Below are 57,671 nucleotides of genomic sequence, written 5' to 3'. Positions count from 1 at the left end.
ACCAGGCTTGAAGTCGCGAAATCTAATTATAGAGCGATAAAAAATTCATTTAGTACCGCTCAGGGAAAAACTAGAGATGTAAGTGCGCAAATAGCTGTAGCTAAAGCAACTATAGCGCAAAAAAAATCGGTTCTAGAGCGAATTCAACTTAATTTAAAATACAGTGTAATCATAGCGCCATCTGACGGTTATATGGGAAAAAAGAATTTGCAGGAAGGTCAATACGTTCAAAAAGGGCAAACCATTGGGTTTATTGTAGATCAAAATCAGGGAAAATGGGTTGTGGCTAATTTTGAAGAAACGCAGATTGCAACAATGCAAGAGGGAAAAGAAGCTGAAATCACCATCGATGCTTACCCTAATGAAACTTTCCACGGAAAGATTGAATCTTTATCTCCGGCGACAGGATCAGAATTTTCTTTACTACCAACAAACAACGCTACCGGAAACTTTGTGAAAATTACACAACGTTTTCCTGTACGTATTTTATTTACCGATGAGGCTGCTAAACTTAAAAAACTTCGCGCAGGAATGAATGCCGAAGTTTTTGTACCCAAATCTTAACTTATGGCAAGTGAAAAAAACGAGGCAATTTTTAAACGTTGGGTGCCAGACTGGTTAGTTTTACTGGCAATCTTTCTTTTTTTGCTTCCTATAGCTTCAGTACTTGGGATTTATTTGGCAGGAACAACTAGCGCTGCCACCTATTACGCCATAGATAGTACCGATGTTCGCTACTCTGTAGTGGTATTTTATCTGGCCATCGCCAGTGCTTTTCCTTTAGAGAAAAGTTTTTTCAATTTCTTCTCTTCAAAAAGTTACTTAATAGGGGCGAGCATCATATTTGTGTGCATCAATTTGATCTTATACTATACCAATAGTTTTGCAGTGCTATTAATTTTGAGATTTGTTGGAGGCGCACTTTCTTTAAGTTTTATAGGAATAACTTTCAGTCTTATTTTTAGACAATTTCACGCACAAAGAAGTAGAGTGTTGGGATATGCAACGCTGTATTCCTGTTTATTTGTAACTGCACCATTGGCTCAGATTTTAGATGCCAATATTTTTACCCACTACGATTTTAATACCATTTTTTTAGTCAAAATCTATATGGTGTTGCCGGGACTTTTATTGTTTCTTTTTCTTCTGAAAAGTAATGTTGATTTAAGGCCGGAAGGAAAACTTCCGTTTAAAAATGTTGATTGGCAGAGTTTTGTGATTTATTCTTCAGCTTTATTGTTAATCGCTTATGTTTTACTTTACGGGCAGTACTATCATTGGTTTAAAAGCCTAAGAATTACTTTTTGTATGATTGGTTTTGTATTTCTGCTGTTAATGTTTGTTTTACGGCAATTAAAATTAGAAACTCCTTACATCAGTTTAAAAATTTTTAAAGCACGAAACTTTAGGATTGGTATGGTGTTGCTTTTTGTGTTTTATTTGGCCAAAGGTGATACCAGTGTGCTTTATGGTTTTTTTAGAAACAGTGTTCATCTAGATAGTTACCATCAGGGCTATGTGATGTTGATAAATGGATTTGGAATTGTTTTAGGTGCCTTTTTAAGTGCCCGGTTTATTTTGGCAGGTAGAAAAATACGACTGATTTGGCTCACCGGATTTGGTGCATTATTATTTTACCATTTACTGAGCCTGAATGTTCTTGGAAATCAGGCAGAAATGTCTACTTTACTATTGCCTCTATTCTTGCAAGGCTTCGGGAATGGTGTGTTGATAGTTTCTATCGTGATTTTTTATGCAACTTCAGTCAAACCCGAAATTGGATTTTCAGCATCGGTAACAGGTGTCGCTTTTCGATTTTTCTCTTTTACAGCCAGTATGGCTTTAGTTGCTTTTATGGGGTTGCATCAGCAAAAAATACATCAGCAATCTTTTGCAGCCAATATCACTGCAGATAATCCAGTAGCGATGCAGGAAATTTCAAAATATTCAAGTGCGTTGCAGCAAGAAGGGAAGTTGGTAGAATCTAACAAAGCTGCAAAAGCTTTATTAAATAAAGAAGTTGGGAAGCAGGCAAACCTGATGTTTGCCCGAGATTATTTTATTTATATGAGTATTTTTATTGGATTGGTGATGCTGGCAATTGCAGTCATCCCACATTTCCACTATAAAATACGCAAGATAGGAGCTAAGTTAATTCCGGTTTAAAATCAAGAATTAACTTAGCTTAAATTATTATTTGGTTTTCTTAACGTATTGGGTAAGGATAACGATATGTTGGCCATCTACACGTCCTTCAATTTGTTCAGCATTATCGTGTACTAACGAAATTCTATGCACGGGCGCGCCACGCTTTGCCGTAAAATTAGCGCCTTTTACATCTAAATCTTTAATAAGTACCACCGAGTCGCCATTGGCAAGAATATTCCCGTTGCTGTCTTTATGAACAATCTTTTCTGCTTCATCTTCTGTTTCTACACCATCTTTTGCCCAGGTCAACGCTTCCTCATCCAGGTACATCATTTCTAACAAATCTTGCGGCCATCCTTCTCCTCGTAAACGGTTAAGCATTCTCCAGGCTACAATTTGCACCGGTAAATGTTCACTCCACATACTGTCATTTAAACAACGCCAGTGGTTGGGATCTACTTTTTCTGGATCTTCAATTTGTTCAAGACAAGTTTTAGAAATTAATATTGAATTTTCTAAACTGGCTTCTGAAGTTGGAGGTACTTGATACACCTGTAAATCTTCTTGTGAACCCGATAATTCACATTTGTTACCACTACGTTTCATTAATTGTTGTTCAAGTACGCTCATATTCTATGATTTTTTGCAAAAATACATTTTATTTCCGTTTAGAAAATGAGATTTAAAAAAATGTTAAAATTAAAGTTTTTTGGCATTGACTTTTCTGAAAAACTCAGAGCGATAGGTGTCACCAAGCGGTAGATCTTTATTATTTACCCAAACTTCAAAATTATCGGTTTTTTGTATTTTATTTAAAGCTACGATATACGACTTGTGAATTTTAATGAAATGTTCTTCAGGCAAACTCTGCTGAATTTTCTTTAACGTGTTGTAGGTAACCAACTGCTCTTTTTCAGTGTGAATCACCACATAATTTTTAATGCTTTCAGCATATAGAATATCGTCTAATTTTACTTTTTGAAAGCGGTTTTTACCATCGGTCTTCACAAAAAAATAGTCTTCAGATTGTAGAATTTCGGTATTTATTTCCGAAGAAAATTTCCTTTTTAGTTTCTCTACAGCTTCAATAAATCTAGGGAAAGCAACAGGTTTTAAAAGATAATCGACCGCATTTACCTGAAATCCTTCTACGGCAAATTGTGCGTAGGCGGTAGTAAAGATAATATTGGTCGAATCTCCAATCATTTTTGAAAGTTGAATTCCGGTAAGTTCGGGCATTTGGATATCCAGAAATACTAGATCTGGTTTAAGTTTTTTGATTAATTCTAAACCTTCTAAAGCATCGGTAGATGAAGCCAGCAATTCTAAATCCCTCGTTTTTCCTATAAAAGTTTCCAACACCTTTATCGCAGGTGGTTCGTCGTCGATAATGATACATTTTATAATCTTCGCCATTATTTTAAAGGAAATTGAAGTTTTACAAAATAAGAATTTTCTTTTTTGAAGTGTTCTAAATGATAGTCTTTGCCAAAAAGTAGCATTAATCTTTGCTTAATATTTTTATAGCCAATTCCCGATTCATCATAGTTTTGCTGAGGTTTAAAATAGTTTTCGACTTTAAAATGAAGCTGATTTTTATCGATTTTCAATAGGATGTCAACAGGTTTTTCTCGCTGATTTAAAATTCCGTGTTTAAAGGCATTTTCTACGAAATGAATTAAAAGTAAAGCGGGAATTTTTGCGTTGCCGATCTCTTCAGGGAAATTGGCATTAATAAAAAGCTGATTTGAAAACCGACGCTGAAAAAGATTAATATAATTTTTAATAAAATGAATTTCATCTTTCAGCAAAACATATTCGCCTTCATTTTCGTAAGTGACATAGCGAAGCATTTCTGAAAGTTTAAGAATGTCGTCGCTAAGTTTTTCATCGACCACCAAAGCATCTGCGTAAAAACTATTAAGCGTGTTGAATAAAAAATGCGGACTCAACTGCGATTTTAAAACCTGAAGTTCTGCCTGTTTTTTCTTTAAACTTAACTCACTAATTCGCTTATTGATGCTGAATTGATATTTCACAAAATAGAAAATCAAACTCAGTAAAAATATACGAATTGCGTAATAAGAGTTATCGAAGATGTAAAAGAGTGGTCTGCGAGAATTCGGATAGTAGTTATGTTCTCCCGTAAAACCATAAATAATCACTTCTTCTATAAGATACCGAAGACCGGCAAAATACAATAAACTAAAAATTAAGCCTAAAAATAAATATCCCCATTTTTTCTTCGGAATCGTTCTAGGGGCGATACAACTGTACACCAGATAAAATAAACTCGCCTGCAAAAGCGCAAATTCTAGATCTTTTAGGTTGAATGTTGTAGCTCCCTGAAGCACAATTTCAGCAAAAATGTCCATGGCGAAAAAGAGCACCCAAAAAATAATATGATATGTGATTTCCTGCTTTTTGGTCATGACTCGTTTAACAATAATACATTAATTTCAGGAAAATTGGCTTTCAATTCTTTTTCGATGCGGTATATATGTGATGCACCTACGATAACGATGTTTCTTGTTGCTGAATTATCCACGATTTGAGAACCTATGTTTTGTGCCATATTATGATTTCTACGATTCCAGAAATCCAAGCCTTCGAGACAACTTTTTGTTTGGTTTTTCACATAGCTGAAAGAGGCTAATTGATTTAAACGCTTCAGGGATTTTCTTTTATTTACGTAGAAGCCTAATCGACCAAAAAGCGCAGGAACAATAGCTTTATTATATTGCTTTTTGTTTAGTTTCTGGTTGATTTTATTATCGCCATTTTCGCTGCCATCTTCTGCACAGTTTTGCCAGGCTTGATGATATTCTTTATTCGTTTGCTGATCGTCCATTGATTGTAATTTTTTGATGTTTAATTGCAGGGCAAGTTTGGCAGTAAGATCGCCATCTTCGTGACGAGTAGGTTTTGATGAACCTGAAATTCCATATTGCTGAATATAAGAATAGAAGTCATAATTTGCATAATCACGCAGATACCCAAAAGATTTGATAAGTTCTTTTAAATCTTTTTGCGTTAAGGCATTAAAGTTTTTCTTTAATAATTTCTGAAATCGAGATTGGTCAAAATTGTAGCTATTTTGAAGCGAATCTGAAAGTGCGTAAAATTCTTTATAACTGTTAGACCAGCCATCTTTTAGATACTCCCAACTAATCGAATCGTTTGGCCGCGGTGTTTCTACATAAATAGCTTCGGGTTGGTAGTTCATTGCTTTTTTTAAAAGCGGTCTATAACTATGTTTTACGATTTTTGGGACTTTATGCATGGTTCCGATAAGTAAGACTTCTTTTTGTTGCCCAATAGCGATCTGGCTGAACAGTAGAAAAATGAAAGAGATGAATAGCTTTTTCATGGTTACAGTTCATTAAATTTAACAAGCTCAAATTCTGGGGTGCATTCAAAAAGCCATTTTAGGATAGAAACATGGCCGGCTCCAAAAATTACTAAGATTCGGTCATTCAGATTATGATTTATTTTCTTTTCTTCTGAAATTTGATGAGCATCCAAGCCTGGATAGTTGAAATGAAAGCTTCCTACTAAAAGGACTTTGGGAATCTTTTCTCCCTTCCGAAGAAATTCATCGGGATCTTTTAGTCGAGATTGTGAGAAAATTGAAGAGAAACTAACACTGAGTAAAAGAGAAATTAAAATCGTTTTCATAAAAAAAGTGCTTTATAGATTTGAAACCAAAACTAGAAAGCACTTTGCTTTTAATTTTTAAAATGAACTAAACACTCACTTTCTCAGGATAAAATGTGGTTTTTGTACAATTAAAATCTATAGCCGATCTGGAAACCTGCATTAAATTCGATAGCAGAAAACCGATCTTTTACCTCGTCACTAAAATTTCTTCCAATATTAATAAATGGTCCTAAGACAAATTTATTATTGAAATTCCACTTATAACCGCCACCTAGACCTACGATAAACGAATCCATATCTGTTTCTACGGTGCTTGGGGTATTGTTTCCTTCTAGTATTTTATCTTCTTCAAATTCGCCAGTGCGGATCTTGATAAAAGGATTGGCATAAATTCCTGACCCTCCATCTTCTCCAAAATAATAGCTATATCCAAATTTGAAACTTGTAGTATTAAATTTTCTTGAACCACTTTCGCTATGGTAATTTATACGATCGTTAAAAAGAATTATAGCTTCTACAGATTGATTTTTGTCTAAAAAACGCTCGTAACCAAATTCTACAGAGGCGATAGCTATAGTGTTTGCAATATTTAACTTGACTTCGTTTTGTGGAATTCCGCTGGTTTGCGCTTTAGCAAATGTACTTAAGCATAAAGCTCCTAGTATAAAAAATACCTTCTTCATAAATCGATCTTGTTTTTTTGTTAGCGTGGCAAAGATACTTGTTCAGTTTCAATAAATTTAATGCGATTGTATTTTAATTATTTCTGAAACAATAAGCTGTTATGTTTAATCTGTTAGGAATAAGTGACTTTTGTGTTTAATGTGGTTCTTGTAGTAGTACCATAATTTACAATTTTACTCTTAAAACAATGATAAGGTTCTTAGAGGTTTGCTATAATTTTTATAATTTGGAACTCTATTTAAACAATCAAAAATGAGCATTTTCAGTAAAGATAAAATTGAGGAAGAACACCAGAAGAAACAGGAGGATTTTCAAGAAGAAGATGTAGAGACTGTTCTGGAGGAAGAGGAGAAAATCAAATCTAAATTTGAAAGTAAGAACGCGCTTAGACGATATTTTGATGATGCGCAAATCTTATTTAATTTGGTTAGAGATTACGCGAATGGTGATTATCGAGAAATCCCTTTTAATATTATAGCGGGTATTGGAGCTGCGCTGCTGTACGTGTTATCTCCTATAGATTTAATCCCAGATTTTATTCCTGTGGTAGGATATCTGGACGACGCTGCAGTTATTGCTTTTTCTTTAAGTCTTATTGAAAAAGACCTGGCAGTTTATAAAGTTTGGAAAGCTAATCGAAAAGCTTAACAAGAAGCTTAAATAATACAATTAAAAAAGTCCGCAATATTGCGGACTTTTTTAATTGTATCTGAGTTTAAATAATTCCGTTATTCGCTACCCATTTAAAAGTATATTGATCTTGCGGAATTGCGATACGATCTGCAATTCTCGTCATTCTATCGGGAAGTTTCATTAAGTAATCACGAGCTTTTTCAGCTTCATCTGTTAAGGCTCTCATTTTATCAATTTCCCAATAATCATTTAATTTTTTAAGAATATCGATATAATCGTAGGTGGTATACACACCAAGGCGTTGTGCTGCATTCGAGAAGTTTTCGAAAGCTTCAGCAATTCCCTGTCCGCTCTCTCTTAAAAATTGAGCTGGCATGACAATTTTTTTCTTCATCATGTCGTGGAATGCAATCATCATTTCACTTGGATCGTGCTCAAATATGGTTTTTACAAATTCTCGGTATGCCATGTAATGGCGCATCTCGTCTCCGGCAATGATGTTACACATTTTACCGAGCATTTTATTGCCTTTTTTCTTCGCTAATTGTCCCACACGTTTATGAGAAATATTAGTGGCTAATTCCTGAAAACTGGTGTATACAAAGTTTTTATAAGGATCTCTACCGGTACCAATATCAAAACCATCGTTTATTAAATGCTGCGTGGTTTTTTCGATTTCTCGCATATCTACACGACCAGATAAATAAAGGTATTTATTAAGAGTATCACCGTGGCGATTTTCCTCGCCCGTCCAGTGTCTTACCCATTTAGACCATGGATTTTGTTCGCCATCGGCACGACGCTGTTGGTCTACACCTTCTACATCCATTAGCCAGCTTTCGTAAGTAGGTAGGGCTTCTTCAGTAACCATATCTGCCACCAAAACAACCCAAAAATCGTAACCTAATTCTTTAGCTTCTTCGCGTAGTTGTTTCGCATTTTCCAAACCTTCTTCTCCCTGTAGATTAGGCAAGAGATCGGTAGGTTGCCAAATATCATCTACGGGAATTAGATATTCGTCAATAAACCCATCTACTTTTTTTTCGATGGTCTTCATTACTTCAAGTCTTATGTTTTCTAGGGCCATTATTTTCTATGTTACTGTAAATTAATGAAAATTGTCTAAATTACAGAGTTATTAGCAAGTTAAAATGCAATAATCATGCAATTATTTTAACTAAATGCATGGTTTGCAAATTAAAGGGAAATACATTGAATTACAAAGAGCTAAATTTTTATACCTATAAATCAATTTCTACCACTTTCTTCAGGATACAAGGTATAAACAGGATCACTTTGCCATACTTTCTTAGAATCGACATCTATAGCAGATAAACTTCCTTTAAAAGCAGCACCTGTGTCTACATTCCAAATATTCGCTTTATTCACCGGAAAGCTTTCACCAATGCGAGTTACCGGAGTGTGTCCAATAAAAATGGAATCGAAAACCTGTAATCGCTTCGGAAAAAAAGGACTGTCTTTTTTAATATTTTCATCTAAAGCTAAAGCCATTTCCCAAAGTGTACGATCCCAGTAAAATCCTGTACTGTAATATTCGTATTCTGGACCATGAAGATTAGTAAAGCCTGCGTGCACAAATAATCGATTTTGATCGTCTACATAATAGTTTTGCATTTCAGAAAAAAACCGAAGATGTTGTTGTTTCTCTTCTTCGTTTAATCTCGCGTAACCATCAATACTGCTTTGCCCGCCATGATGTAACCATTTTTCAGTCATTGTGCCACTTTCTAACCATTGATGTGTAAGATCATCATGATTACCACGCATAAAAATACAATTGTAATCTTTAGATAATTCAATTAAATACGAAACCACATTTGCTGAATCACTCCAGCCATCTACATAGTCTCCAAGAAAAATAATGGTATCCTCTTTTGTAATTTCAACTTTCTCGTTTAATAGTTGTTTTAGTGCGCGTAGTCCTCCGTGAATATCACCAATGGCAAGCGTTCTACCCATGCTAATTGTATTTTACTTTTCTTAAAATTCGTGTACTTTCTTTATAATAATGGTAGGCTTCTCTGCTATACTTTTTTAAGAACGGTTTTGCTTCTTCCAGTTTTTCCATCGCCTCTCCAAAGCCGTTAAGGTAACAAAGCAAATAGGTTGATGGTAGGTTTTTAACATCCTTTCGTTGATTTTTAGTAAGTGGTAAGAGTTGTTTTAAGCGCGCCAACAGTAGATTGTTGCTATTGTAAATATGATAGAGCGTATTTTTATCGTACACCGGTGGCTCGAAAACTAGTTTGCTCTGTATTTCGTAGGTCGCATTATCTTTAAAATGAATGATTACTTCTTCTAAAGGATAATAGTTGTAACTATTGGGAACACCAAGATGAACATACTCCAAAATCTTGAAAGTGTCGTTGTCTGAAGAAATACTTACTTCATCTAAATCTGAGTAAAATAGTTTTACCTGCTCGTTGATAAGCGCAATATCTACTCGGCTAAAGTAAGTTTTTCCTTTTGCATGTTTCTTCTTCCCGGCCCAGCAGACCACAAAATATTCTTTAAAAACTTTATAGGTTGGATTTAGTTTTTTGTGATGATTAATAAAATCAAAAACTCCGTCTAGGGTTAGCTCAATATTGTTTTGTGCATGTTTTTCTATGGCGGCTACAACTTCAGAATTTTCATCTTCAATTTTAATATCAAAATCCTTTGGCATGCTTATGCTGCCATCTCTAAGAAAAATGGAGCCTCCATAATACTTCCAGATATTTTTCCGAAGTGAACAAATTTGGCCATTATTAGGTCTTATTGTTACTAAGCCTACCACCAAATGATCTGGAAGATGCGGAAAGGGAATGTTTTCGTAAATAATTTTAGGAGGATTGCTTAGATATGCATTTATAAGGTTCTGGATTTTACTGTCATCAAAAAAATCGATACCTAAAATTTCGTTGTCTTCATCTCTAACGCCAATAACTATATATGAGTTGTTGCTTGGATTAGAATTTGCAAGTGCGCATATATGTTTTAAAAATTTAGCCTTCCCTTCTTTTTCACGAATGTTCAGCTGTAGTTTTTTATCATAAAAACTATTCTCGTCGTTATGCGCTAAAAGATTTTTTATAAGAAGACGTTTATTAATCATGTTAGTTTTTGTCTACAATAGTGCTTGTGGCCTGCGAAGTGCACATTACGATTAAATCGGCAATATTTACATGATATGGTCTGGTAACAACAAAACGAATAATATCTGCAATATCTTCTGGTTGTAAAGCTTTAAACCCTTGATAGACTTTTTTAGCTTTTTCTTTATCACCTTTAAATCGAACATCACTAAACTCGGTTTCTACTAGACCTGGGTTAATTGCGCCTACGCGAATTCCTTTGCCGTTTAGATCTATTCTCATTCCCTGATTTATGGCATCTACGGCATGCTTGCTGGCACAATACACATTTCCGTTAGGATAAACCTCTTTACCAGCAGTTGAACCAATATTGATAATATGTCCAGATTTTCTTTCGATCATTCCCGGGATTACAGCTTTACTAACATAAAGCAATCCTTTAACGTTAATATCGATCATGGCATCCCAGTCTTCTATAGAGCCATCCTGGATAGTTTCTAAACCATGAGCATTACCAGCGTTGTTTATAAGGATATCGATATTAGAGAAATCTGGCGGTAAATTTTCAATCTTTTTAAAAACCTCTTCTTTATCTCTTACATCAAAACTTAAGGTTAATACATCAACTTTTTTGCTCAATGTTTCTTTAAGTTCATTTAGTCTGCCTTCTCGTCTTCCGCAGATAATTAGATTATAACCTTCTTCAGCTAAAGCTTTTGCTGTTTCTTTTCCTATGCCGCTGCTTGCTCCTGTGATTAATGCAGTTTTCATTGTTAATTTTTTTTTAAAGACTAATGTACTAAAGTATTTACAAGTAAGAGGTTTAGCCTAATTAATTAGATTTTAAATCTTGTTAAAAATAGTTAACAGGTGAAAACATGGAAAATGATATCGATTTTACAACGTTATCTAAGCTGAATAAACACAAATCTGATTTATGAAAAAACAAATTTTAAACTTTAAAACGCTATTTTTACTGGTATTTGCAGGTCTTACGTTAACCTCTTGTAGTGACGATGATGATAATGTTTCTACTGAAGAAAATGCCAGAGTCGCTTTTAGAATGGTCGATGCTCCCGGAGATTTTGATGAGGTAAATATCGATGTTGAAGAAGTTAGAGTACAAGTTGATGCTGAAGGTGAAGATGATGGATGGATACTATTAGATACTGAAGCCGGAATCTATAATTTATTAGAACTTACCGGTGGAGTGTCGCAATTATTAGCCGACGAAGAAATTGCGCCAGGATATGCAGGACAAATTCGTCTAATTTTAGGAGATGATAATTCGGTAGTTGTAGATGGAGAACAATATGCACTAGCAACACCAAGCGCCCAACAATCTGGACTTAAATTAAACCTGGATAAAGAATTAGAATCGGGTGAATCATATACTTATACTTTAGATTTTGATGTAGAAGAATCGATCGTTAACCAAGGGAATGGTGGATATCTATTAAAACCTGTAATTCGTTTATCTGCGGAAGAAAATTCAGGTAAAATTGTGGGTGAGGTACATCCTTCAGAATTTAGAAGTTTAGTAACTGCTAAAAATGCTACAAATACAATTTCTGCTTACACAAACGAAGACGGTGATTTTACACTTTACGGAGTGCCAGAAGGAACTTACCAAATTACGGTAATCGCAGAGGAAGCTTCAGGATTAGAGGCTATTACGAAAGACAATGTGGTTGTAGAAAACGGCGAAATTACAGATGTAGAGACTTTATTTTTAGAATAAATTTCGGCTTTTAGATAAAACAAAAATGGGCGCTTTTTTAGCGCCTTTTTTTGTTTTCAATTTTTTAAAGAAAGCTTCATCGTAGTAATGATATGCTCTAATTTTTATTTTATTTGAGATTTAAATGAAAATAGTTATAATCTTAAGGTGTTGATATTTAGTTTTCTATATTTTTTCTATAATTATTAAGTGCTGATACACAATACAATTTGAGGCTTTCCGTTAGATTTATGCTTAAACCAAAGAAACTAGATTATTGAATATCCGAAAGTTTAATAATTTTGAATTTGCTACGACCGCTGTATGGTTGTATATTCACGTTTTAAAATCTAATTAGAATAATGACAGACAATCAATCTTCTTTAGACATCGCCAGTCTAAACGAAAAAATTGAAAGAGAAAGTGCTTTCGTAGATGTGTTAACAACAGAAATGAATAAAGTTATTGTTGGCCAAAAGCACATGGTAGAGCGTTTACTTATAGGTTTATTAGGACAGGGACATATTCTTTTAGAAGGTGTTCCCGGGCTTGCAAAAACTCTGGCAATTAATACACTATCGCAGGCAGTGCATGGATCGTTTAGCCGTGTGCAGTTTACGCCAGATTTGCTACCAGCAGATGTAGTGGGTACGCTAATCTATAATATGAAAATCAACGATTTTAGTATAAAAAAGGGGCCAATTTTCGCCAATTTCGTTCTTGCAGACGAGATAAACCGAGCACCGGCAAAAGTACAATCGGCCTTGTTAGAAGCCATGCAGGAAAAGCAGGTAACCATTGGTGACGAGACTTTTAAGCTAGATAAACCGTTCTTGGTAATGGCTACGCAAAACCCGGTAGAGCAAGAAGGAACTTATCCTTTACCAGAAGCTCAGGTAGACCGTTTTATGCTAAAAACCGTTATTAAATATCCACAATTAGAGGAAGAGCAGTTAATTATCCGCGCCAATCTAAAAGGCAGCTTTGAAAAAGTAAATCAGGTAGTTAGTATCGATCAGATTTTAAGAGCTCAGCAAACCGTTAGAGAGGTTTATATGGACGAAAAGATCGAGAAATACATTCTTGATATCATTTTTGCTACTCGTACTCCTGAAAAGTATAAACTTGAAGATTTAAAACCTTTAATTAATTTTGGAGCTTCTCCTCGTGGTAGCATCAACCTGGCAACTGCAGCAAAATGTTATGCATTTATAAAGCGTAGAGGATATGTAATTCCTGAAGACGTTAGAGCAGTAGTATACGATGTATTGCGCCACAGAATAGGAATTACCTATGAAGCTGAAGCCGAAAATATAACTTCTGAAGATATTATTGCTAAGATCGTAAACGAGATCGAAGTGCCGTAGGTATACAATTATCAATTGGCAATTATCAAAATCGTTTTGGTAATTGATTATTGTTATTTGTTTATTGAATTATATGGATACCAAAGAGTTACTTAAGAAAGTTCGTAAGATCGAAATAAAGACCCGTCGCCTTAGTGATCATATCTTTGGCGGGGAATATCATTCTACCTTTAAAGGAAGGGGAATGACGTTTAGTGAAGTACGAAAATACCAATTTGGTGATGATGTTCGTAGTATCGACTGGAATGTTACTGCAAAATATAACGAGCCTTTTGTAAAAGTTTTTGAAGAAGAACGAGAGCTAACCATGATGTTGGTGGTGGATGTTTCTGGATCTGAGTTTTTTGGGACTCAAAGTCAGTTTAAAAAAGAAGTGATTACTGAAATTGCGGCGACTTTGGCATTTTCAGCAACACAAAATAATGATAAGATCGGTTTGCTTATGTTTTCAGACCAGATCGAAAATTATATTCCACCTAAAAAAGGAAAATCTCACGTTCTAAGAATTATTCGAGAACTTATAGAATTTAAGCCCAAAAGCAAGAAAACCGATATTGGTAAAGGATTAAAATACCTTTCTAATGTAATGAAAAAGAAAGCGATTGTTTTTGTGCTTTCAGATTTTATGGGCGATGATTACCAACAAACTCTAAAAATTACCGGAAACAAGCACGATGTTACGGGAATACGGGTTTATGATCAACGCGAAAAGGAAATTCCAAATCTTGGTTTGGTACAAATGTTGGATGAGGAGACCAACGAATATATCACCGTAAATACGGGCAGTAAATCGGTAAGGAGAAGTTATACCGATCATTATCTGGATCGTGTCAAATATTTTGAAGAAAGCTTTAAGCTAAGTGGCTCGGGAGTGATTAATACCAGAGTAGACGAAAGTTATGTAAAAAAACTTTTGGGGTATTTTAAAAGAAGAGGCTAAGCATATTAAGATGAAGAAAAATCAATTGTCAGACCCTATATATAAACAACATGCTGTCAAAAAGCGATTATCGGCAATTTTAGTGATTGCTTTCGCTTTTTTTGCAATGCCATTAGTTGCTCAGCAAGCTCAGGTTTCAGCAAAAATAGATACTGCGCAAATTAAGATTGGAGAGCAAATTTCCTATAAAATAAATGTTGAAACCGATTCTACAAATCTGGTTGTTTTTCCTGAAGGAAACACTTTTGCTCCTCTAGAAATTGTAGAATCTTTAGGAACAGATACTACACGAGTTCAAAATAAATATCAGCTTTTTAAAGAATATACACTTACCCAGTTTGATTCGGGTTCGTATACTATTCCGCAGCAAAAAATTATTATCAATAATAAGCCATTCTTAACCGATTCGATGCGTGTTGAGGTTGCCGATGTAGCTGTAGATACTACAAAGCAAGAAATGTATCCAATAAAGCCATCGGTAGAGATTCCTAAAAGCTTTAGTGTCCCAAACTGGATTTGGTGGTTGTTGTTAGTATTGGTCATTTTAGGTGTTTTAGCATTCTTTTTTATAAAGCGTAGGAGAGAAAAAGCTTTAGAAAATAAGCTGCCACCTTACGAGCAAGCCATGAAAGATTTGGAAGATCTGGATAAAAGCACACTTATCGAGAATCGAGAGGTAAAAGAATATTATTCAAGACTAACCTATGCGATTAGAAGATATTTAGACGAAAAAGTTTATGATGGTGCGATGGAAAGTACAACTACCGAATTAATTGAATACCTTGAAATTCAACAGAAATCTGGAGTACTTCAGCTACATGGCAAAACCTTAGATAATTTAAAGCAGATTTTACAAAGAGCCGATTTAGCGAAATTTGCCGGTTCTCGTCCAGATGTTATTACTGCAAAGGAAGATCGAAATAAAAGCCGAATGATCATTAACGATGTAAAATCATCGATGCCAGAACCTACTGAAGAAGAGTTAATGCAAGATGAAGAATATCGCCAAAACAAACTTTCTAAAAGAAGGAAAAAAAGACTGATTTTAGGAGTTTCGGGTGGTGTTTTAGTCGTTTTTATTGCACTAGCTGTTTTAATAAGCTCTAAAGGTCTGGATTATGTGGTCGATACCTATTGGGGACATCCAACCAAAGAATTATTGGAAGGTGATTGGATAAGAAGTGAATATGGTACGCCAGCGGTTTATGTTACCACTCCAGATGTTTTGGTGAGAAGAGACATGGAGCTTAGCGAGGATGCTATTCAATCTTATGTAGATGCGCAGATGTTTAGTTTTGGTAGTTTGGTTAGTAATTTTTATACCAGCTTAAATACCAGAACGTTTAGTAAAAAAGACCAATTTGACCTTAAGACCGGGGTAGACGGTGTTTACAAGGAATTAGAAAATCAGGGCGCACAGAATATCGTGATGAAGCAGGAAGACTTTACAACAGTAAATGGAGCTAAGGGAGTGAAAGTTTTTGGTACTTTAGAAATGACAAATCCTGTAAATGATGAAATTCAGCCTAAAAAATATAGTATTCTGAATTTTGCTCAAAACGGAGGTTTCCAACAAATCACGGTGATTTATAATGAAGACGATAGCTATGCTGAAGAAATTTCCGGAAGGATCATTAATTCAGTAGAACTTATAAAATCAACAAATTAATGTTTGCGAATTTCACTTTCGAAAATCCTGAGTTTTTCTGGTTGTTTATTTTACTTCCGGTGGCGATCGCATGGTATTTCTGGAAAAGAAATCTGCAAACCCCGGCTTTACGAATGTCCAGCATTCAGGGATTTAAAGCAAAACCGAGTATTTTAGCTAAATTAAGGCCGATTCTTTATGTTTTAAGAATTCTTGCTTTGGCGCTATTGATTGTCGCTTTGGCAAGGCCAAGAACCGTAGATGTTTCAACCCGAACCAATAGTACACAGGGGATTGATATTGTAATGGCAATAGATGTTTCGGCCAGTATGCTTGCTAGAGATCTTCAGCCAAATCGCTTGGAGGCTACAAAAACTGTTGGAGAAGAATTTATAAAAGGTCGTCCTTCAGATCGTATTGGTTTGGTATTATATTCGGGAGAAAGTTTTACAAAAACGCCTATCACCAGTGATAAATCTGTAGTATTACGAGCATTAGAAGGGATCGAGTTTAACAATGTGTTACAAAGCGGTACTGCTATAGGATCTGGATTGGCAACTTCTGTAAATCGATTAAAAGATAGCAAGGCAGAAAGTAAAGTAATTATTTTACTTACCGATGGTGTAAATAATTCAGGATTTATAGATCCAATAGTAGCTAGTGAGTTAGCAAAAGAATTTAATATTAAAGTTTACACTATTGGAGTAGGAAGCAATGGCATGGCGCTAACGCCTATTAAAATCTTACCTAATGGTAGATTTCAGTTTGGTAATAGGAAGGTTGAAATCGACGAAGAGCTATTGCAACAAATTGCCGATGAAACCGGCGGTAAATACTTCCGGGCAACCAATAACGAAAAGCTAGAAGATATTTACGAAGAGATCGATCAGTTAGAAAAAACAGAAATTGAAGAATTTAAGTATACCAATTACGACGAGAAATTTAGACCATTTGCTTTACTAGCAGGTGCTTTGTTACTGTTTGAATTGTTATTGAGGTATACCATTTTTAGAAGTTTTATATAAAGCTTGCAATGTTAGTATTTGAAGAAGAAATATATTTTTGGCTTTTACTGGTAATTCCAGTAGTATTATTGCTTTTCGTCTTCCTTTTATTTTGGAAGCGAAAAGCACGTAAAAGTTTTGCTAGTGATGAGCTTTTGCAAAAATTAGCTCCAAATAAGTCGAATTTTAAACCGATTTTAAAAGTTGGTTTACTTTGTTTGGCCTTGGCTTGTTTGATAGTTGCTTTAGTGAATCCAAAAATGGGAACCACTATGGAAACTGTAAAGCGAGAAGGTGTAGATATTGTATTTGCGATCGATGTTTCTAAAAGTATGGATGCTGAAGATATTGCGCCTAGTCGTTTAGAGAAATCTAAACAACTAGTACGACAAATTTTAGGCGGTTTGGGAAGTGATCGTGTAGGGATCATTGCCTATGCTGGCAGCGCTTTTCCGCAGTTACCCATTACCACAGATTATGCTTCAGCAAAAATGTTTCTTCAGGCGCTAAATACCGATATGATAAGCTCTCAGGGAACTGCAATTCGAGATGCAATCGATTTGGCAACAACTTATTATGATGATGATACGCAAACCAATCGCGTGCTATTTATTATAAGTGATGGCGAGGATCACGAAGGTAATGTAGAGTCTATTGCCGATGATGCTTCAGAAGAAGGAATAAGAATTTATACCATTGGAGTAGGGACAGAAAAAGGTGGTCCCATTCCTATTAAAAGAAATGGTGTAGTTCAGAATTATAAAAAAGATCAAAACGGCGAAACAGTTATCACAAAATTGGATCCTAATACCCTCAAAGAAATTGCATCGCAGGCAAATGGTGAATATATTGAGGGAAATGTAACTGCCAATGTTACTGAAACGGTACAAGATTTGCTAAAAAATATAGAGAAAACTGAATTTGAAGCTAAGCAATTTGCCGATTATCAATCGCATTTTCAATGGTTTTTAGGGCTTTGCTTTCTGTTTTTGTTTTTAGATGTATTTCTTTTAGAAAGGAGTACTGCTTGGATTAAAAAGCTTAATTTATTTAACGAAACAAAAAAGGGTTAATATGAGATGTGCAAAACTAATATTTGGGCCAAACTCGTTTTTCCTATACTTAATGTTTTTTATTTCGTCGACTTTGGTTGCGCAGCAAAGCGATGATATGGAGAAAATGAGAGAAGAAGCAAATAGCTATTTAAATGAAGCTGAAAAAGCTCTAGGTGATAACGATTTTGCAAAAGCTGAAGCTGCGTATAGAAAAGCTATAGCTAAAGATCCTTCTAATACTGCTGCTAAGTATAATATGGGAAATCTATATTATAATCGCGAAAAATCTGGGGAATCTCAATCCAGATTTGTTGAAGCAAATAAGGTTTCTGAAAATAAAGAAGATCGCCACAGGATTAATCATAATCTTGGGAATTCTTTTATGAAGCAGAAAAAATATAAAGAAGCGGTGGAAGCTTACAAAAATGCATTGAGAAATGATCCTACAGATGATGAAACTAGATATAATCTTGCTTTAGCCAAAAAGAAGCTTGAAGAAGAGCAAGAGAAAAATCAGGACAACAAAGATAATCAGGACGATCAGGATAATAAAGATCAAAACGAGGATAAACAGGATCAGGATAATCAGGGCGACGAAGGAAAGGACAAAGATCAAGAGGGAGATCCAAAGGATCAGGGAGACGATGAAAATAAGGATCCAAAGGATGGAGAAGGTGATAAAGAAAATGAAAAGCCGCAGGATCAAGATCCCAACGAACAAAATAAAGGAGATAAAGATCAACAAGATCAAAAAGGAAATCCTGAAGAGAAAAAACAGCAAAAACCACAAACTGCGCAAGGTCAGCTTTCTCCCCAGCAGATTAAAAACCTGTTAGAAGCGATGAATAATCAAGAAGAAAAAACGCAGGATAAAATGAATGCTGAAAAAGCTAAAGGAGTAAAAACCAGATCTGATAAGGATTGGTAGTCTCTTAAATTTTTAAAAATTGAATTCAGATTAGAATTAAGGTTTACAAATGAAATTAAAGTTAATAATATTAAGTCTGTTTTTATTTATTACCAGCCTTATTTCTGCACAGGTAAAGTTTACCGCAGAAGTTAGTAGGGAGCAGATTGGAATCAATGAACGCCTGCGTGTAGATTTCAATATGAATAAAGACGGCGATAATTTTACCCCGCCATCTTTTACCGGGTTTAAGGTAGTAGGTGGTCCAAACCAACAGGTAAGTAATAGTTGGGTTAACGGAAAAAGTACCTTTTCTAAAACCTACAGTTATTATCTCGAACCAACTTCCAAAGGAAATAAAACTATTGGACAGGCCGAAGTAACTGTGGCTGGTACAGTATATAAAACAACCCCCGTAAACGTTAATGTTGGCGATGCAGTAGAGCGACCTCAGGATGGCAATAATTCTACTATCGTTCCAGAAGATAATATTCATTTTGTTGCTGAAATTTCAAAAGCAGATCCGTATTTAAATGAAGCGGTAACGGTTGTTTATAAGCTTTATGTAAGTCGGCGTATTAGCGTTAGTAATTACAGAATGTTAGATAATCCATCCTTTACAGATTTTTGGAGTCAGGCGTTGGATAATAGCAGTATAAGAGTAGAAGAAGGTACTTATCGTGGCGAGCCTTATCGTTATGTAATTTTATATAAAACATTGCTTTATCCACAGAAAACAGGTAAGCTGGAAATCGAGCCCTTAGCGGTTTCTGTTTCTGTAGACGTGCCCAGCCAAAGAAGAAGTATTTTTGGAGGGGTTATATATCAAACTGTTGAAAAACGGGTAACCTCAGCTAGTCGACAAATAGACGTAAAACCGCTCCCTACTGAGGGGAAACCAGCAAATTTCTCTGGTGCCGTTGGTAGTTTCGAATTTGATGTTCAGCCTAGTAAGACTACTTTAGATGCCGGGGAATCTTTAACTGCTTCAGTAAAGGTTAGAGGACGCGGAAATCTAATGCTTTTTGAGCTTCCAGATTTGACGGTACCAAGCTCTCTAGAAATATACGAGCCAGAGCGTAAAGAAAATTTTAGTTCTAATGCTAATGGTACTCAGGGTAGCTTAGCCGAGGATTATACGATCGTTCCTACAAGAAAAGGTAAATATCCGATCCCTGGTTTAAATTTCTCTTATTTTAATCCTCGTACAGAAACCTATAAATCGATTTCTTCAGAAGATATTGTTATAAATGTAGAAAATGGACCGGTAGGAGCGCCTGTTAATGCAAATGAAAATGGTGACGGGGCAAATGTTGCGAACACTAATAAACAGGCAGTAACACTTAGCGGAGATCAATTTAGATATATAAAATTAAATGCCGATTTGAATTCAATTAATGCTCCTGTGTTTTTTAGATCCTGGCTGTTTTGGGCGCTTTTAATTTTACCTCTTTTAATTATTCCGATAGTGATTTTATTTGGCAAAAAGCGAGAAGCAAGAGCCAAGGACGTTACCGGTAACAAAATTAGAAAAGCAGATAAGCTAGCAAGGAAATATCTTTCTGAAGCTCGAAAAAATCTGGGGGAACAACAGCAATTTTATATTGCATTAGAAAGAGCTATGCATAATTATTTAAAAGCAAAACTGCATATCCAAACCGGTGAAATGAGTAAGGAAAGAATAAGTGAAATTCTTACAAATAAAGGAGTTGATAATGCAACAACTTCCCAATTTATCGAAATTTTAAAGAGTTGCGAATTTGCAAGATATACACCGGCATCGATGGATACCATGAAACAGGATTATGATAAAGCAGCAAGTGTCATTTCAACTTTAGATAAACAATTGTAATTATGAAAAAGATCCTTTTTATCATATTGGTTTTTTGCACTACAATTGGTTTTGCACAAAATAATTCTCTTTTCGAGGAAGCCAATAAGCAATATGCAGATGGTAATTACCAAAAAGCCATAACTGCGTATGAGAAAATTTTAGATGGGGGACAAGCATCAGTTTCGTTATATTATAATTTGGGAAACGCTCACTATAAGTTAAATCATATAGCGCCCAGTATTTATTATTACGAAAAAGCATTACAATTAAAACCAAACGATGCTGATGTAAAAAACAACATCCAGTTTGCCAAAAATATGGCGATGGACGATATAGAAAATATAGAACAAACCGGAGTTTCTAAAATCGTAAATAGCTTAATTTCTACTTTTAGTTTTAATACATGGGCAATGATAGCCATCGGGTTTATGATATCTTTTGTGATTCTTTTTTTGTTATACTATTATGGCAGGAGCGTTTTGCTTAAAAGAGTGTTATTTTCAGCGGCCATAGTTTGTATTATCTGTAGTATCATTTCAGTGATTTTTGCCTTTAATCAACAAAATCTTCAGTTGAATAATAATTATGCTATTGTTTTTAGTGCAGAAGCAGACGTAAGAAGCGAACCTAATTTGAGAGGAGATCCTTCGTTCGTACTTCATGAAGGAACTAAAGCTAAACTCCTAGAAAACTATCAGGAATGGTATAAGATCGAACTTGCTGATGGTAAGCAGGGATGGATCAAAAAAGATAACATCAAAGAATTGTAAGAATATTGCCATTTATTTTTGATTTAAAGCAAAAATTAAGCTCAAAAGGCATATTTTTATAATATGAAAGCACATGCTTATATTTTTTTAATTGTCTTTATAAGCTTTATAAATACATCTTCTATCCTTGCAATAGTTGATGAAGAAGCAAATTATTCCAGTGCTTTCTCGCTGAATGAAGAAGAAAACAATCTAGAAATTAATTACTTCTTTAAATTCACTTCAACCTTCGATGCATATTCCATAGTATCATCTTTTGATGATAAAGAAGGCTTGTTTTTCGATAATTATATGCAGGATTATCATAAGGTTCACATAGATATTACTTCTCCGCCTCCCAGATACTTTTAATAGTTTTCACATTTTATTCAACAATTGATTTTGTAAGATAAAAAGTAACCTCATTTTGGTTATTTAAGAGTCTAATATTTTAAATTCGGGTATATGTTTAAATATTTAAATAAGGATTTGCCGGCGAGTTTGGTAGTTTTTTTCGTGGCCTTACCGCTTTGTTTAGGTATAGCCCTTGCCAGTGGTGCGCCAGCCTTTTCAGGATTAATTGCTGGTATAATTGGCGGAGTAATCGTTGGATCGATTAGTGGTTCACAGTTGGGAGTAAGTGGTCCCGCCGCCGGGCTTGCTGTAATCGTTCTTACAGCTATCGCTTCTTTAGGCTTCCAAAGTTTTTTGGTAGCAGTTGTTATTGGTGGAGCAATTCAAATTTTATTGGGAATACTTAAGGCGGGGGTTATTGGTTATTATTTTCCTTCTTCTGTAATTAAAGGGATGTTAGCGGGTATAGGGATTATTATTTTTCTTAAGCAAATTCCGCATGCATTTGGATACGATGGAGATTATGAAGGAGATTTTTCATTTTTTCAGCCAGACGGAGAAAATACGTTTTCTGAGTTAATAAATATGTTAGATTACGTTTCCCCTGGTGCTTTAATCGTTACGGCAATTTCACTTGCTATTTTATTGCTTTGGGAAAATGTACTCGCTAAACGGAGTAAAATTTTCACGATTATACCAGGGCCATTAGTAGCTGTGATAGCCGGTGTGATTTATTATATTTTAGCTCAGGGAACTTCTATCGGTATTGCTGAAGAACATTTAGTTAAAGTGCCTGTTCCTGAAAGTTTTTCAGATTTTGGAAGTCAGTTTACCTTTCCTCGATTTTCAGCAATTAAAAATCCAGAGGTATGGATTACAGGAGTTACTATTGCGATAGTAGCAAGTCTAGAAACGCTGCTTTGTGTAGAAGCTGCAGATAAGTTGGATCCCCATAAAAGAGTAACTCCAACCAATAGAGAGCTGGTAGCTCAAGGAACAGGAAACATTATTTCAGGGTTAATAGGAGGATTGCCTATTACTCAAGTAATTGTAAGAAGTTCTGCCAATGTCCAATCTGGAGCAAGGACAAAAATGTCTGCAATTGTTCATGGATTTTTGTTATTAATTTCTGTAGTAGCTATACCTGTGCTATTAAATATGATTCCGCTAGCAGTTCTTGCCGCCATATTATTTTTAGTAGGATACAAGTTGGCAAAACCCTCATTGTTTAAAAAAATGTACGGTTTAGGAAAAGCACAATTTTTGCCATTTATCGTTACCATAATCGGAATTGTTTTTACCGATCTTTTAATTGGGATTGGTCTAGGGCTGGCAGTAGGCATTGTCACCATTTTATTAAACAGCTATAGAAACTCTCATTTTTTACATAAGAAAGAATTAAATTCTGAAACACATCAATATAAGATGGTATTTGCTGAAGAGGTTACTTTTTTAAATAAAGGCGCTATTAATCGAGAATTACATAGTTTGCCGAAAAATGCTCATCTTGAAATAGACGTAACCAATACAAAATATTTGGATTATGATATAGTAGAAATTCTTGATGAATATTCGGTGCATGCCGCAGATCGAAATATATCTATTACTATTGTAACTGCAAAAGAGGAAGTGGTTAACCCCAAAAGTTATTCAAAATTTTTTACAACCAATGCTAATGCTTAATTTTAGATAAAAATAAATATGGAATTTTATAAACAGATTTTAGAAAATAACAAGGAATGGGTAAGCAATAAGCTAAGCTCGGATCCTGAATTTTTTAAGCGTTTGGAAAACGGTCAGCAGCCTCCGTTACTTTGGATAGGTTGTGCTGATAGTCGTGTACCTGCTAACGAAATTATAGGAACACAACCGGGAGAGGTTTTTGTTCACCGTAATATAGCCAATATGGTGGTGCATACCGATATGAACATGCTTAGCGTTCTAGATTATGCGGTAAATGCACTAAAAGTGGAGCATATTATAGTTTGTGGACATTATGGTTGTGGTGGAGTAAAAGCAGCCATGGAAAACCAATCTATAGGTTTGATCGATAACTGGATTAGACATATAAAAGATGTTTATAAAATGCACACTAAAGAACTAGAAGCGATTGAAGATGAAAAGGAACGCTGGGATCGTTTTGTTGAGTTAAACGTGATTGAACAGGTTTACGATCTTGCAGAAACATCTATTGTCCAGAATGCCTGGAAAAAGGAGCAAAAAGTGGTGATCCATGGTTGGGCATACGGAGTAGGAACCGGAATAGTGAAAGATTTAAATGTTCACTTCAGCGGGAACGAAAGATTGGATGAGGTTTACAGATTAAATTTCTAATCTTTTATTTAGATACTATAGAAAAGGGAGCTTGTGCTCCTTTTTTTATTTCTTAATTTTCAGTTGGATTCCAGATTCCTCTTTCCCTAGCTTCCCGCAAAATCGTGGGTAGAATGGTGGGGGCAATTATTGAGACAGGCGGGTAAAGCACAGATCTTTCAACAGTTTCTTTTTCAACAATATCTACTTGCTCTTCCGTAGCTTTAAAAAACATGATCACGACACTGGCCAAAAAAGCTAACTTTAAAAGACCAAAAGCTCCTCCCAAAATCTTGTTTACCATCCCAAGCGCAGCAAGATTAGCTACTTTAGTAAGAAATCTTCCTGCCATTGTAATTAAAAATAGAATAAGAATAAAGGTGATAGCAAAAGCTAGAAGATTAGTAATGCCTTCTTCCCAATCTACATATTTATCTAGAAAGTCGCTTAAAATATAACTGAAATAAATGGCGCCGTAAATTCCGGCAATAAGTCCTATTAGCGCAGCAATTTCGGCAAATAATCCTCGAAAAAATCCTCGGATGAGTCCGTATAACAAAACAATTCCCAGGATAATATCGATGGTGTTCATGCTTAATATTTAAAGTATAAGTAAAACTTTTTAAATTTTTGTTACAGTAAGATAAAGATCAGACCTTGTTTTTTACTTTTGAAGGTTACTAGTGATATCAAAATCAAATATAAATAATTTGGTTTCAAAACCTATATTTGCATCATGGCAAGAGACGAAAAATTAAAAGAGCGGTGGGAAAATCTTCAGCAAAAATTAGCAGTTCAATTTGCTGATGGCGAAAATATGGAACTAGACGCGGTTATTTATATTATAGGGGTGCAAGAACTGGGGCAGGTACATCGTCGTTTTAAAAAAGATCAAAAGGTAGACTTGATGCATATTGCTATTTGTAGACTTTTAGAACCTTATGGTTATTACGAGTTTGATTATTTTGATGATGATGGCTGGCCACATTATAAAGTCCTGGAGCAATTACCAAATCTAAAAGCAGGGGAGCAAAGTATTTTAATGAAAGAGGCAATTGTAAATTATTTTCTGGAGAAGGATTATATTTCTTAAAACATGAACTTGTTGCTTTTCGCCGATCACCCGAATGATTCGGGGCCAATTTACAGGGAAACGGTGCTGGGAAGATTTCCCGTAGAGCCCTTTAATACGCTTAGTAACATATTTTTTATAGCGATTGTAATTTACTTCTCCTATCGCGTTTATAGAAATTATAGAGAGCAGTGGTTCTTAAGTTTCGCGCTCCCGGTTTTGTTTATAGGCTGGCTTGGCGGAACCATTTATCATGCTACCAGAAGTCACGAAATATGGCTTTTAATGGATTGGGTGCCTATTGTGATACTGTGTTTGTCATCCTCACTTTATTTTGCTTCAAAGGCCAGTAATAAAAAGAGACAGGTAGTTGGTTTAATGGTTTTGGTGCTCTTTCTTGTTATTGGTATCAAGTTTATTCCGTTTAAAACGCATGGAGAAAACTATGGATATATTACCTCTGCGATAGGTGTAATTTTGCCTATTGCAATACATGTATGGCAAACAAAATTCAAGCATGCTAAATTTATGGCCTTTGCAGTATTAAGCTTTATTGTAGCGATAAGTTTTAGAGCTTTAGATCGCTATATTCATTTTTCGATGGGAACCCATTGGTTGTGGCACAGTTTCGGTGCTTTCACTGTTTTCTTTTTAATGAAGTATATTTATCTGGATGCCAAAACCTCTAATTTAGAACCCTAATTTCTTAAATTTCCCTTCAGGTTTTATCGGTTTTTAATACAGCTTAAAGACGTAAATTTTTATAAATTTGCCAACTTATAAGAATTGTATCTATGATTGATAAGATTAAGGAACATATTGCTGATGTCAAAGCGTTTAATGCGACGACAAAAGATGAAATAGAAAATTTCAGAATTAAATATTTAGGGAAAAAAGGAATCCTTAACAGTTTTTTTGCTGAATTTAAAAGCGTTCCTAACGAACAAAAAAAGGATTTTGGACAGGCGGTTAACGAACTAAAGACTTCTACCCAGGATAAAGTTGAAGAACTTAAAAACAAATTAGAAAGTCTTGAAGAGGAAAAAGGAATTTACGGTGATCTTTCCCGTCCTTCAGAACCTTTAGAAATTGGCTCACGTCACCCCATTTCAATAGTTAAAAATCAAATCATAGAGATTTTTTCGAATATTGGATTTAATGTTTCTGAAGGTCCAGAGATCGAGGACGACTGGCATAATTTTACGGCATTAAACTTACCAGAATATCACCCTGCAAGAGATATGCAGGATACATTCTTTATTCAAACAGATCCAGATATTTTGCTTAGAACGCATACATCTTCTGTGCAAGTAAGATATATGGAAGGAAATGAGCCTCCAATTAGAACAATTTCTCCTGGTCGTGTATTTAGAAATGAAGCAATTTCAGCTCGTTCCCACTGTATTTTTCACCAGGTAGAAGGATTATATATCGACAAGAATGTTTCTTTTGCAGATCTTAAACAAACGCTTTTATATTTCACAAAACAGCTTTTTGGGAAATCTAAGATTAGATTAAGACCTTCATATTTTCCATTTACCGAGCCAAGTGCCGAGGTGGATATCTACTGGGGCTTAGAAACAGAAACCGACTATAGAATTACCAAAGGGACTGGATGGTTAGAGATTATGGGATGCGGTATGGTAGATCCTAACGTACTTAAAAATTGTGGCATCGATCCAACAGAATATTCTGGTTTTGCTTTTGGTATGGGAATAGAGCGAATCGCAATGCTACTCTATCAAATTGGCGATATTCGTATGTTCTATGAAAACGACGTGCGATTCTTAGAGCAGTTTAAATCGTCAATCTAATAGCATCGAATACTTTAATTTTGTGAGTTTTTTGAGAGAATGGCTTTTCTAAAAAGACGAAATTGCCTCAAAATAAAACTCATGAAAAAGACTAGTTTTTTAATTTTGGCGGGTATAATTTTAGGCTTGGCCATCTACTTGGCAATTGCTGTTTTAAAATTGACAATTGGTTTAATTGTTCTTGCAGTTGCTGCTGTTGTATTATTTATATTATGGCAGATGATTAAACATAAGTGGGAAGACAAGTTTGATAAAGAATAATAAAAGATTAAGTTTTGAAAAAGGATATTGAGATTCCTAAAGTTGAAAAAATTCATGTTGCTGCAGTAAGAGAGTTTAATGAAGCATTTAAGGCAGAGGAGTGGAATGCGTACATTATCAATAATAAAAATGTTACAATAGAAATGATCCTTATCGTTTCTAAAGGTTACGACGGAAAAAAAGAAACTTCAGTAATGCGCCATAAACTGGAGAAGCTACCGCCACATTCTTTCGCCAAGATCGAGTTTATTCAGGATGAAGTTTTACAGCTTAATAACGAGTATCAGATCACTTTTTTTGTGGATAATAAGATGTTTGAGAAAACTTTTATCTTTAAAAAGAACAGCGTAAAAGAAGATCTTAAAAAAGAGATACCGCTAATTCCCAAATTGGGCATTTTAGCTGAATAATTTTAAGTAAACTACCTCGGGGTAAGCTATCGAGGCATTCGTTGAAAACAAATTTTTAATTTCGAGGCAAGCCTCTGGGTATTATACCCTTTGGCGGTGCCAATAAAAAAGCCTCTGGAAACAGAGGCTTTTTTATAGTAGTAATTATAATTTTTTGGCTAGTCTAATTTATCGGCCAGTTTTTTAAAGGTCTTTTTAGGATTTTTACCTTCATAAAGTATAGCATAAACAGCGTTGATTATAGGGGTTTTAGCTTTGCGTTCTTTATTAATTTTGTAGGCGCTATCTGTAGCATAATAACCTTCAGCAATCATACTCATTTCCATTTGTGCGCTTTTTACGGTATAACCTTTCCCGATCATATTCCCAAACATTCTATTTCTACTAAATACAGAATATCCGGTAACTAAAAGATCGCCCAGGTAAGCCGAGTCGTTTATATTACGCTTCATTTTGTGTACTTTTTTAATGAATTTTTTCATCTCGCGAATAGCGTTACTCATTAGTACACTCTGGAAGTTGTCGCCGTATCCTAGCCCGTGTGCGATTCCGGCAGCAATAGCATAAATATTTTTTAAAACAGCAGCATATTCGGTTCCTACAATATCGTCACTTGTTTTTGTTTTTATATAATCGCTAGATAAGAAACCGGCCAGCATCTTTGCTTTTTCCTCGTCGCTACAGGCGATAGTTAAATAAGATAATCGCTCTAGTGCAACTTCTTCAGCATGGCAAGGCCCGGTAATTACACCAATATTTTCAAATTCGATATCGTAGAACTTATTAAAATGTTCTCCAACAATCAAACTACTTTCTGGAACAATTCCTTTTATTGCTGAAAAAACGATCTTATCTTTTAATGACACGCTTAAATTATCTAGTTCAGATTTTAAAAATGCAGAGGGAATAGCAAAGATTAAAATATCTGCCGCGCTAACAATTTCATTAATGTCGTTGCTAAGCTGAAGTTGATTAATATCAAACTCAATATCACTAAGATAGTTAGGATTATGATCATGCTTTTTTAGATGTTCTATGGCATAAATACTGCGCATATACCAATGCACTTTATTAAGATTCTCTGTTAGCATTTTCACAATGGCAGTAGCCCAACTTCCTCCGCCAATAACTGCTATGTTTGGAACTGTATTCATTTTTAAGGTTTGTTGTAATAGCAAAATTAAAGATATTATAAGGGAAGACGGGATCTTAAGCAGTAATTGAAGAAAGTATAATAAAAGTTTAACAGTAAATAAGTGATCTTAAAGACAATCTTAATAGAAATGAAGGCGTTATTATAAAGCGCTTCTTCTACGCAAAGAAGAAGTTCTTAGTTTTTTGGTTGGTTATTTAGTTTGAAAACCGCCTTGTATGAGAAATACAGGGCGGTTTTTTAATTTGTAGTAATATTATGGTCCAGTAGCGAATTGTGCTAAAGTCTAGCTTATGCTTTTCTTTCGGCTACTTATAAAAATTGTTATGGATTACGTATTCCCATACTTTAGGTGGTAACATGGGTTTTATAAACTTACCTTCGTTTATTGAATCTCGAATAAATGTTGCTGAAATTTCAATAACAGGCGCATCCACTCTGGTAATTTTTGGATGATCTTTAAATTGATTTTCTACCCTTCCGCCAGATTTTCTTGGATAAACATACAGCGAATGATTTTCTAAAATCACCTCATAATTTTTCCATTTATGGAACGTCTTTAAATTATCTTCGCCCATAATAAGACAAAATTCGTTGGTAGGATATTTCTCCTGAAGGTGCGCCAGCGTTTTTACGGTGTAATTAGGCTGCTCCAATCGAAACTCTACATCGCTGGGTTGTAGATGTTCAAATTCTTCGCAGGCCATAAAAACCATATCCAGACGATTATGGTTATTTAAAAGCGTACTTTTCTTCTTATGTGGATTATGCGGGGTAACCACCAGCCATACTTCATCCAAATCAGAAAATTCGGCCATATGATTTGCAATGATCACATGCCCAATATGGATTGGATTAAAGGTGCCAAAGAAAAGTCCGATTTTTTTATTCATCTTACTTTTTTATAAAGTCTGAAACCAAATTATATGCTTCTTCCAATGCCACTTTCAGGTCGTTGTTCTCGATAATAAAATCAAATTGTGGTGCAGTGGCAAGCTCGATACTTGCTTTGGCAACACGCATATTTATTTTATCCATCGACTCGGTTTTACGCTTTTTTAACCTGATCTTTAATTCTTCGATACTTGGTGGTTTTACAAAAACAGCCAGTGTTCTTTCAGGATAGATCTTCTTAATGTCTAATCCTCCCACCACGTCGATATCAAAAATAACATGCTTTCCTTTTGCCCAAATTCGCTCTACTTCAGCTTTTAAAGTTCCGTAGAAATTATCACGGTAAACTTCTTCCCACTCTAGAAATTCGTCGTTTTTAATCTTCTTTTTAAAGTCTTCTAAAGACAAGAAATAATAATCTTTTCCATCAATTTCGTTAGAGCGAGGATCACGAGATGTTGCTGAAATCGAAAAATCTAGCTTTAATTCTTCCTGCTTTAAAAGATGTCTTACAATAGTGGTTTTCCCTGAACCAGACGGAGCTGAAAATACGATGAGCTTCCCTTCTTTCATGGTGCTGTGCTTTATTTTGGGTTGAATGCTGTTATAATACGTTTAAGACTTGTTCTTTTATTTTTTCCAGCTCATCTTTCATTTGCACTACAAGCTGCTGCATTGGGGCGTAGTTACTTTTGCTACCAATGGTGTTTATTTCACGTCCCATTTCCTGGCCGATAAATCCTAATTTTCTACCGTTGCTATCTTTTGTATCTAAAGTTTCAGTAAAGTAAGCAAGGTGGTTTTTTAATCGAACCTCTTCTTCCGTGATATCGTATTTCTCAATGTAATAAACCAGTTCCTGCTCAAAGCGATTTTCGTCTACATTCTCTTTAAGATCCTCGATTCCTTTACGAAGCCGCTCACGAACATTATCTACACGCTCTGGATTAATTTGCATAATTTCATCCAGTAGATTACCAATATTGTTTACACGAATTTTTAGATCTTTTTCCAAAGCAGCGCCCTCTGCAGTTCTGTACTCATTAATTTCAGCCAATGCTTCTAAAAGTGCTTTTTCGATAGCCTCAAATTCTGTTTCGTCAATCTCTTCTCGTTCTGTTTTTAACGCATCAGGAAGGCGCATTGCGATTTCTAAAAGCTGGGCATCATGTTTGCTACCAACATTTGGTAACTTTAAATCTTGCATTTGCTTAATGTAATTCTTTACCGCTGCTGCATTTACTGAAGCTGAAGTCTCATCGCTTGTTTGCTCTACATAGAGTGAGAAATCTACTTTTCCTCTTTTTAAAGCAGAGGATATCGTGTTACGCATCACCAATTCTTTCTCACGATATTGCGAAGGAATTCTGGCATTTAAATCCAGATTTTTGCTGTTTAAAGATTTAATTTCTATAGTAATCTTTTTATTGGGAAGCTGTAGTACACTTTTCCCAAAACCTGTCATAGATTGAATCATGCTTCATTTTTACGGTTGTGCAAAGATAATCAATTCTTAGGCAGCGCAAAGGCTATAGAAAAATTTAGCTGAACAATGGTTTCTACTGAAATCTTAAAGCTGATTTTGGATAAATTGAAGCGCTCTTTCTTCCTGGTAATAGATTTTTTTATGCTGAATAAAACCTACATGACCGCCATGTTTTGGGATTTCTAAATGCAAAAATTTAGAGTTCTTGGCTATTTTCTTAGGGAATGATGCGGAAGTGAGAAAACTATCATTTTCAGCATTTAGCAAAAGCGTTGGAATCTTAATATTGGGTAAAAACTGAAGACAACTGCACTTTTCGTAATATTCAGCCGCAGAGGTATAACCATGTGCACGGCTGGTGTACAGCTCATCGATAGCTAGTAACGAATTACAAGCTGATATTTGCTTTTTTTCAAGTTCTTTTGGAAATGCCATTTGACGCTCAAAAAGTATATCTTTCAAATTCTTTTTAAAGCGATTACTGTACAATCTATTTTGGGGCAAATTTAATGCTTTAAGGCTTGCTGCAAGATCACATGGCGTTGAAACCGCAACGGCAGCTTTTACTTGTTCTGGAAGTATAGTGCGCTCTCCCAGATATTTCAGCAAAAGATTACCGCCAAGGCTAAAACCAACCAAAGCAATTTCAGTGTAGTTATATTTGGTTAAAATATGCGCCAAAACCTCTTCGAGATCTTCAGTAGCGCCGGCATTGTAGCTGCGGTATAATCGGTTTATTTCACCGCTACAACTCCTAAAATTCATTCCGCAGTAATCCCAGTTATTTTCAGTAAAAATTTTGCCCATTCCCAGCATGTACGGTCTGTTGGCATCGCCTGCCAAACCATGCATGGCAACTACTAATTTTTTAGATGGAGTTTTAGAAAAAGCCCAATCTAAATCTAAAAAATCACCATCTTTAAGTTCTAAGCGTTTTCGTTTTTCAGACTTAAAATCTACTTTTCTAAGCGTTGCGGCATAAATGGTTGCGATATGCGCGTTTTTAAAAAGAGGCGGAGCGGTATAATTACTTTCGATCACTGGCATTTGCCAAATTTGCGAAATTTTTTTTACTCGATATTTATTATCCCATTCAGGATTTAATTTCATTTGACTTGCCTCGAATATTCAAAAAAGCTGTTCTATTTAACCTTTTTGGCTTGCGTACTTTTTGTTAACTAGGATTGCCTTGAAAAAATATATTTGAAAAATTTCATGCGGTATTTTCTTAAGGGTAATTTAATAGTTTTCGAATTTCGATGCTTAAAATTAATTATGCATGCATAGCGAATATTTGTAAATTAGCCGTTCTTCAAAATTGAAAAGAAAAGAAAAATTATGTACACTAAAGAATTCGAGATACGCTGGAGCGATATAGATGCGAACAGGCATTTAGCCAACACGGCTTACATTAACTTTATGAGCCACACTAGGATGGCATTTTTAATGGAAAATGGATTTGGACAAAAAGATCTGGCAAAGCACAATCTTGGTCCGGTAGTTTTTTATGAGCATGTATATTATTTTAGAGAAGTTTTTGCAGGCGAGCCGGTAAAAGTGAGCCTTCAGTTAAAAGGACTTTCTGAAGACGGAATGTATTTTGAATTTGTGCATAATTTCTATGACAGTAAAGGAAGAAATTTTGCAAGTTGTGAAATGATGGGTGGTTGGATCGATCTTAAAGCAAGAAAATTAACAGGATTACCTTCTGAAATGATTAAAAATCTGGATAGCCTGCCACACACTGAAGATTTTAAAGTGCTTACAAAAGAAGATACCAGAAAACACGGTAGAAAACCGAAAGATATCGATCCAGAATTGCTTAAATAAAGCAAGCTGAAATTATCGATTTTCAACCTATATTTTTAGAAACCCGGCTATGCCCGGGTTTTTGTTTTCTTAAAACTAACCAGATAAACACCAACAAATACCAATAATCCGGCTACAACTTTTATGGTGGTTAATTGATCGGCACCAACCAGGATCGCATAGATTATGGCAATTAAAGGTTGTAGATAAATAAACACACTTATTGTTGAGGCTGATAATTGTTTTAGCGCATAAATATTGAGCAAATAGGTAGAAAATGTTGTTCCGGCGACGACAAAAGCCATTCGCCAAATCGCATCGAATGGTAAATGAAACCAGTCTACCGCAACAAATTCAGAATAAGTAACCGGCAGATTTAAAATAACACCCATTAAGAAAAGCCATTTCATAAGGGTGATGGCATGATACTTTTTGGTAAGCGGTTTTACGATCACCAGGTAAAGTCCGTACGAAAAAGCATTAATAATAAACATCGAATTTCCTAAGGGAATATTAGGTGCATTAGAAACACTATCGCTGCTAAAAAGCACTAAGGCTAATGCTCCAGAAAGTCCCATAGCAATACCAATTCCTTTAATAAGCGTGATTTTTTCTTTCAGAATAAAAGAAGCTAAAATCAACACCATTACGGGGGAAAGGGTAATTATTACGGAGCTGTTAATTGGTGTACTAAGGCTTAATCCTTTAAAAAAGAAAAGCATATTTATACACATTCCAAAAATTGCGCAAGCCAACATTCGTGGCCAGTCTTTTTTATCGACTTTTTCTTTTGGAGCAAACGGACTTAATAACCAAAATAAAATAGCAGCACCTAAAACCCGAAGCATAATAAAGCCAAAAGCTTCAATATGTGCGGGCATTACGCCTTTGGCAATAGTATGATTTAAACCATAGATTGCACTGGCACCAATTGCGGCGAGGATCGCCGGCAAACGCTTATCCATGAATAGAATCTTTAGCGGCCGCTACATTTTTTTTAGCATTGCCAATAAAGATCTCATCATCGTTAATTATTACGGGACGTTTTAAAAAGGTATAATGTTCCAGGATCAAAGCTTTGTAATCTTCTTCGCTAAGATTCTTGTTTTTAAGATCACGTTCTTTATAAAGTCTTGCTCTTTTGCTAAAAAGTGACTCGTAACTACCCGCAAGTTTTTGCATTTCCTCTATTTGCGTTTTTGTAATAGCATTGGTTTTGATGTCCTGAAGCTCAAATGCTGCCGGAGCTTCGATCTCGTTTAAAATGCGTTTACAGGTATCGCAGGTAGACAGGTAGTAGATCTTTTTCATTTTATATCAATTTAAGATTGCAAAGAAAAAACTTTATAAGAGCTTCTGCAATTTATTCGGTTAATGAAAAATCTATTTTCAAATATTCTGAGATTTCTTCCATATTATATTCATAAGTTTTTTGTCCTTCAGCATAAGCGGCGATCTCATATGGATTGTAAGTTAAAATCAATTTATCGTCTCTAAACCCAATATTAACGGGAAGATGAAATTCGTCATTTTCGAAGAACATTCCGGTGCTGTTGATGTTTTTATCTTGCGGGATATCTTCTTTTTTTCTGAAATCTTTTTCTACGAAATCTTTAAATTCTGAAGTAAATAAATCCTTGTGAGTATAAACTTTCCCGGTTTCAGGATTAAAATTCATATACGTGTTGCTTCCGTAGCCATGCGCGCCTCCGGTAAAGGTGTAAGCATTAAAATCGATGCTTAGCAATTTTGGGTTTTCTTCAGTGATTTCAGCAAAAACAGTCGCCTCCCAGGGAATATCAGAATCTGGAAAATCTTCTCGATAAGAAGCATAATTTGCAATAAAACCATCTACCATTTCTTCCATAGTTTCAGGCTTATCATCGGGATTAAAACCAGAAACAAGTTGGATAATATGAGCTTCTATAGAATCGTTTATCTTTTTAGCGACATTTTCCTTTCCTTTTGCAACGGGATAATTAAGGTTTACAAAAGTGCAGTTTCCTTTCTCTGGATTACATTTTTCGTAGGCTTTTTCTACGTTATAATTGGTGAAAACAAGGGCTTCTTTTTTCTCTTCTTCACAGGCAAAAAGCATAAGGCTGGCAAGCAACACAAAAAGAAATTTTTTCAAAATGGTTTTCAGGTTTTAGGTTATTGTTTTGCTAAAGTACGCAGCAATTTTGGCATTGCCAATGCGAAGCTTATTTTTGCTAATAAGATTTTTAATAGCAATGAAAATCAGCTTCTAAAGCAGGTTTTTCGCTATAAACCAATAAAATTATTGTTATGAAATTTAATACCAAAACCATACACGGCGGGCAGGAAAATACAGATCCTGCATACAACGCTGTAATGCCGCCAATCTATCAAACCAGTACGTATTCACAAAGTACGCCTGGAGGACATAAAGGTTTTGAATATTCCAGAAGTGGAAATCCAACTCGATCTGCTTTAGAGCGTTCTTTAGCCAGTATCGAAAATGGTAAATTTGGGATGGCTTTTGGGTCTGGTTTGGCTGCTATCGATGCTGTGTTGAAGCTTTTTAAACCCGGAGACGAAATTATAAGTACCAACGATCTCTATGGTGGTTCTTACCGTTTATTTACCTCAATATTTGAAAATTTAGGCATCAAATTTCACTTTATTGGGATGCAGGAAGCTGAAAATATCGAATCGCATATCAATGAAAATACGAAATTGATTTGGGTGGAGACTCCAACTAATCCAATGATGAATATTATCGATATCGAAGCAGCAGCTAAGATTGCTAAAAAACATGATATCTTATTAGCCGTCGATAACACTTTTGCGACGCCATATTTGCAACAACCTTTAGATTTAGGAGCCGATATTGTGATGCACAGTGCTACAAAATATCTTGGTGGGCATAGTGATGTTGTGATGGGTAGTCTTGTAGTGAAAGATAAAAATCTGGCAGATAAATTATATTTTATCCAAAATGCGAGTGGAGCTGTTTGTGGACCGCAGGATAGCTTTTTGGTGTTGCGCGGAATAAAAACTTTACATCTTAGAATGCAGCGCCATTGCGAAAATGGAGAAAAAGTAGCTCAATTTTTAAAAGAGCATCCCAAAGTTGCAAAGGTAAACTGGCCAGGTTTTGAAGATCATCCAAATCATGATATTGCTAAGAGGCAAATGAAAGGTTTCGGCGGAATGATTTCTTTTTCGACTACGGAAGGAACTACCGCAAGTGCCGTTAAGATACTCGAAAACTTGAAGGTTTTTACGCTAGCTGAATCTTTAGGAGGGGTAGAATCTTTGGCTGGACATCCTGCAAGTATGACACATGCATCGATCCCAAAAGAAGAACGAGAAAAAACCGGAGTTGTGGACAGCTTGATAAGATTAAGTGTTGGGATTGAAGATGGTGATGATCTGGTGGAAGACTTAAAACAGGCGTTGGGATAATATTAGTTAGATTTTAGATCGCTGTGCTGTTAGGGATTAGAATATAGACGAGTAAGCAAGATAGAGATTATTTTTTCTGAAATTTTGCAGAAATATTAATTTGATAAGGAAACAAATTTTCATGCTGAACCTGTCTGTCCGGCGGGCTTGATTTAGCATATCATGATTTAATTAAAAAACGAGGGCTAAAATTATCGAATTTCAGCCCTTGTTTTTTAATCTATAATCTATATTCTAAAATCTAAGAGCGAAGCGGTCTAGATTTTAAATTACTTTGCCTAGCGCCCAGATAAGTCGTTGTACTTCTTCTTCAGTATTGTAATGCACTAAACTGATACGTACTACACCTTTTTTTTCGGTTAAGTCGAAATCTTCAATCAGTTTTTTGGCGTAAAAATCACCAAATCTTATTCCGATTCGATATTCGTCGATTTGCTCAACAATTTTATCGCTACAAAGCTCGTTGTGGACAAAAGAAATTGTAGGTACTCTTTTAGAAGCATCGGCTTCAGGATTTCCTATGATCTTTACTTTGGGATTTTCATTTAAAAAATCAAGAAGTCTTTGCGCTAATTTCTGTTCGTGCTTTGCAATCACTTCATAAGATTTTTTCAGCATTAAAACTGAAGAGTCTTTATCGTTTGGAAAATGTTGCTTATAAAATTCCTTAAAATATTCAGTGATTCCTAAAAGACTGTACGTAAGCTCAAAATTGAAGTTTCCCGGCTGAAACTTATACGGGATATCATCTTTTTTGAAGAAATAGTGATTAATCCCGGCCATTTCTAAAAGCAAATCATACTTTCCAAACATCAGTGCTAAATGCGGGCCATAGGTTTTATACCAGCTAAAGGTATAAAAATCGATATCCAGTTCTTGGACATCAATTTGGCGATGAGGTGCGTAAGCAACGCCATCTACGCAGAAAAGTGAACCGTTTTGATGTGTAATTTCAGCAATCTCCTTGATGGGATTTATTGTCCCTAAAATATTGGAGCAATGTGTAACGGCAACAAGTTTTGTCTTTTCTGAAAGTAATTTTTTAAGTTCAGAAAGCTCTAATTCCATAGTTTCTGGATTGGCTTTCCAAACCTTAATTTTTATTCCTTTTTCTTCCAAATCTGTCCATGGAGAAACATTGGCTTCATGATCTGTATTAGTGACGATTACTTCGTCTCCCTCCTGCCATTTTTTGCTAAGGGAGAGACTCAAAATTCTAAAAAGCATACTCGAAGAAGGCCCAATGATTATTTCTTCGGTTTGCTGGGCATTTATAAATTTTGCGATTTGTTTGGTTGCCCAAGCTAGCTTTTCGCCAGCTTCTTTGCTAATTTTATAAGATGCACCAAGTTGTACGTTATGATGAATCAAATAGCCATTGATACGCTCAATGACTTTTCCTAAAACCTGGGAGCCACCGGCATTATCCATAAAGACAAAATCTTTATCGAGTGCCGGAAACTGTTTCCTAACATAGTCTATATCCATAATATCTATTTATCCAGAAGACTTTCATTAAAAAGCTTAAGAATTCTGTTATACTCATCTGTCCAACTGCTTGGCTCAACAAAACCATGGTCTTCTACTGGATAAACCGCCATTTCCCAATCGTCTTTTCCTAATTCAATCAACCGTTGTGAAAGTCGTACTACATCCTGAAAATGTACGTTTACATCTACCATTCCGTGGGCGATCAATAAATCACCTTGTAAACCTTCAGCAAAATAAATTGGGGAAGATCTGCGGTAGGCAATAGGATCATTTACTGGCTCATTAAGAATATTTGCGGTGTATCCGTGATTGTAATGTGCCCAATCTGTTACCGATCTTAGCGCCGCACCTGCAGCAAAAGTATCTGGCTCGTTAAACATAGCCATCAAAGTAATAAATCCGCCATAACTTCCACCATAAATTCCGACTTTTTCAGGGTTGATTCCATGGTTTTCAATTAAATATTTTACACCATCTACCTGGTCTGAAAGATCTTTACCTCCCATGTGGCGGTAAATCCCGGTTCTCCAATCACGGCCATAACCGGCGCTCCCGCGGTAATCAATATCGATAACAGTATACCCTAAATCTGTTAATAGATTATGGAACATGTATTCTCTAAAATATGAAGACCACCACTGGTGTACGTTTTGTAAATATCCTGCGCCGTGCACAAAAACAACGGCAGCGTCGTTTTTAGTTTCTTCGCTTGGTGTGTATAATCTTGCCGGAACCATTGCGCCATCTTCAGCTTCAAACTTAATAAGTTCAGGAGTTCTCCAGTCGTAACTGGCAAATGCTTCAGATTGTCCGCTAGTTAGTTGTTTTGCTTCTCCTTTCCCTGTTTTCTTAAGATAAAGTTCCCAGGGTTTATTACTGAAGGAATAGTAGATCGCCATATATTTTTCATCAGGAGAAAGATAAACCTGGTTATTACCGGTCATGTTGGTAAGTTTTTCCATTTTACCACCCATTACCGGCATTTTGTAAAAATGGCGAACGTCTGGGCCTTCTTCAGAAGTGGTTAAATACCAGTATTTTTTATTATTAGATAATTCGGGATCAAAAACTTCATAATTACCAGGAGTGAGATCTTTTTTCTCTCCATTATCAACATTAAGAAGATACAAATGAGAATATCCGGTAGCTTCAGATTGAAAATAAATATGCCTGTTGTCGGGCAGCCAACCTAAAGTTCCGCCACCAAAAGACCAACCAAGACCCGGACCTGCGATCCAAGCTTCGTCGCGTTGGCGATCTAAAGTGTTAAGGCTTCCGTCTTCAAGATTAATTTGGGCGATCCAGCGGTCTTTGTTATCTTTAGATCGAATGCTCACAATAGCTTTTTCTCCATTTTCAGAAAAATAGGCTGGTGAGGTAATTACTTCACGAACTTTTTCTTCCCATTCTTTATCTGGATAATCTTTTACGTAATCTGGTAGGTCTTTGATGCCTTCAAGATCATCTGTGCCTACTATAAAAACGGTATCTTTTTCAACATTATAAAGAGCCAGTTCCACTTCGGTTTTATCGTCGCCTACTTTAGAGCGTGCAGGTAAATCTTTAGTATATCCAGATTGGTCTACATAATTTGGGACTTCGGTATTATCACCGCGTTCTCTTTTAATTAAATTGAAACTTACATACTTTCCGTTTGGAGAAATGTTAAGCCTGGATATTTGTTTGTCACCGGCATAAAACGCATAATCTTCTTCCTGAGCAACACTTTCACGATAGATTTTAGAAGCTTCAGATTTTTCTTTACGCTCATTAACGACCTTTAGAAGATCAAGATTCTCATCCTGGATCCATTGATTTTTTTCTGAAAGTTTTTCTTCTCTATCTTCAGGTTTTTTGCCTTTATTGATATTGGTTAATTTGGTGATCTTACCTTCGTCAAGATCGTAGATAAAGGCATTCTCATTTAATACAAACGAGATTTTAGATTCGTCTGCCATAAATTCAGGACTCTGAATTCGTTCTCCAAGGTCTATTAATTCTGTTTTAGAATCTTTCCTGATATTATATAAAAAAAGCTTTCCATCTTCAGTAAAAAGCATTTCGGTTTTCTTGTCGTTATAATCGCCGTAACGCGGAATCATATTTTCCTTTTCCTGCTGAGAAACTTTTATGATCTCCGATTGTTTAGAAAGATCGATCTTATATAAAGAATCATCGGGATCGTTTTCTAAGTTATACTGAAAATAGATATTTTCACTTTGCATACCCCACTGAATTCTGGAAGGAAACGTTCCCATCCATTTTGGGTCTTGCATAATTTTTTCCACAGAAAGTTCACTTTGCTGTGCCTTTAGGGCAATGCTGCTAAAAGCAATAAAGGCCAGGATTGCGATATTGCTAAAACGAAGTTTAATTTTTGTCATTTACGTAAATATTGGATTTTAATTAGTGGAGAGATTATAAATACTCAAAACCCGAAATTTTATAAAAATAAAATTCGATTTCCTCTTTTATGAAAGCTCGCCAAAATTGGTTTCAATATAGCTAAAATGAAACATGAATTCAAGAATAATAAGTTTTAGCCTTAATTTGAAGGGAAATTGGAGGAGGATAATTTTCCATTTTTAAGAAATAAAAAAAATAAGAAATACAGCAATCTATAGTTTGCGTTTTAAACTTTTAGCTGCCTTTGTATATCCACCGTTCCCGCCGTCTACAAAATGAATGTGCTCGTGTGTGCTAATGTTTCTTACGTAGCAGGACATGATACTTTCCTCACTTACATAAATTCCATATTTTATTTTTCCTGAATCTTCCAGATTGTCCAAGTAACCAGTAAGCGCTTCCCTTTGCTGAGGTGTTCCTGAAATAACTGTATTTATTCTTCCGTCGATGACTAAGGTGTCAGCTAAGGCCACCATCTTTTTTAGATAGTTTTTTCCGTTCTCTTTTTTAAGCCAAATATGTTTTCCATATTTCCCAATTATCCAACTTTTAAACATATAAGGCAGATAGAATCTACCCAGCTTGGCTTTCATTTCATCATTAATTTTACGAAGATTAGCTTTCAGTTTTAATCTGTTTACAGAAATAGGCTTTCTTCTCTTTGGGGATCCGTAAATATCATCGATAGCCTTTAAAACTTCAGAAAAAACTTTAGATGTTTCCTGATCATCTCTTGATACTACGATTAAACTTACTACTTCCTGGTTCTTTTTTGGAGGTTTTATTTTGTCCCATTTACATTCCATTCCATCAAGATTCAGCGCTTTACTATTGGGAACGATTTCTTGTTTTGGAAGGGTGTGTTTTATTAGATCTTCAGCATAATGTAGAGCGTCTCCCAAAACTATAGGAATGTCCATATCAGCATTCACTTTAAGTTTAGCGATTTTCAGCTGAATATTTTCTTTGTAGATAGTTTTAACCGGAAGCGATCCTGTTTTAAGCTCTAATTTGAAGTTTTTTTGAGTATTTCTCTTATGTTTCTGAAGCACAGCCAGCGTTTCTTGTAAAATTTCTTCGGGAACTATAGTTACGGCGCCGTCACCTCCAAAAAAGAAAGGTATATTTATTTTTGCCTCGTATGCAATGTTAATCATAGCAATAACGCAACCTGTAGCAATTAAATTGACGGAGTTATGTTTTCCATTAGCAATAGCATCAGTAGAGTTTTTAATATCTGCTGCCACTATATGCCAATTTTCTGGAACCTGATGAAAATTGCCAATATCTCCTACAAGCTTGCTCACCGGAATATTTAGCGCCGGCAGATCTTCATAAAAATTGGAGTTGCTAATAGCCATTAATCTTTCATTTTTTATGCAATTCGGCATAAATAAAACAAGTAAAGATATACAATCTTAGCATACGCAAAGCCTGTATTTAGGGAAGTATTTATTTTTCGATTTCCAGTACTTTTAAATATTCTGGGCCGCCATCCACTGGATACCCTTCAACTTTTTCTGCGATAATAGTATAGGTTTGTCCTTCCAATTCGGTTAGATCTACTTTTCCTGAAGTTAAGGCATAAGTTTTATTATCGGTTTTTAAGACATGGCTGCCATATTGATAAGTTGTTATTCCCGCGGCTTCGATTAAGCCGGTGAGCTTCATATTGCTGGTTACATTTTGATTATTACAGGTCGCGGTGATAATAAATAAAAAGAATGAAGAAAGTAATACGGTTGGTTTCATAATTATATAAGTTGAATTTAGCTGGAAATTACACGTTCTAATTGAGCTTCTCTTTATTCTTAGGGAAGTTTTAACGGGTAGTGATTCTATATAATAAAAACATTTCTATTTTTGTGTTGCTTTATGGCCTCGTAGTTCAACGGATAGAATAGAAGTTTCCTAAACTTTAGATCCAGGTTCGATTCCTGGCGAGGCTACAAACTCAAAAAGGGATTAGAAGTTAAACTTTTAATCCCTTTTCTCGACTTTAAAACTTACTAGAACACATCCCACCATCTTTATAAAGAAGCAGGATAATCAAAAAACAAGTAACTGCCAGAACGATTAATATGATTTCCAGCATCACTTAAAATTTATTGGCATCGCAAAATATTGGAATTTCCTCAGGCTCATTTATGGAACAAACTTGTTAAACTTAAGCTTGCCTATTGTTATTCTTATTACTGAAGTTGCGCCACAATTTCTTGCCATTCCTTAATTTCGGGAATCCCCGGTTTTCTTTTTCCGAAAAACTGAACGATCAATTCCTCATTCTCATCAAAACATTCTATAGAAGTCACGATGCCATCATCGGTAGGTTTTCTTACGACCCAACAATTTTTAATTTGCTCCATATTTAGGTGAAGATTAAAATCTGGATCCATAATATTAAACCATTGTTGGTGCCACAGTGTTTTTTTGATCTCACCAGTATGGATCTGTATATTCCCGCGATTCCCAACAAAAACCATAATGGGTACTTCTTGTTTCGCGACATTTTCTAACATACTCACAATCTTTTCCTTATCGATGGTGTCTGCGTAATAGGCGCTAGGCGCTAATCGTAAGGCTTGTGTACGGCTAATGTTGTGCTTTTTAAGCAACCCGAAAAAGTGATGCGTATCCTTTAGTGTTTCCCAGGATTTCTGAAAATCGGCAAGAGCTACTTCATCATCGCTTTTATAATTTTTTTCTTCTGAGAAAACCTTCGTCTTTAATTCTGGCGATTGTACTTCAGCTTTATATTTTTCAACCAAAGCATAGTATGCAGCGACATCACTTTTTGGGGTTAGGTAGATTTTATGGATAGCCATACCATCTTCAGCAAAAAACTGAAGGCTAAGACGTTCTTTTCCGCGAGCCATCTCAGTAACAGCAAAAGCAAAAGCCCAGTGCATAAAGAAAATTCTTAGGTCGATATCTTCCCCCACAAATAGACCAACTGGAGATTTGCTTATCGATGGGTTTAAATAAGTTCCTTTTCTTTCGTGCACACAACTTTCGTTGCGGGTTAGCGCCATTACTTTTCCTAAAGATTCAATTTCCTGTAATATTTCTTTAGGTTTATTGGCTAACCGAGTAACACCATTATCGATTTTTGTGGCAAGCAATTCGGCTTCACTTACATTAAGTGCCTGCGCAGCATTTCGTATTCTTAGTTGAGGTTGCTCTTCTTTAAGAGTTTCCCATTGTTGTTTTAAGCTTATTGTACTCATGGGTTAATATTTTGAATTATTGAGGTTGATTTTTCTTCACCAAACACGATCATAGGTGTTTGTGCAAGAGGATGAGACATTACTTTGCAGGGGAAATCGTAAACATTACAAATGGTTTGGGAGGTAAGCACTTGGTGGGGGGTACCATATTTTAACGTTTTCCCGTCTTTAAGCAAGAGAATGCGATCTGCAAATTGCGCGGCCAAATTAAGGTCGTGCATTACGATCGCAGCCATATTTCCTTTTTTTACAAAACCTTGTACTGCTTCTAAAACTTTATGCTGGTAATAAATATCAAGGTTGTTAAGTGGTTCGTCCAGTAGTAATAATTTTTCCTGAAATTCGTTGTTTAGCTGTGCAAATACACGAGAGAGGTGCACCCTTTGTTTTTCCCCGCCTGAAAGCTGGTTATACAAACGATCCTTAAAATGACTCATCTCGGTAAGTTCTAAACTTTCTGAAACTACTTTAAGATCGTAAATTCCCGGCCTGCTGGCAAAATAAGGATAGCGTCCCATCATTACGACCTCGCTTACCCGTAGCGGAATATCCTGTTGATGATGTTGGCTAAATTTAGCTCTTGTTTTTGCAAGATTGCCTGTGGCCCAATTTTTAATAGATTTTTGCTGAAAATGAATTTCTCCCGAATAGTTGATTTCTTCGGTTAAGGCCTTAAGCAATGTGCTTTTTCCGGCACCATTAGGACCAATAATCACAAAAAGTTCGCCTGCTTTTATGCTGAAGTTTATATCCTGAAGTAACTTCCTATTCTTGATACTGATGTTTAGTTGGTGTACTTCTAGCATTACAGAGCTTTTTTAAATTGAAGTAGAATTAAAATAAAGACCGGAGCGCCCATAAAAGCTGTGATAATTCCTATCGGAATTTCGATGGGAGCTAATGTGGTTCTGCTAATAATATCTGCAGTAAGCAACAATAAACTACCAAAAAGGGCAGATAGCGGTAAAACGTTCCGGTAATCAGATCCTAAAAGTAACCTTAAAATGTATGGGACAATAAGCCCTACAAAAGCAATGGTTCCTGCAAAAGCCACTGAGGCGCCAATCACCAATGACGATAACCAGATAATTTTAGCATGGTATTTTTTTACATTAATACCTAAATGTCTGGCATTTTCTTCACCAAGCATCATGGCATTTAAAGCCTTTCCATTCCCTAACAAAAAACTAATGCAAATCAGGTTGATCATAAAGAGAATAATCACTTTAGACCAGTTGGCAGCACCAAGACTTCCTAATCGCCAAAAGGTGAGATCTCGTAATTCATCATCTTTAGAAATAAAAGTTAGGAAGCCCGTAGTTGCCTCAGCAAGGGCAGCAATAGCAACACCGGCTAATAACATAATTACCACATGCGTTTTACCGTTTTTAAAAGATATGCTGTACACTAGCATCATCACTAAGAGTGCACCTATAAAAGCGGCAATAGAAATTAAGGAATAGTGTAAAATTTCAGGAAGAAATTCTTTTATAGTACCACCCAAAACAATAGCCACAGCGGCAAAAAGCGCCGATCCTGAAGTTATTCCAATAATTCCCGGTGTGGCCAATGGATTTTTAAACATACCCTGTAATGATGTTCCTGTAACAGCAAGTCCTGCTCCCATAATTATTGCTAAGATGCTTCGTGGCATACGTACATCAAAAAATATATAGGCATCGGTAGGATTTACTGCAACAGTATCATCAAATATGCTTTTAAATAAAAGCATAAAATCATTCCAGTTTAACTGGTATACGCCCAAAAGGCTCGAAGCTATAAAAGCCACTATCAATAGAATAATACCTAAAGACATATACCATTTAAACTTATTTTGCATATTGACTAAGCTTTTCGTTTAGTTGGGCTGCAGCTTCTCCTGTTCTTGGTCCAAATCCTGTAAGTAATAAACCATCCATGCTAATTACCTGTCCTTTTTTTGCCGCAGTCGAGTTTGCTAAACCAGGAATATCTTTTAAACCTTCTTTGCCGTTAACACTTTGTAATCCACTATCAAAAAATAATAAAACATCTGGGTTAGCCTTTGCAACAGCCTCGGTAGTAAGCGGGCGATAATCATCATAAGTATTCATGGCGTTTTCACCACCTGCAAGCTCTATCATTTTAGCAACGGGTGTTTCTTTTCCAGCTACAAGTAAAGTACCAGCACCACGGGCATAAACAAACATTACTTTTGGTTTGCTATTAAATTCCTTTAATGCATCGATATCATTTTCGATGTTTTTAGTGATCTTTTCTGGTGCTTCTGTATTAAGATCTTCAGCAACGGCAGCTGCTAATTTTTTAGCTCCTTCAACCGAATATTCTGGTTCGTAATAATGTACAGGAACCCCTAAGTTATCAAGCTGAGAAATAATATCTGCTGAAAGTTCCTTTTTTACCGCAAAAATCTGTGTTGGTTTTTGCTGAAGCAGTGCTTCAACATTCAAATTCATTACATGGCCAAGATCGGTGGCGTTTTCTTTTAAGTTTTCAGGATAAATACTGGTAACATCTACCGCTACAATTTGATCCTGATAGCCTAACTCGCTAATGATTTCACTTAGCGTACCATTAAGACTAACGATTCGCTCTTTTGACGTTTCTTCTTTAGAACTCTGTGATTGGTTAGCATCAGATTCGGTGTTTTTACAACCAATAATGGTTATAAAACATAGAAGACTAAATAGTTTAAATACCTTCATTATTAATTTTTATTAAATCTAAATAAGGCAAATGTAAAATTCATTTTTAAAGAAGACCATTTTCGAATGTTAAAATTATTTTTATTTAGATTCTTTAAAAATAAAATAAAGTTTTGTTTGGAGAATTCAAGTTCAGCTAATAAGTTTGTGACTAAATTTATTTAAACTAAATCTAAATAATGAGAATTGCAAGTTTTATTTGTTTTGGCTTGATCGTTGGAAACCTTTATGCACAAAGGGATTCGGTTAGTGTAAACGAGTTGGACGAAGTTCTTTTATTTGGAAACGAGCAAAGCATAAATAGTATAAATACGGAGTTATTTTCTGTAAATACGATAAGTGCCCAACAGATCAGTCAGGTTGGGGCTAACAATCTGGCCGATATTTTAAATCAGCAATTAAATATTAACATTACCCCCAATGCTGCAGATGGTCGCTCTACTGTTAGCATGTTCGGATTGTCTGGAGATTACGTTAAAATTTTAATCGATAACGTGCCGTTGGTTAGTGATAACGGTTATGGTAATAATATCGACCTTACCCAGATTAATCTTGAAGATATTGCCAGGATAGAAATTGTTGAAGGTGCGATGGGCGTACTTTATGGTGATAATGCTGTAGCCGGAGTGATTAATATTATCACCAAAAAATCGAGTCCTTCTAAATGGAATATCAGGGCGAGTGTGCAAGAAGAAACGGTAGGTGAAGAATATAATTTTGATGATGAAGGCCGCCATATCCAAAATCTGAATATATCGCATAATATTTCAGAGCACTGGTATACTTCAGCTAATTTTTCGAGGAACGATTTTAAAGGCTTTAAGAATAATTACTTTGGAAAAGATTATTTCGGCTTATCGGGAAATGGTGTGAATAATGATGGTCGCCGTGGTTACGAATGGAATCCAAAACTACAGCATACCTTAAATGCAATGCTGAAATATGGTAAAAACGATTTTAATTTTTTCTACAAATTCAACTATTATAATGAGACGCTAGATATCTATAACCACGCAATCAATTCAAGACTACAGAATGGGGAATATGATATCACAGCTAACGACGAGCAGTTTATAAGTAACCGCTTTCGGCACGAAGCACAGGTATTCGGAAAATTAAATCAGGTAGATTATAATCTTTCGCTTTCGTATCAAACTCAAAAACGGGATTACGAAAGTTATGTTTACGATCTTAGGCAAGAGCAAAAGCGAAGTACAACTTCAAAAATGACCAATCAGGAAAGTGATTTTTGGTTTTCTAAAGGGACTTTCGAAAATTTATTGGCTAAATCGGTCAATCTCAATCTTACGGCGGGTTACGAAATTACCTATCAGCAAGGTTATGACGCAGTAGCCAGCGGAGCATATTCAGATAATATTGCTGAAAAGGATTTAGGGAATTATGATGTGTTTTCCCAGCTTTCTTTTACTAAAAATAAATGGTCGCTCCATCCGGGGGTTCGTTATAATCACAATTCTAATTACGATGGCAAACTTATCTGGTCTGCCAGTGCCAACTTTAAACCAAGAGGAGATTTTAAATTGCAGGCAGTAGTAGGATCTGCTTATAAAACACCAACCTTTACCAATTTATACTACTATTTCGTAGATGCCAATCACGATGTACGCGGTAATCCAGATTTAACTCCGGAAGATGGAATTTCATATTTATTTTCTGCGGAAAAAACTTCGGTTTTAAATAACGAATCTCGACTTCAGAATAACCTGAAATTCTTCCATTTTGATATTAAGGATAAAATAGATTTGGCGGTTGTGGGCGATAATTCACAAATGAAATATCTAAATATCAGTGAATATAAAATTTTAGGTGTTTCTACTGAAAATAACTTCAGTTATAAAAATTTTCAAACCAATATTGGTCTTAGCTATACCGGGATTTTACAAAATCTGGAGACCGAATTGGCTAGTCCAGATGATTATTTATTCAGCTTAAATGCGACAGCCGCTTTACGTTATTACTGGCCAAAAGCTGAAACTCGTTTTTCACTGCTGCTAAAATACAATGGCGAGTTGCAGCAATATTTTAGAGATAACGAAATCAACGAATTTGTAAAAGGAACGCAGGAAGATTACTCGTTAATGGATGCCAGTATCAATAAATATTTCTTTGAGAAACGTTTTGAAGTTACGCTGGGTGCCAGAAATATTTTTAATGTAGTTCGGGTAAATAACTCGGCAATTACCGCTACGCCTGGTCACGAGGCACCAGAGACTTCGTTACTGTTTGGGTATGGCCGCTCGTATTTTCTAAAACTTTTATATAACCTAAATATTTAATTCTAATCAATAAATCAATGAAAAGGAACATTTTACTACCATTATTTTGTCTAAGTTTTGTACTGTTTAGTTGTAGCAGCGATGACGATAACGGAGGAGGAATTATCGAAATACCCGCGGTAGAAAGTGCCGTTTTAGATATCGAATCTGGCGGCTCTAACGAACCTAACCAGGTATATATCGATCTAAGTACAGAGGAAACCACAGTAGTACGACGCGATAGCTGGGAACTTGGTTTTGTAAGTTCAGAGAATCGTGTGGTTTTAAACTCTTCGATTTTAGTCTCGGCAGCAAAACTAGAGGGCATTTATGATATCGATGCAGTTAATGACGATACCGAATTATCCGCGCCTATGACTTTAAAATTTCTAAATCAAGGATTTCAACCAACAGAAGTTACAGTAAGTACGTTAAGCGAATTAAAAGAAGGAATTCCTGTAGGATATCATATGTATGGCAATCTAGAAAATAACATTACGTTTACTGATGATAGCACCGGAGATCTAGATAAAACTGCTATAGGCGATATTGCAACTACTGAAGCCGAAGCTGAAGTTTTTGTGGTTTCCCTTGGAGCTGAAATCCCACCTGCCTCTGAAGATGGTTCTTTAAATCACACCGGTGAAGATCGTGGTTTTTATAAAATCAAGGTTTTTATGAATAACAACGATTATGTATTGCAATATGCTCCCCTAAGTTCAGATACACACAAAGAAGTGGTAATTACTAAAGACGAAGCTTATAATTTTAATGCTTTTAGCTTGGAAAACGACACTGAAGTTGAGGTTGAGCCTGGAGTAGGTAATTGGGATCTTAATTATACCAGTGTATATTCTTACTACGGTGATTATAAAGGAATGATTGCCGGTATAACTTATTCCGATTATGTGTTGCATAATACTTTGAATGGCGTAGGGGTTTATATGGTGCTTACTGAAGAGCCTGCTGAAGAAGAAGGTGGCGCTCCTGTTCCAACAGATGAACCATCTTACGATGAGTTTACTTTAGACGATGTACAGGAAAATGAGTTTGTTTACGACGATCGTGCATTAATCGCAAGTGAATGGCGTTCTAATAGTGAAGGAGCGCTTTCAGATAGGTATTATATTGTAAAAGATGCAGATGGTAATTTCTATAAATTGCAATTTACCGCGTTATTTAATACTGATGGAGAACGTGGTTATCCACAGATTAGGTACGATCTTCTTTAAGGAGTGTTATTTTAGTTTGATTTTAATCCCTGTTCTTTTAAAAGGCAGGGATTTTTTAACCGATAATCGGGATTAAATAAGGCTGGCACTGCGATAAATGATTATCTTAAGATTCAAATTTTTAGTATGAAAAGAATTTTTACAACCTTATTCGTTTTAGCCGCGACTTTTGCGGTAAATGCACAACAATTAAAGGCGTATGCGATTTATGATTCTGAAGGAAATTCGGTTTCTTTTCAAAAAATGAGCGATAGTTTATCGAATTATGATGTAGTGCTTTTTGGAGAATTTCATGATCATCCTGTGGTGCATTGGCTTCAGAAAAAACTCACTGAAAAATTATATGCTAAAAACTCGAATCTGGTCTTGGGAGCTGAGATGTTTGAAGCCGATAATCAATTAATTCTGGATGAATACCTTCAGGATAAAATTCCGCAGAATCGTTTTGAAGAAGAAATGCGTTTATGGAATAATTATAAAACAGATTATAAACCTTTAATTGAATTTGCCAAAACCAATAATCTGCAATTTGTGGCAACCAATGTGCCAAGGCGTTATGCATCGGTAGTTTCAAAATATGGACTGGATACCTTAAAAACCTATGCCAAAGAAGCACAATCTTACTTTGCAAAACTTCCTATAAAAGTGGATACCATCACACCGGGTTATGCTGAAATGCTAAAAATGATGAATGGTCACGGTATGCAGGGCGATGCGATGAAATTTGTAGAAGCCCAAGCGATTAAAGATGCTACTATGGCTGAAAAGATCCTGGACAAACTTTCTAAAGACGGGATTTTTATTCATTATAATGGAGATTATCACAGCAAGAGTTATGGCGGAATTTACTGGTATCTAAAAGAAATGAACCCCGAATTGAAGATCGCGGTAATTAGTGCAGAACAAAGTGACGATGAAGCTTTAGAATTTGTACCAGAAAAAGCAAGTACCGGTAATTTTATACTTTTTATTCCTGAGGATTTTACAAGAACTTACTAAAGGAGGAAATTCCCTTTTTTGCAAAAAATATGATCGATTTTTAGGCTTTGGAGCTATTCTTGTTTTAAAAAGCTTCAAAAGTAATTCTTATGAAATTTTTCAAACTACTTTCGTTTTTACTCGATTTTCGAGTTTATAAAACAGCATTTTGACGATGAACTACTTAATTAAATTTACGGTGACCACATTTTTATGATTTATTATGGGTATTCATGGTGAAAAATTAGAAATTTTCGGTAAGCAATTTGGATTTAAAGAAGTAGGCAGGAATTATTAATGAAATCTCTTAAAGCTTAAAATAAAGTGAAATAACAAGCTATTAACAATTTAAAATTTAAGCAATCAATACTTTTGGATCAGCTGTTTGTCTTAAAGCTAACAAGAAAAGAAATTAAAATGTATTTCTGGACAATCATTCCCAATTCTGATTGCCCAGAAACAAATTCTGAAGAACTCAGATATTTGTAATTGATTTTAAGTGAGAGAGAGTGAGAAAAGGGCTGATCAACGCTTGTTGGCAGCCTTTTCTTTTTTACAAAGTTTGGACTAATTTTAAAGTTCCGTGAAATAACGGCCTATTAACATCATGTCTCTCAATGGCTTTCTAACTTCGCGTAAAACTAAAACTAATAATAAAAGGTCGATAATGCGGGTTATCGACCTTTTCTATATCATTACAGTTATGAAATTAAAAGCGATAATCTTTGATGTAAATGAGACATTATTGAATATGCAGAAACTTAGGGAGGAGATAAATCGTGTGTTGGATAATTCTCTCGGCTTTCAGGTTTGGTTTGATAAACTTTTGCATTATTCCCTTGTAGAAAACGAAACCGATACTCACAATGATTTTTCTGAAATTGCAAAAGCTGTTTTTAAAATGACGGCAGATTTCTTCGGAAAAAATACTACTGAATATCAAATAAATTCAACATTAAGTTTGGTGAGTAAATTACCTGCTTATAAAGATGTTTCAATTGGACTTCAGAAATTGAAGGACCAGAATCTAAAATTAATTGCGCTTACCAATGGTACCAGAGAAGCTCTGGATGCACAATTAAGTTTCGCTGAAATTGATAACTATTTTGATGCAGTTTATTCGGTAGATGTTGTAGGAAAGTTTAAACCCCATCCGATTACTTATCAAAAAGTACTGAATGATCATCATCTTTTACCGCAAGAGACTTTAATGGTCGCAGCACATGGATGGGATATTGCAGGAGCTGCAAAAACAGGTTTAAAAACGGCTTTTATAGAGAGAGATGGTAAGAAAGAATATCCCTTGGCAAAGCCTGCTGATTTAAGCTTTAAGAATATAGATGAACTTGCAGAGGTGATAAAAAATAACGCCTGAAATTAACCAATTTCAGGCGTCTTTTTTTTAATATTTTAAAGAACTCAGTATCTCAAAGAATTCGTTTTGTAGTGTATGTGTTTTATCTTTTGCATACCAGGTATGAAGCTCTCTTTCGAAGTCTTCAAAATCTCTTCCATTAGGATTTTCTTTCCAATCCAGTACTAATTGCTGGGCGGGTTCAGGTCTTGGTCCCCAAGTAAACAATTCTACACCTTCTTCAGAAAAAGCAACAAGCTTAGGAATAGACTTACTTCCATTAGTAAGATATTTATCCATAAACTCTGGGTTCTTATCCCTAAGAATTACTCTAAGATCTATTTTATTTCCTGCGGAAGCTATTTCGCCAATTATCGGTAAATTTTGCGCGCTATCGCCACACCAGGCTTCAGTAATAACATACCAAACTTGCTTTTTCTTAAGCCCGGTAACGAGATTCTCTAATTCAGGAATTAATTTTGTTTTATTAAGCCGTTTCATTCGGCTTGCATTAAGCTCGGTAAATTTCACCAAATTTTCGGTTTGTTTTTCACCTGAAGTTTGCTTGTTATTTACCAGTTGAACTGTCCATTCGTAAAATTCGATATAACTAAATACCGGTTTATTTACATTCATTTATTTAGTATTTTTAGAAATTGAATCCTAGTGTAAACATCACTCTATTTCCATCTTCACTGTGATAAAGTCCTAAATTACCAGATAAAGCATTAAATCCATTAATAAATATAGAACCTCCAAAATCGTTATGCCATTTTTCAGAATTATCGTCATCTTCCCAAACGCGACCATAATCAAAGCCTAGAGTGAATCCCATTCTTATCGGAACAAAATTAGTTCTAAATTTAGTTATCCCCACTCTTAAATCGGTGCTTTGATATAAAGAAGTTTTTCCGTTAAATCTTTCGTTTCTAAAACCTCTTAAACTATGATTACCACCTAAAGTTGCAGCGTGATAAAATTCGTAGTTGTCACCAAAAATCATATTACTTCCTATTTTGGTAGCTAGTACAGCCAATCCACTAGAATGTAAAGGATAATCTATAGATAAAGATGGCTTTAAGTAAATAAATTCATTATTGAACTCGTCGATATTTGTTTTGTAACCGGTGGCAACGTCAAATTGAAGACCTCTTCTTATAAAAGAAAGCTCATTTCCTTTGTTCTTATATTGAAAAGAAACTTCTCCACCAGCGTAAATCTGGTTCTCAAAAACATCATTATCAGCATTGAAAAATTCACCGGTTGCCTCGTTTTCTTTGTAATCTACTTCATGAGACTCTATCAATGGCTTGATCTTAAAGTTAAGCCCAGATCCATTTCTATAAATTAAAGACGGGGCGAAATTCCATTGTGCGATTCCTATTCGGTTATAATCTCTGTCAACAGCATCATTATCATAACTTGTTTCATTGCCAGTTCCAAAATAGTTTATCGCGTAATTTGGACTGGTAATTCCGGCTTCGATACCAAAATTCCAGTTATGGAAGATATGCGCAAACTCCCCCGTGTAATTAAATTCGAATCCAGAAGTTGCAGCATAAAAAGCCCCTTCAAACTGATGTTGAGATTCGAATGGATTATTTGCAAGGCCATACGTGGTGTATGTGTCTCTAACTCCAACTTTAAAACCTGCATCTGGATCCCATCCTACACTTGGTAATATAACATTTGTGCTGTATTTTCTTTTTTCAGGACTGTAATTATTGATATCATAATCGTCTACCAACCATTTATTGCTGTTGCCTTTTACGGTATTCTTTTTATTCTTGTAATCGTAAAGCTTAGCATTACGGGTATTTTCAAAATCATAAGTGTCGTTATTTTCACCACCTATAATTTTTAATTTGATATAATGATCTCCATCACCTACAATCTTAAAATCATCTTTGCTATCTAAACCATACAACCAAATCTCTTTAGTGATTTTTTTATCGTAAGTATGCTCAAAAACAACTTCATCTTCACTTTCAATAGAAATTGTTGTTTTACCATCTGGTTTTCTTGTAATTAGAAAGTTGTCTTTCTCCTCGGTTCCTGTAACTACCTGGAAGCGATTAAGAAATTCAAAATATCGTCTAGCCGGACTCATAAGATTGTCTCTTCGCTCTTTTGTAGCCGCGATGATCTTGTCTATAGATTCATCTTGTACTTCTTTAGGAAGGATTTTAAAAGAATCTTCGATTACCTGGTCGGTAAGTTGATTTTGTATATATCTAACCTGTTTTTCCCAATCTTCCCAGCTAAGTGTTTTTATAAATGCCTGGTCTAAAGGATAACCATCAAAATTAAGCCATTTTACATTTTTCACCCCTTTTTCGTAATCCTGCATTTTTCTGAAATCTACAATAGCCAAACTGAATAATTTAATTAGAGGGCCATCGTAGCGTGGAAATGCCTGGTCGCGATCACGGCGAATAGGCTCATAAAGTTTAGTACCATCTTCCTGCTCGAATTCTGAAAAACGCCATTGATCAAAATGACGATCCCAGTCACCAATTAGCATATCTACTAAACGTGCTTTTAGGAATTGATCTTGGTCGATTTGGTATTCTTTAGAATCTTTCATGTCGAGTAACAAATCTGTAGTAGACACAATATCATCTGGGCTTCCAAATTTTTTGTTATCCTTGTTTTCATCACCTGCATGAACTTCTAGCATGTAAAGCTTATCACCATATTCTTTATTAAAAATATTTAGGTTCTTTTGTTTGGGCAGATAGTAAATTTCTGGTTCAGCATTATAAATGTTTAACGTATCAAACATCGAGTTTAATGCGAATGGTGCGTAAGGATGTGCGGTAGTATAAAAATCCTGTACCAAATCTTCGGCCACAGTATTTTGCATATAATCCTCTACGTAATGATTTTTAATCGCAGATTGGATAAATCTTACAGCGCTTTTACGTAGTTCCCTTAACGTAAATTCGTGTTCGTTATCATCTTTAATTCTGATGGATCTAGATTGGTGGCCACCACCTTCAGAAATCGCTACAGGATTACCGGGCAATGTATCTAATCTTAAAACTTTAGCATTAATATCTTTACTATACACATCACGGTAGTGTTCTCCCCAAAAGAATTTATAAAAACCACTTTTTTTAGTTTCATCCTCGGTGTAAATAGAAGATTCTATGGTAGAAGGGTAGTCGCTTAAATCATGGTAAGATACCTCGTCTAAAGTAGTTTGTTGGCGCTTAATGACTTTGCTGAATAATTTTTTAGTAGCTCCACCTTCAACTGAATAAAATTCAACTTCAGAACTTCTATCGTCATAAACGGTAAGTCTGGCAAAACCATGATCACTAGAAGCAAATTGCCCGTCATCCTCATCAGCTTTAGCCTTTTTTGTTTTCTTTCCTCCGGTTCCGCTTATGATTTGTGGGATGCCATCATCAGATAAAAATTGAAGGTTTTGGTCACTCCCTGAAACAAAAATCACATCTGGGAACATACTTGCCAGTGTTTCTATCGTACCTCTTAATTGTTTGCGCTGCTGGCTGTAATAATCTTCTTTTTTAAAACCTCCAGTTTTTTCAAAAAAGTTGAGCCTTGTATTACTTAAAATAGGATGGTGAATAGCAACAATTACGGTTTTGTTCTGTTCGTCTTTAAGGTCGTCTTTAAACTTGGTAAAGAATTCGTCGCGAGTTTTTAACTCACATTTATTATTAATGTACAGGTGTTCATCCCAATCCTCTAAGAACCATTGAGAATCTACCATTAAAAGTTCGATATTCTCGGTATCCAGATCTTCAATTTCGCGAACACAACCGTCATTTGGCCAAAATTCAGCTTTACTGTTATCCTGTAAGAACGACTCCATGTCGTCAATATTTTCATGACCATTTTTATTCCATTCATTTTTACCGGGGGTATAAATTATTCGCCCGTTAAAATTTTCCATTGGTTCCATCAGGTTTTTCCGTAAAAGCTCTTTTACTTTAGCTCTGTCTTTTTTATTAGGGGGAAAACCGGTTTTAGGAGTAATATTTCCTAAAGCGACAAAAGTTGCTTTTTCATCTTGTTGAGACATTTTATTAATTGCTGAAAGTACCTGTGCGGTGTAGTTACTTTCGTCGACACCAGTATTGCCTGTTAAATAAAATGTTTGGGAAACTTTTCTTTCTGAATTTTGAGCATAAGAATGATTAATTCCCGTGCCTAATATTAGCAGAAAAAGAAGTGAAAATTTGTTCAAATTGAAATAGGAATGCTGTAGTATATATTCTTTTACCATATATAAATCTGTAGTTTTTGAAGACGTGATTGCGCTCTAATTAGCGTGTGAAATTTCAAAAAAAATCGCAGACGATACTAATTTTTAACTATCTATAACATTTTGAGTTCTGTAAGCTAAAAAGTTTTCTTAAAAAATACGCTATGTAAGGTAGAGCCTAGTTAAGATTGCGTTTTTCAACAAAGAATTTTTTCAATAATTGTCCGCATTCTTCTTCCATTATTCCCTGTATAACCTTAGTTTTTGGATGTAATTGAACTCCGTATTTTTGATAACCTCGATGGGTGTCTTTTGCGCCAAAAACCAGTTTAGAAAGCTGGCTCCAATATAAAGCACCTGCACACATTTGGCAGGGTTCTAAAGTAACATACATGGTGCAATTTCTTAGATATTTGCCACCTAAAAAGCTAGCGGCTGCTGTAATAGATTGCATTTCGGCATGAGCGGTAACATCATTTAAAGTTTCAGTAAGATTATGGCCTCTGGCAATTATCTTATTTTTTATAACGACAACTACTCCTACAGGAATTTCACCTTTTTCAAAAGCAATTTCAGCCTCTTCAAAGGCTTTTTTCATAAAATAGTTATCATCGTATGGTGTGAGCACGGCAGTATTTTTCAGCAAGATAAAAAACGAAGTTATAATTATTCAATTTAGTTTCAGGATAAAGCTAAATTTGTGACGATTATGGCGTATACAATTTTAAATACAATACAAGGTCCATCAGATCTTAGGCATTTATCTAAAGAGGAATTAAAACTGCTTGCACAGGAGTTACGGCAGTTTATAATAGAAATTGTTGCCGCTAAAGAGGGACATCTTGGTGCTAGTCTTGGCGTGGTAGAGTTAACGATCGCGTTGCATTTTGTTTTTGATACGCCTAATGATATGTTGGTTTGGGATGTTGGGCATCAGGCTTATGGTCATAAGATTTTAACAGGAAGACGAGATAATTTTCACACCAATCGTCAATTAAACGGTCTTAGTGGTTTTCCAAAAAGAGAAGAAAGTGTTTATGATACTTTTGGTGTTGGGCATTCTTCTACATCCATTTCTGCAGCTTTGGGAATGGCATTGGCTTCAAAATTAAATGGAAATTTAGAAAAGCATCATATAGCAGTAATTGGTGATGCGTCGATCGCTAGCGGAATGTCTTTTGAAGGTTTAAATCATGCCGGGGTAACCGATGCTAATTTGCTGGTAATCTTAAACGATAATGCCATAGGAATCGATCCTAGCGTTGGAGCGTTAAAAGAATATCTATCCAAAGCCAAAGTTGGATATAAGCCCCAGAAAGG

At 35.4% G+C, this 57,671-nt stretch carries 57 protein-coding genes and 1 tRNA gene (2 of these 58 running past the window's edge); 28 read left to right on the top strand and 30 right to left on the bottom strand.

The features are described from left to right. Together PBT89_RS16035 and PBT89_RS16030 are read left to right on the top strand one after the other, a co-directional pair. Positions 1-564, top strand: partial view of an HlyD family secretion protein gene (locus PBT89_RS16035; RefSeq protein WP_270062711.1) — the 3' portion only. It extends 498 nt beyond the left edge of the window; 564 of the gene's 1,062 nt are visible here — the last part of the coding sequence; the start codon falls outside the window, past its left edge; its stop codon occupies positions 562-564. A gap of 3 nt (positions 565-567) precedes the next feature. Beyond that, a complete protein-coding gene (locus tag PBT89_RS16030) occupies positions 568-2,166 on the top strand; it encodes an MFS transporter (RefSeq protein WP_270062710.1) in 1,599 nt (532 codons plus the stop codon). Positions 2,167-2,193: 27 nt separating this feature from the next. On the opposite strand, the gene PBT89_RS16025 is transcribed toward PBT89_RS16030, so the two are convergent. The 6 genes from PBT89_RS16025 to PBT89_RS16000 all read right to left on the bottom strand — a co-directional run bounded on the left by PBT89_RS16025 (position 2,194) and on the right by PBT89_RS16000 (position 6,491). Further along, positions 2,194-2,778, bottom strand: coding sequence for a PhnA domain-containing protein (locus PBT89_RS16025; protein ID WP_270062709.1), 585 nt, complete (start codon positions 2,776-2,778; stop codon positions 2,194-2,196). 69 nt (positions 2,779-2,847) lie between these two features. Next, positions 2,848-3,564, bottom strand: a complete 717-nt coding sequence (locus PBT89_RS16020) for a LytR/AlgR family response regulator transcription factor (protein WP_270062708.1) — start codon at positions 3,562-3,564, stop codon at positions 2,848-2,850. Beyond that, entirely contained in the window at positions 3,564-4,580 is a 1,017-nt protein-coding gene (locus tag PBT89_RS16015; protein ID WP_270062707.1) for a sensor histidine kinase, read from the bottom strand. The genes PBT89_RS16020 and PBT89_RS16015 overlap by 1 nt, the downstream gene beginning before the upstream one ends. Then, positions 4,577-5,518, bottom strand: coding sequence for a DUF5694 domain-containing protein (locus PBT89_RS16010; protein ID WP_270062706.1), 942 nt, complete (start codon positions 5,516-5,518; stop codon positions 4,577-4,579). The genes PBT89_RS16015 and PBT89_RS16010 overlap by 4 nt, the downstream gene beginning before the upstream one ends. A gap of 2 nt (positions 5,519-5,520) precedes the next feature. Then, positions 5,521-5,826: a DUF5694 domain-containing protein gene (locus tag PBT89_RS16005; protein WP_270062705.1), complete on the bottom strand. Its 306-nt coding sequence runs from the start codon at positions 5,824-5,826 to the stop codon at positions 5,521-5,523. Positions 5,827-5,936: 110 nt separating this feature from the next. Next, on the bottom strand, positions 5,937-6,491 hold the full coding sequence (locus PBT89_RS16000; RefSeq protein WP_270062704.1) for a DUF3575 domain-containing protein: 555 nt from the start codon (positions 6,489-6,491) through the stop codon (positions 5,937-5,939). A gap of 253 nt (positions 6,492-6,744) precedes the next feature. Here PBT89_RS16000 and PBT89_RS15995 point away from each other — a divergent pair, with 253 nt between their 5' ends. Further along, positions 6,745-7,140 carry a YkvA family protein gene (locus PBT89_RS15995; protein WP_270059918.1) on the top strand — a complete coding sequence of 132 codons (396 nt, stop codon included), beginning with the start codon at positions 6,745-6,747 and terminating at the stop codon, positions 7,138-7,140. 67 nt (positions 7,141-7,207) lie between these two features. Here the strand turns inward: PBT89_RS15995 and PBT89_RS15990 are convergent, their stop codons facing one another. The 4 genes from PBT89_RS15990 to PBT89_RS15975 form a co-directional block, all read right to left on the bottom strand. Then, complete coding sequence (locus tag PBT89_RS15990; protein ID WP_270059919.1) at positions 7,208-8,212, bottom strand: acyl-ACP desaturase; 1,005 nt, start codon at positions 8,210-8,212, stop codon at positions 7,208-7,210. A 161-nt stretch (positions 8,213-8,373) separates the two neighbouring features. Continuing rightward, on the bottom strand, positions 8,374-9,105 hold the full coding sequence (locus PBT89_RS15985; RefSeq protein ID WP_270062703.1) for a metallophosphoesterase: 732 nt from the start codon (positions 9,103-9,105) through the stop codon (positions 8,374-8,376). Position 9,106: 1 nt separating this feature from the next. Beyond that, positions 9,107-10,243, bottom strand: coding sequence for an ATP-binding protein (locus PBT89_RS15980; protein WP_270062702.1), 1,137 nt, complete (start codon positions 10,241-10,243; stop codon positions 9,107-9,109). A gap of 1 nt (position 10,244) precedes the next feature. Beyond that, positions 10,245-10,994 (bottom strand): SDR family NAD(P)-dependent oxidoreductase, encoded by a 750-nt coding sequence (locus PBT89_RS15975; protein WP_270062701.1) that lies wholly within the window; start codon positions 10,992-10,994, stop codon positions 10,245-10,247. 166 nt (positions 10,995-11,160) lie between these two features. On the opposite strand from PBT89_RS15975, the gene PBT89_RS15970 reads away from it, so the two are divergent. The 12 genes from PBT89_RS15970 (at position 11,161) to can (ending at position 24,135) form a co-directional block, all read left to right on the top strand. Continuing rightward, on the top strand, positions 11,161-11,964 hold the full coding sequence (locus PBT89_RS15970; RefSeq protein ID WP_270059923.1) for a DUF4382 domain-containing protein: 804 nt from the start codon (positions 11,161-11,163) through the stop codon (positions 11,962-11,964). 341 nt (positions 11,965-12,305) lie between these two features. After that, positions 12,306-13,310 carry an AAA family ATPase gene (locus tag PBT89_RS15965; RefSeq protein ID WP_270062700.1) on the top strand — a complete coding sequence of 335 codons (1,005 nt, stop codon included), beginning with the start codon at positions 12,306-12,308 and terminating at the stop codon, positions 13,308-13,310. A gap of 73 nt (positions 13,311-13,383) precedes the next feature. Further along, positions 13,384-14,250: a DUF58 domain-containing protein gene (locus tag PBT89_RS15960; protein ID WP_270062699.1), complete on the top strand. Its 867-nt coding sequence runs from the start codon at positions 13,384-13,386 to the stop codon at positions 14,248-14,250. 10 nt (positions 14,251-14,260) lie between these two features. Further along, positions 14,261-15,919, top strand: a complete 1,659-nt coding sequence (locus tag PBT89_RS15955) for a BatD family protein (protein WP_270062698.1) — start codon at positions 14,261-14,263, stop codon at positions 15,917-15,919. Beyond that, positions 15,919-16,923 carry a vWA domain-containing protein gene (locus PBT89_RS15950; protein ID WP_270062697.1) on the top strand — a complete coding sequence of 335 codons (1,005 nt, stop codon included), beginning with the start codon at positions 15,919-15,921 and terminating at the stop codon, positions 16,921-16,923. Before PBT89_RS15955 ends, PBT89_RS15950 begins: the two co-directional genes overlap by 1 nt. 8 nt (positions 16,924-16,931) lie before the next feature. Next, a complete protein-coding gene (locus PBT89_RS15945) occupies positions 16,932-17,975 on the top strand; it encodes a VWA domain-containing protein (protein WP_270062696.1) in 1,044 nt (347 codons plus the stop codon). 1 nt (position 17,976) lies between these two features. Then, entirely contained in the window at positions 17,977-18,885 is a 909-nt protein-coding gene (locus tag PBT89_RS15940; RefSeq protein ID WP_270062695.1) for a tetratricopeptide repeat protein, read from the top strand. Positions 18,886-18,934: 49 nt separating this feature from the next. Further along, on the top strand, positions 18,935-20,716 hold the full coding sequence (locus PBT89_RS15935) for a BatD family protein (protein WP_270062694.1): 1,782 nt from the start codon (positions 18,935-18,937) through the stop codon (positions 20,714-20,716). A gap of 2 nt (positions 20,717-20,718) precedes the next feature. Beyond that, complete coding sequence (locus tag PBT89_RS15930) at positions 20,719-21,468, top strand: SH3 domain-containing protein (protein ID WP_270062693.1); 750 nt, start codon at positions 20,719-20,721, stop codon at positions 21,466-21,468. Between the two features lie 63 nt (positions 21,469-21,531). Further along, positions 21,532-21,819: a hypothetical protein gene (locus tag PBT89_RS15925; RefSeq protein WP_270062692.1), complete on the top strand. Its 288-nt coding sequence runs from the start codon at positions 21,532-21,534 to the stop codon at positions 21,817-21,819. Between the two features lie 93 nt (positions 21,820-21,912). Then, the gene (locus PBT89_RS15920) at positions 21,913-23,484 is read left to right on the top strand and encodes a SulP family inorganic anion transporter (RefSeq protein ID WP_270062691.1); all 1,572 of its coding nucleotides are present in this window, start codon (positions 21,913-21,915) and stop codon (positions 23,482-23,484) included. Between the two features lie 18 nt (positions 23,485-23,502). Continuing rightward, on the top strand, positions 23,503-24,135 hold the full coding sequence (can, locus tag PBT89_RS15915) for a carbonate dehydratase (RefSeq protein WP_270059934.1): 633 nt from the start codon (positions 23,503-23,505) through the stop codon (positions 24,133-24,135). Positions 24,136-24,187: 52 nt separating this feature from the next. Here can and PBT89_RS15910 read toward each other — a convergent pair whose 3' ends face one another. Next, positions 24,188-24,706, bottom strand: a complete 519-nt coding sequence (locus PBT89_RS15910) for a CvpA family protein (RefSeq protein WP_270062690.1) — start codon at positions 24,704-24,706, stop codon at positions 24,188-24,190. Between the two features lie 144 nt (positions 24,707-24,850). On the opposite strand from PBT89_RS15910, the gene PBT89_RS15905 reads away from it, so the two are divergent. The 5 genes from PBT89_RS15905 to PBT89_RS15885 all read left to right on the top strand — a co-directional run bounded on the left by PBT89_RS15905 (position 24,851) and on the right by PBT89_RS15885 (position 27,671). Continuing rightward, positions 24,851-25,207 carry a hypothetical protein gene (locus tag PBT89_RS15905; protein WP_270059936.1) on the top strand — a complete coding sequence of 119 codons (357 nt, stop codon included), beginning with the start codon at positions 24,851-24,853 and terminating at the stop codon, positions 25,205-25,207. A gap of 3 nt (positions 25,208-25,210) precedes the next feature. Next, positions 25,211-25,888 (top strand): ceramidase domain-containing protein, encoded by a 678-nt coding sequence (locus PBT89_RS15900; protein WP_270062689.1) that lies wholly within the window; start codon positions 25,211-25,213, stop codon positions 25,886-25,888. A 92-nt stretch (positions 25,889-25,980) separates the two neighbouring features. Then, a complete protein-coding gene (pheS, locus tag PBT89_RS15895) occupies positions 25,981-27,000 on the top strand; it encodes a phenylalanine--tRNA ligase subunit alpha (RefSeq protein ID WP_270062688.1) in 1,020 nt (339 codons plus the stop codon). An 81-nt stretch (positions 27,001-27,081) separates the two neighbouring features. Next, on the top strand, positions 27,082-27,261 hold the full coding sequence (locus tag PBT89_RS15890) for a hypothetical protein (RefSeq protein ID WP_270062687.1): 180 nt from the start codon (positions 27,082-27,084) through the stop codon (positions 27,259-27,261). 14 nt (positions 27,262-27,275) lie between these two features. Beyond that, entirely contained in the window at positions 27,276-27,671 is a 396-nt protein-coding gene (locus PBT89_RS15885) for a hypothetical protein (RefSeq protein WP_270062686.1), read from the top strand. 158 nt (positions 27,672-27,829) lie between these two features. Here the strand turns inward: PBT89_RS15885 and PBT89_RS15880 are convergent, their stop codons facing one another. The 5 genes from PBT89_RS15880 to PBT89_RS15860 all read right to left on the bottom strand — a co-directional run bounded on the left by PBT89_RS15880 (position 27,830) and on the right by PBT89_RS15860 (position 32,314). After that, positions 27,830-28,825: an NAD(P)H-dependent glycerol-3-phosphate dehydrogenase gene (locus PBT89_RS15880; RefSeq protein WP_270062685.1), complete on the bottom strand. Its 996-nt coding sequence runs from the start codon at positions 28,823-28,825 to the stop codon at positions 27,830-27,832. 307 nt (positions 28,826-29,132) lie between these two features. After that, the gene (nadD, locus tag PBT89_RS15875; protein ID WP_270062684.1) at positions 29,133-29,717 is read right to left on the bottom strand and encodes a nicotinate (nicotinamide) nucleotide adenylyltransferase; all 585 of its coding nucleotides are present in this window, start codon (positions 29,715-29,717) and stop codon (positions 29,133-29,135) included. 1 nt (position 29,718) lies between these two features. Then, on the bottom strand, positions 29,719-30,291 hold the full coding sequence (gmk, locus tag PBT89_RS15870; protein WP_270059943.1) for a guanylate kinase: 573 nt from the start codon (positions 30,289-30,291) through the stop codon (positions 29,719-29,721). A 31-nt stretch (positions 30,292-30,322) separates the two neighbouring features. Continuing rightward, positions 30,323-31,195, bottom strand: coding sequence for a YicC/YloC family endoribonuclease (locus PBT89_RS15865; RefSeq protein ID WP_270059944.1), 873 nt, complete (start codon positions 31,193-31,195; stop codon positions 30,323-30,325). Positions 31,196-31,288: 93 nt separating this feature from the next. Further along, a complete protein-coding gene (locus tag PBT89_RS15860; RefSeq protein ID WP_333474142.1) occupies positions 31,289-32,314 on the bottom strand; it encodes a YheT family hydrolase in 1,026 nt (341 codons plus the stop codon). Positions 32,315-32,542: 228 nt separating this feature from the next. On the opposite strand from PBT89_RS15860, the gene PBT89_RS15855 reads away from it, so the two are divergent. Continuing rightward, positions 32,543-33,034 (top strand): acyl-CoA thioesterase, encoded by a 492-nt coding sequence (locus tag PBT89_RS15855; RefSeq protein ID WP_270059946.1) that lies wholly within the window; start codon positions 32,543-32,545, stop codon positions 33,032-33,034. A 47-nt stretch (positions 33,035-33,081) separates the two neighbouring features. On the opposite strand, the gene PBT89_RS15850 is transcribed toward PBT89_RS15855, so the two are convergent. From PBT89_RS15850 to PBT89_RS15840, 3 genes are read right to left on the bottom strand one after another with little or no spacing between them, the layout of a single operon-like run. Beyond that, the gene (locus PBT89_RS15850) at positions 33,082-33,978 is read right to left on the bottom strand and encodes a DMT family transporter (RefSeq protein ID WP_270062683.1); all 897 of its coding nucleotides are present in this window, start codon (positions 33,976-33,978) and stop codon (positions 33,082-33,084) included. Beyond that, the gene (locus tag PBT89_RS15845) at positions 33,971-34,324 is read right to left on the bottom strand and encodes an arsenate reductase family protein (RefSeq protein WP_270062682.1); all 354 of its coding nucleotides are present in this window, start codon (positions 34,322-34,324) and stop codon (positions 33,971-33,973) included. Before PBT89_RS15845 ends, PBT89_RS15850 begins: the two co-directional genes overlap by 8 nt. A 52-nt stretch (positions 34,325-34,376) precedes the next feature. Further along, positions 34,377-35,147: a DUF3298 and DUF4163 domain-containing protein gene (locus PBT89_RS15840; RefSeq protein WP_270062681.1), complete on the bottom strand. Its 771-nt coding sequence runs from the start codon at positions 35,145-35,147 to the stop codon at positions 34,377-34,379. A 155-nt stretch (positions 35,148-35,302) separates the two neighbouring features. Here PBT89_RS15840 and PBT89_RS15835 point away from each other — a divergent pair, with 155 nt between their 5' ends. After that, entirely contained in the window at positions 35,303-36,445 is a 1,143-nt protein-coding gene (locus tag PBT89_RS15835; protein ID WP_270062680.1) for a cystathionine gamma-synthase, read from the top strand. 264 nt (positions 36,446-36,709) lie between these two features. Here the strand turns inward: PBT89_RS15835 and PBT89_RS15830 are convergent, their stop codons facing one another. From PBT89_RS15830 to PBT89_RS15815, 4 genes are all read right to left on the bottom strand, one after another. After that, positions 36,710-37,933 carry a cysteine desulfurase-like protein gene (locus tag PBT89_RS15830; protein WP_270062679.1) on the bottom strand — a complete coding sequence of 408 codons (1,224 nt, stop codon included), beginning with the start codon at positions 37,931-37,933 and terminating at the stop codon, positions 36,710-36,712. Positions 37,934-37,938: 5 nt separating this feature from the next. Continuing rightward, on the bottom strand, positions 37,939-40,320 hold the full coding sequence (locus PBT89_RS15825) for a S9 family peptidase (RefSeq protein ID WP_270062678.1): 2,382 nt from the start codon (positions 40,318-40,320) through the stop codon (positions 37,939-37,941). Between the two features lie 234 nt (positions 40,321-40,554). Continuing rightward, complete coding sequence (locus tag PBT89_RS15820; protein ID WP_270062677.1) at positions 40,555-41,703, bottom strand: DUF3095 family protein; 1,149 nt, start codon at positions 41,701-41,703, stop codon at positions 40,555-40,557. A 91-nt stretch (positions 41,704-41,794) separates the two neighbouring features. Continuing rightward, positions 41,795-42,094 carry a hypothetical protein gene (locus PBT89_RS15815; RefSeq protein WP_270062676.1) on the bottom strand — a complete coding sequence of 100 codons (300 nt, stop codon included), beginning with the start codon at positions 42,092-42,094 and terminating at the stop codon, positions 41,795-41,797. A gap of 125 nt (positions 42,095-42,219) precedes the next feature. On the opposite strand from PBT89_RS15815, the gene PBT89_RS15810 reads away from it, so the two are divergent. Beyond that, positions 42,220-42,291, top strand: a tRNA-Arg gene (locus PBT89_RS15810). Positions 42,292-42,534: 243 nt separating this feature from the next. On the opposite strand, the gene PBT89_RS15805 is transcribed toward PBT89_RS15810, so the two are convergent. Genes PBT89_RS15805 through PBT89_RS15790 form a run of 4 tightly spaced genes read right to left on the bottom strand, consistent with a single transcriptional unit; the run spans position 42,535 to position 46,274 of the window. Next, the gene (locus PBT89_RS15805; protein ID WP_270062675.1) at positions 42,535-43,569 is read right to left on the bottom strand and encodes a hemin-degrading factor; all 1,035 of its coding nucleotides are present in this window, start codon (positions 43,567-43,569) and stop codon (positions 42,535-42,537) included. Next, positions 43,566-44,375, bottom strand: a complete 810-nt coding sequence (locus tag PBT89_RS15800) for a heme ABC transporter ATP-binding protein (RefSeq protein ID WP_270062674.1) — start codon at positions 44,373-44,375, stop codon at positions 43,566-43,568. Before PBT89_RS15800 ends, PBT89_RS15805 begins: the two co-directional genes overlap by 4 nt. Next, a complete protein-coding gene (locus tag PBT89_RS15795) occupies positions 44,375-45,409 on the bottom strand; it encodes a FecCD family ABC transporter permease (protein ID WP_270062673.1) in 1,035 nt (344 codons plus the stop codon). The genes PBT89_RS15800 and PBT89_RS15795 overlap by 1 nt, the downstream gene beginning before the upstream one ends. Further along, on the bottom strand, positions 45,399-46,274 hold the full coding sequence (locus PBT89_RS15790; protein WP_270062672.1) for a heme/hemin ABC transporter substrate-binding protein: 876 nt from the start codon (positions 46,272-46,274) through the stop codon (positions 45,399-45,401). The genes PBT89_RS15795 and PBT89_RS15790 overlap by 11 nt, the downstream gene beginning before the upstream one ends. A gap of 179 nt (positions 46,275-46,453) precedes the next feature. Here PBT89_RS15790 and PBT89_RS15785 point away from each other — a divergent pair, with 179 nt between their 5' ends. The 4 genes from PBT89_RS15785 to PBT89_RS15770 all read left to right on the top strand — a co-directional run bounded on the left by PBT89_RS15785 (position 46,454) and on the right by PBT89_RS15770 (position 52,135). Then, positions 46,454-48,571, top strand: coding sequence for a TonB-dependent receptor plug domain-containing protein (locus tag PBT89_RS15785; RefSeq protein WP_270062671.1), 2,118 nt, complete (start codon positions 46,454-46,456; stop codon positions 48,569-48,571). 17 nt (positions 48,572-48,588) lie between these two features. Next, a complete protein-coding gene (locus PBT89_RS15780) occupies positions 48,589-49,782 on the top strand; it encodes an HmuY family protein (RefSeq protein ID WP_270062670.1) in 1,194 nt (397 codons plus the stop codon). A gap of 126 nt (positions 49,783-49,908) precedes the next feature. Then, positions 49,909-50,781, top strand: a complete 873-nt coding sequence (locus tag PBT89_RS15775; RefSeq protein WP_270062669.1) for a ChaN family lipoprotein — start codon at positions 49,909-49,911, stop codon at positions 50,779-50,781. Between the two features lie 646 nt (positions 50,782-51,427). Continuing rightward, complete coding sequence (locus PBT89_RS15770; RefSeq protein ID WP_270062668.1) at positions 51,428-52,135, top strand: haloacid dehalogenase type II; 708 nt, start codon at positions 51,428-51,430, stop codon at positions 52,133-52,135. 27 nt (positions 52,136-52,162) lie between these two features. Here the strand turns inward: PBT89_RS15770 and PBT89_RS15765 are convergent, their stop codons facing one another. From PBT89_RS15765 to PBT89_RS15755, 3 genes are all read right to left on the bottom strand, one after another. Next, positions 52,163-52,750, bottom strand: coding sequence for a thioredoxin family protein (locus PBT89_RS15765; protein WP_270062667.1), 588 nt, complete (start codon positions 52,748-52,750; stop codon positions 52,163-52,165). A 13-nt stretch (positions 52,751-52,763) separates the two neighbouring features. Further along, the gene (locus tag PBT89_RS15760; RefSeq protein WP_270062666.1) at positions 52,764-56,372 is read right to left on the bottom strand and encodes a metallophosphatase; all 3,609 of its coding nucleotides are present in this window, start codon (positions 56,370-56,372) and stop codon (positions 52,764-52,766) included. 157 nt (positions 56,373-56,529) lie between these two features. Next, positions 56,530-56,979, bottom strand: coding sequence for a nucleoside deaminase (locus tag PBT89_RS15755; protein ID WP_270059967.1), 450 nt, complete (start codon positions 56,977-56,979; stop codon positions 56,530-56,532). Between the two features lie 81 nt (positions 56,980-57,060). Between PBT89_RS15755 and PBT89_RS15750 the strand changes: the two genes are divergently transcribed. Continuing rightward, positions 57,061-57,671, top strand: the 5' portion of a protein-coding gene (locus tag PBT89_RS15750) for a 1-deoxy-D-xylulose-5-phosphate synthase (protein WP_270062665.1). 1,156 nt of this gene lie beyond the right edge of the window; 611 of the gene's 1,767 nt are visible here — the first part of the coding sequence; its start codon is at positions 57,061-57,063; the stop codon falls past the right edge of the window.

This window comes from Zunongwangia sp. HRR-M8 (genome assembly GCF_027594405.1).
Classification (GTDB): Bacteria; Bacteroidota; Bacteroidia; order Flavobacteriales; family Flavobacteriaceae; genus Zunongwangia.
This window is presented reverse-complemented; position numbering and strand designations above follow the sequence as displayed.

Excerpts from the sequence above, each read along its gene's own strand:
- PBT89_RS15760 (WP_270062666.1), bottom strand. The coding sequence starts at position 56,372 with ATGGTAAAAGAATATATACTACAGCATTCCTATTTCAATTTGAACAAA.
- PBT89_RS15945 (WP_270062696.1), top strand. The coding sequence starts at position 16,932 with ATGTTAGTATTTGAAGAAGAAATATATTTTTGGCTTTTACTGGTAATT.
- PBT89_RS16005 (WP_270062705.1), bottom strand. The coding sequence starts at position 5,826 with ATGAAAACGATTTTAATTTCTCTTTTACTCAGTGTTAGTTTCTCTTCA.
- PBT89_RS15800 (WP_270062674.1), bottom strand. The coding sequence starts at position 44,375 with ATGCTAGAAGTACACCAACTAAACATCAGTATCAAGAATAGGAAGTTA.
- PBT89_RS15935 (WP_270062694.1), top strand. The coding sequence starts at position 18,935 with ATGAAATTAAAGTTAATAATATTAAGTCTGTTTTTATTTATTACCAGC.
- PBT89_RS15880 (WP_270062685.1), bottom strand. The coding sequence starts at position 28,825 with ATGAATACAGTTCCAAACATAGCAGTTATTGGCGGAGGAAGTTGGGCT.
- PBT89_RS15845 (WP_270062682.1), bottom strand. The coding sequence starts at position 34,324 with ATGAAAAAGATCTACTACCTGTCTACCTGCGATACCTGTAAACGCATT.
- PBT89_RS15955 (WP_270062698.1), top strand. The coding sequence starts at position 14,261 with ATGAAGAAAAATCAATTGTCAGACCCTATATATAAACAACATGCTGTC.
- PBT89_RS15975 (WP_270062701.1), bottom strand. The coding sequence starts at position 10,994 with ATGAAAACTGCATTAATCACAGGAGCAAGCAGCGGCATAGGAAAAGAA.
- PBT89_RS15890 (WP_270062687.1), top strand. The coding sequence starts at position 27,082 with ATGAAAAAGACTAGTTTTTTAATTTTGGCGGGTATAATTTTAGGCTTG.
- PBT89_RS15835 (WP_270062680.1), top strand. The coding sequence starts at position 35,303 with ATGAAATTTAATACCAAAACCATACACGGCGGGCAGGAAAATACAGAT.
- PBT89_RS15775 (WP_270062669.1), top strand. The coding sequence starts at position 49,909 with ATGAAAAGAATTTTTACAACCTTATTCGTTTTAGCCGCGACTTTTGCG.
- PBT89_RS15980 (WP_270062702.1), bottom strand. The coding sequence starts at position 10,243 with ATGATTAATAAACGTCTTCTTATAAAAAATCTTTTAGCGCATAACGAC.
- PBT89_RS15790 (WP_270062672.1), bottom strand. The coding sequence starts at position 46,274 with ATGAAGGTATTTAAACTATTTAGTCTTCTATGTTTTATAACCATTATT.
- PBT89_RS15960 (WP_270062699.1), top strand. The coding sequence starts at position 13,384 with ATGGATACCAAAGAGTTACTTAAGAAAGTTCGTAAGATCGAAATAAAG.
- PBT89_RS15900 (WP_270062689.1), top strand. The coding sequence starts at position 25,211 with ATGAACTTGTTGCTTTTCGCCGATCACCCGAATGATTCGGGGCCAATT.
- PBT89_RS16000 (WP_270062704.1), bottom strand. The coding sequence starts at position 6,491 with ATGAAGAAGGTATTTTTTATACTAGGAGCTTTATGCTTAAGTACATTT.
- PBT89_RS15820 (WP_270062677.1), bottom strand. The coding sequence starts at position 41,703 with ATGGCTATTAGCAACTCCAATTTTTATGAAGATCTGCCGGCGCTAAAT.
- PBT89_RS16015 (WP_270062707.1), bottom strand. The coding sequence starts at position 4,580 with ATGACCAAAAAGCAGGAAATCACATATCATATTATTTTTTGGGTGCTC.
- can (WP_270059934.1), top strand. The coding sequence starts at position 23,503 with ATGGAATTTTATAAACAGATTTTAGAAAATAACAAGGAATGGGTAAGC.
- PBT89_RS15985 (WP_270062703.1), bottom strand. The coding sequence starts at position 9,105 with ATGGGTAGAACGCTTGCCATTGGTGATATTCACGGAGGACTACGCGCA.
- PBT89_RS15860 (WP_333474142.1), bottom strand. The coding sequence starts at position 32,314 with ATGAAATTAAATCCTGAATGGGATAATAAATATCGAGTAAAAAAAATT.
- pheS (WP_270062688.1), top strand. The coding sequence starts at position 25,981 with ATGATTGATAAGATTAAGGAACATATTGCTGATGTCAAAGCGTTTAAT.
- PBT89_RS15925 (WP_270062692.1), top strand. The coding sequence starts at position 21,532 with ATGAAAGCACATGCTTATATTTTTTTAATTGTCTTTATAAGCTTTATA.
- PBT89_RS15965 (WP_270062700.1), top strand. The coding sequence starts at position 12,306 with ATGACAGACAATCAATCTTCTTTAGACATCGCCAGTCTAAACGAAAAA.
- PBT89_RS15995 (WP_270059918.1), top strand. The coding sequence starts at position 6,745 with ATGAGCATTTTCAGTAAAGATAAAATTGAGGAAGAACACCAGAAGAAA.
- PBT89_RS15850 (WP_270062683.1), bottom strand. The coding sequence starts at position 33,978 with ATGGATAAGCGTTTGCCGGCGATCCTCGCCGCAATTGGTGCCAGTGCA.
- PBT89_RS15950 (WP_270062697.1), top strand. The coding sequence starts at position 15,919 with ATGTTTGCGAATTTCACTTTCGAAAATCCTGAGTTTTTCTGGTTGTTT.
- PBT89_RS16010 (WP_270062706.1), bottom strand. The coding sequence starts at position 5,518 with ATGAAAAAGCTATTCATCTCTTTCATTTTTCTACTGTTCAGCCAGATC.
- PBT89_RS15795 (WP_270062673.1), bottom strand. The coding sequence starts at position 45,409 with ATGCAAAATAAGTTTAAATGGTATATGTCTTTAGGTATTATTCTATTG.
- PBT89_RS15785 (WP_270062671.1), top strand. The coding sequence starts at position 46,454 with ATGAGAATTGCAAGTTTTATTTGTTTTGGCTTGATCGTTGGAAACCTT.
- PBT89_RS15770 (WP_270062668.1), top strand. The coding sequence starts at position 51,428 with ATGCGGGTTATCGACCTTTTCTATATCATTACAGTTATGAAATTAAAA.
- PBT89_RS15765 (WP_270062667.1), bottom strand. The coding sequence starts at position 52,750 with ATGAATGTAAATAAACCGGTATTTAGTTATATCGAATTTTACGAATGG.
- PBT89_RS15830 (WP_270062679.1), bottom strand. The coding sequence starts at position 37,933 with ATGGATATAGACTATGTTAGGAAACAGTTTCCGGCACTCGATAAAGAT.
- PBT89_RS16020 (WP_270062708.1), bottom strand. The coding sequence starts at position 3,564 with ATGGCGAAGATTATAAAATGTATCATTATCGACGACGAACCACCTGCG.
- PBT89_RS16025 (WP_270062709.1), bottom strand. The coding sequence starts at position 2,778 with ATGAGCGTACTTGAACAACAATTAATGAAACGTAGTGGTAACAAATGT.
- PBT89_RS15825 (WP_270062678.1), bottom strand. The coding sequence starts at position 40,320 with ATGACAAAAATTAAACTTCGTTTTAGCAATATCGCAATCCTGGCCTTT.
- PBT89_RS15865 (WP_270059944.1), bottom strand. The coding sequence starts at position 31,195 with ATGATTCAATCTATGACAGGTTTTGGGAAAAGTGTACTACAGCTTCCC.
- PBT89_RS15990 (WP_270059919.1), bottom strand. The coding sequence starts at position 8,212 with ATGGCCCTAGAAAACATAAGACTTGAAGTAATGAAGACCATCGAAAAA.
- PBT89_RS15815 (WP_270062676.1), bottom strand. The coding sequence starts at position 42,094 with ATGAAACCAACCGTATTACTTTCTTCATTCTTTTTATTTATTATCACC.
- PBT89_RS15905 (WP_270059936.1), top strand. The coding sequence starts at position 24,851 with ATGGCAAGAGACGAAAAATTAAAAGAGCGGTGGGAAAATCTTCAGCAA.
- nadD (WP_270062684.1), bottom strand. The coding sequence starts at position 29,717 with ATGAATAAAAAAATCGGACTTTTCTTTGGCACCTTTAATCCAATCCAT.
- PBT89_RS15910 (WP_270062690.1), bottom strand. The coding sequence starts at position 24,706 with ATGAACACCATCGATATTATCCTGGGAATTGTTTTGTTATACGGACTC.
- PBT89_RS15855 (WP_270059946.1), top strand. The coding sequence starts at position 32,543 with ATGTACACTAAAGAATTCGAGATACGCTGGAGCGATATAGATGCGAAC.
- PBT89_RS16030 (WP_270062710.1), top strand. The coding sequence starts at position 568 with ATGGCAAGTGAAAAAAACGAGGCAATTTTTAAACGTTGGGTGCCAGAC.
- PBT89_RS15780 (WP_270062670.1), top strand. The coding sequence starts at position 48,589 with ATGAAAAGGAACATTTTACTACCATTATTTTGTCTAAGTTTTGTACTG.
- PBT89_RS15940 (WP_270062695.1), top strand. The coding sequence starts at position 17,977 with ATGAGATGTGCAAAACTAATATTTGGGCCAAACTCGTTTTTCCTATAC.
- PBT89_RS15920 (WP_270062691.1), top strand. The coding sequence starts at position 21,913 with ATGTTTAAATATTTAAATAAGGATTTGCCGGCGAGTTTGGTAGTTTTT.
- PBT89_RS15805 (WP_270062675.1), bottom strand. The coding sequence starts at position 43,569 with ATGAGTACAATAAGCTTAAAACAACAATGGGAAACTCTTAAAGAAGAG.
- PBT89_RS15930 (WP_270062693.1), top strand. The coding sequence starts at position 20,719 with ATGAAAAAGATCCTTTTTATCATATTGGTTTTTTGCACTACAATTGGT.
- gmk (WP_270059943.1), bottom strand. The coding sequence starts at position 30,291 with ATGAAAGAAGGGAAGCTCATCGTATTTTCAGCTCCGTCTGGTTCAGGG.
- PBT89_RS15970 (WP_270059923.1), top strand. The coding sequence starts at position 11,161 with ATGAAAAAACAAATTTTAAACTTTAAAACGCTATTTTTACTGGTATTT.